We start from the raw sequence: 57,671 nt of genomic DNA on the forward strand, positions 1-57,671 counted from the left end.
CGCGCCGTCCTGGACGGCGAGCCAGGGCAGCGCGGGCTGCCAGGCGTCATTGCAGATCAGCGTCGCGCCCCGGCCTCCGGTGGGCGACTTGGTGAGGTCGTATGCGCGCAGTGACTGGCCGGGGCTGACGTGCTTGCGCTCCTCCCAGGCCAGGTAGTTCGGGAGGTACAGCTTGCGGTGCGTGTGCGTGAGCGCGCCGTCGGCGAAGTGCGCGGCGGTGTTGTATGCGCGCAGGCTGGTGTGTTCGTGGAAGCCGACGAGGACGTCCGGGCCGGACATGCTCAGCTCCAGCAGCCGCGGATCACGCACCTCGATGGAGGTGTCCCGCTTCAGCGCGCCCAAGTGGTAACCGTTCAGGCTCAGTTCGGGGAAGACGACGAGGTCTGCTCCCTGTTCGGCGGCCAGTTCGGTCTGCTCGCGAGCCAGGGCGAGGTTCGCGTCCAGGTCACCCAGCACGCAGTCCGTCTGGGCCAGCGCCACCCTCATGCAGTCCGCTCCTCGCTTCGACTGGTAGCTGCGGTAGATGTGTCCAGTCTGGCGTGTGGCGAAGGGGCCTGCGAGGCGAACGGGGCAGGTGATCCAGTTGGACGGCTACGGAGCGTAGTGGGTGCCGGGTTCCACGGCCGCGACCAGCACACCTTTGGCCAGAAGACAACCCCTTGTTGGGCGGTTTCGTATTGGTATACAAAACGGGGACCGGCGGTCCGGCAGAACCTTGACTCCGTCGAGCGGTGGAACCTACGTTCTGCGGAACGAAAAATCACTTTCACTTCGCGGAACTTACGGACTCTCTGCCTCCCGTCCCCTTGACCCAGGAGCCCTCATGACTGCCCTGGATGACCGGTCGTCCGTGGAAACCGGCACTGCTGTCAGCGCCGGCCTCTACACGTACGACCTCGCCCCGACGAAGCGGGAAGGGCGCCGCTGGGGCGCCTACAACGTCTTCACGCTCTGGGCCAATGACGTGCACAGCCTCGGCAACTATGCCTTCGCCATCGGTCTCTTTGCCCTCGGGCTGAGCGTGTGGGGCATCCTCGCGGCCTTCGCCATCGCCTCTGTACTGCTGTTTCTCCTGCTGACCCTGTCCGGGTTCATGGGGCACAAGACGGGCGTCCCCTTCCCGGTCATGAGCCGCATCGCGTTCGGCATCAACGGGGCCAAGATCCCGGCCGCGGTGCGTGGCGCCGTCGCCATCGCCTGGTTCGGCATCCAGACCTACCTCGCGGCCATGGTCCTGAGCGCCCTTGTGGTGGCGATGTTCCCCGGGCTGCGCAGCCTGGACCACAACTCCCTGCTCGGTCAGTCGACGCTCGGCTGGATCACCTTCCTCGTGCTGTGGGCTCTGCAGGTGGTGATCGCGAGTTACGGGATGCAGATGATCCGCCGGTACATGGCGTTCGCCGCGCCCACGACGCTGATCACGATGTGTGCCCTCGCGGCTTGGATGTTCGTCCGCGCGGACGCCTCGATTTCCCTGTCGATCGACACACCGCTCACCGGCGGCGCGATGTGGCTGCAGGTGCTGCAGGCCGCCGCCCTGTGGGTGGTGATCTACGGGACGTTCGTACTGAACTTCTGCGACTTCACCAGGTCCGCCAGGAGCCGCACCTCCATCGTCCGCGGAAACGTGGTCGGCATCCCGGTGAACATGCTCTTCTTCGCCGTCATCGTGGCCGTCCTCAGCGGGGCCCAGTTCAAGCTCGACGGGCAGGTCATCACCAGCCCCACCGACATCGTCCGGACCATCCCGAACATGGCCCTGCTGGCGGCCGCGTCGCTCGCGCTCATCGCCCTGACGGTGGCGGTGAACCTGCTGGCCAACTTTGTCGCGCCCATCTACGCGCTGGTGGACCTCTTCCCGCAACGGCTGAACTTCCGGCGCGCCGCCGTCGTGAGCGCCGTCCTGGGCCTGGTCATCACGCCCTGGAACCTCTACAACAACCCGGTCGTGGTCAACTACTTCCTCGGCGGACTCGGTGCCCTGCTCGGACCGCTCTTCGGCGTGATCATGGCGGACTACTGGCTGCTGCGTAAGGCCCGGGTGAACGTGCCCGACCTGTACACCGCGGGCGCGCAGGGCGAGTACCACTACCGTCGCGGCTACAACCCGCGCGCCGTCGCCGCCTTCGTCCCCAGCGCCGCGATCGCCGTGGTCGTCGCCCTGGTGCCGGCGTTCCACGCCGTCGCGGGGTTCTCCTGGTTCATCGGGGCCATCCTCGCCGCTGTGCTGTACGCGGTCATCGCGGACCGTGCCACGCCGATCCGCGATGTCGACGGCGAAAGCCTCGCGGTCGACGCCGAGTAGACCCTTCGGGCCGAGGCCCACCCCGATACCCGGCAGAGCCGTGAGCGCAAAAATGGTATACCGTTTGCGTATGGCTTTGACGACGGTGACGAACGTGCGCTCCTGGGGAGGCGCCGCCGCGGACGTGATCATCGACGGGGCGCACCTCAAGGAGGTGCGCCCCGTCGTCCGCCGCGTCACAACGGCCGGTCACTGCGCCGTGGATACGCCCCCGCCGCGATGCGCATCCTGTAGGTACCGCCCGGTTTCCAGATGCCGCAGTACGAGTTCCTCGACCCCGGTGACATCGCGCTGCGCGACCGCGTCGTACAGGCGCTGATGCTCCTCGGCAACCCGCAGCAGGTCGTCGTGCTGGCCCAGGAGCCAGCGCATGCGGCTGCGCAGGGTGAGTTGCAACTCGTCGAGCAGCTGATTGCCCGCCAGCTCGATGACACACTCGTGGAAGTCGGCGGCGGCCCGGCGCGCGGCCACGGCGTCCCCGGCACGCGCCGCGTCGAACTCGGCGTTCAGCGTGGCGCGCAGCCGCGCCAGCCCCTCGCGGGTGTACCGCTGCGCCGCCAGCTTGAACGTGAGGACCTCCAACGCCGAGCGCACCTCGTTGAGATCGGCGATGTCGCACGGTGTGAACTCCCGTACCACGGCCCAGGTGCGGGGGCGCGGCGTGACCAGCCCCTCGGCGACGAGCGTCTTCAACGCGTCCCGCACCGGCACCCTGCTGACCCCGAGCTCGTTCGCGAGATCCCGCTCGACGAGCTTGCTCCCCGGGAGCCGGACCCCGTCGAGGATGTCGTCACGGATCAGCCGTGCGACCCGCACCGATTCCGACTCGCCACCATCTGCTCCTGCCATACGGAGATTCTCCCCCGAGGTGCGCCTGCCGGTCACACCCGGCCCGATAGGGCGGGAAGGCCGGCGGGAACAGTGTGTCGGCGTCCCGGCGCAGGATGTCGCGCTCGCCGTACGCCGCCCGCATCCGCTCGAAAAGGCGCTGTGCCCGCTCCTGGAGAGCGGTGAGGTCGATGCCGGGGACGATGCGGTCGACGAGGACGGGACGCCCCGCGACGACGGAGTTCGTGGCCTGCTGGGCGGTGCCGTTGAGGAAACTGGCGTACCGCGGAGGTGCCCCTCCAGGAGCGGGTGGCCGGCACCCTGGAGCGGATGATCGCCCGCGGCACCACCCGGGTGCGGTCGTACGCCCAGGTGGACGTGGACTGCAAGCTGGAGAAGTTCGACGCCGTGGTGGCCGCGAAGGAGAAGTTCGCCGGCCAGGCCGACGTCCAGATCATGACCTTCCCGCAGGCCGGCATCCTCCGCGAGAAGGGCACCATCGACTATCTGGAGGCATCCCTCAAGTCGGGCGCCGAGGTGATCGGTGGCATCGACCCCTGCTCCCTCGACCGGGACCCCAAGGGCCACCTGGACGTGGTGTTCGGACTGGCAGAGAAATACCAGGTGGAGGTGGATATCCACCTCCACGAGCCCGGCCACCTCGGCGTGTTCTCCACGGACTTGGTACTCGACCGCACCCGCGCCCTCGGTATGCAGGGCAAGGTCACCATGTCCCACGCCTACGAACTCGGCTCGATCTCCGAATCAATGAGCCGCCGCATCATCGACGACTTCGCCGAACTCGACATCGCGATGGCCACCGTGGCACCCCCGGACCGCGGACAACTGTCGCTGGTGGAACTGATGGAGGCAGGCGTACGGGTCGGCCTGGGCGAGGACGGCCAGCGTGACTACTGGAGCCCGTACGGCAACTGCGACATGCTCGACCGCACCTGGCAACTGGCCTTCACCAACAACTTCCGCCGCGACGACCTGATCGAGTTGTCGCTGGCCGTCGCAACCATCGGCGGCGCCTCGATCATGAGCCACGACGTAGCCCGCCCGTCCGGCGTCGCCGACCGCCCCGGCCTGGCGGTAGGCGACCGCGCCGACCTCCTCCTCCTCCTCCTCGTCGACGGCGAAACCCCGACCAGCGCCGTAATGGACCACAGCACGGACCGCACGGTCCTGCACGCCGGAGTGGTAGTCGCCGACCAATTGACGCTGGTGGGGCGCTGATCCTCGGCACCTGACGGTCCTGCGGACCTACAGGCAGGTCACCCCATGCTGCGCACCGTGTCGCGTAGGCGGCGGGCTTCGGCGATGCGCTTTTCGTAGGTGGCTCCGAGGAGCAGCAGGAGTAGGCCGGCGGTGGCCAGTGGTACCCAGCGGGGGAGGAGGCCGAGTACCTGGACCACGGTCGGGGCGAGTTCGTGCACGCCTACCAGTAGGAGTACGCCGCTGCCGACGATCAGTGGTGCTTGCAGGCGCGTGCGTACGCCGATGACGGTGGCGAGCAGGGCCGCCGTGCCGAGGAGCAGCGGGCGCAGCCAGTGCTCGTCGCTCCACATGGCGATGAGGCTGGGGAGCATGGTCGCGCTCAGCCCCGCACCGTAGGCGGTCCAGGAGCCCGTTCCCGGAGTGCTCGTGCGGCGGCGGTGGCCGATGACCAGTGCGGCTGCTGTGACTGGGAGTGTGTACGCCTCGGGGGAGGTGACGTCCGCCATGGCGAGACGCACCCAGGAGGAGGAGATGAGCAGGGCGGTACCCACGAGGGCGGCGCGGCGGCGGTCCGGGCGCAGGGCGATGGCCAGGCCCCCGACTCCGGTCGCGGCGAGGGCGAGGCTCAGTGCGCTGGGGTGAAATGCCGTCAGGGTGATGGCAGTTGCGGTTACGACATACCCGGCGACCTCGGCGGCTGTGGAGACCTGTTCGCGTCCCGGGATTCGGTGCCAGGCCGCTGCGGCGCCGGCGGCGATGGCGGCGACCGCGAGTACGACGAACGCGGTGATGTGCGCGGGCAGGTCGGCGGTTATCCCGGTCGCGATGGCCTCGACGCCCAGGGCGAGGACGGCCAGGGCGCCCGCGACGCGTGCCGTGGCGCGCTCGGCGGGCCGGGCGGTCGGTGCCGAGAGGACGTGGGCGAGTACAGCGGCTGACGCGGCGAAGGTTCCCCATGCTGCGAGGACGGCGACCCGGTCGGCCGAGGACCACAGCAGGGCGAGTGCGTCGGTGACAGCCAGCGCGGCGAGCCTCGGTACGAGTGCGGTTCCCGGCTTCCGGCGCACGAGGATGGCTGTGAGGGCCAGGGAGGCCACAGCCGCGGTCGCCAGCACCCACTCGTACGGCAGGCTCAGTGCCACCGGCAGCAGGAGCAGTGCGGGGACGGCGGCCAGTGCTGTGGTGTTGTACAGCACGTTCGCCAGTCGGTCCAGGTGCCGGTCCACGTGTCGGTCGCCGGTGCCGGCGCCGATGCCGGCGCCGGTGCCGACAGTACGGGTGCGCAGTACGGCCATGGTGGCCAGGACGGAGACGGCCAACCAGAGCACGACCAGCGGCGCGGGCGCGAGCTGCCAGCTCCAGGGATGCGGGGAGCCGTTGAACCAGAGCGTCACGCCGGGGACGACGGGCCGGGTGAGGGCGTACACGAGTGCCGGGAGTGCTACAACACCGGTCAGCAGCAGCATGGTTGAGGCGGCGACCAGCTCTCCCACCGCAGCCGCAGCCTCGCGCGGCGGTGTGAACGGGCCGCCACTCTCCGCAGGCTTCTCCCACCGGCCGCGGCGCGCACAACACACCGTCGCCCACACCGCGATGAGCGCAGCCGGTGCCGCGTACCCGGCCACGGCCCACCCCGAAGGCACAACGCACCCCAAGCCGGCTCCGACAGCCACGACCAACGCCACGACGGCCACACCCTCGCTGCCGGAGCGCAGCGCGAACGGCAGAGCACGGGAGTCGCGGAAGCCGCGGCACAGTGTCATACCGAGCAGCGCCAGCAGACCCAACGGTACCCAGGACCACATCACCTCGGCCGGCGACGAGGCGTCCGCCACCGCGTACCCCGCCGCGAGTGCCCCACCCAGCAGCGCCCAACCAACGCCCACCACCCGGACGCCCGTGACCAGGGCGGCGACAGTCCGCTCACCGCCCAGCCGGTCGCGGAACCCAGCGGACCCGGTGGTGGCATGTGCAGTGAACGCGTACAGCGCTGCGAAGTCCACCGCGGCCGTGGCGATCATCGCGGTCGCGTAGTCCTCGGCCCCTCCGCCCAAGGCCGCAGTGGCCAGGAGACCCGGCAGCCGTGCCAACAGGATTCCCACGGGCAGCGGGAGCCGGAGCCGCATCCACCAGCCGTAGACCGGCGCCCCCACCGCCATCAGCGCGGTGAGCGCCGCCCAGTAACTCGCCGTCCCGACGCGGTCCAGACCGCCGAGTCCGGCCTGCCGGGCGGCATAGGCATCCAGGAGTACCAGGGCGAGTCCCACCGCGGCCGCAGCCTCGGCGGTGGCTGTGAGCTTCCGGCGCCGCAGCGGCTGGGGCAGTGCGAGCGCGCACGCGGTCACCGCGAGCAGTACGGCGGCCCGCCCGCCGATGCCCAGCCGTCCCCAGCTCACCACGGTGAACACCAACGCGGCCACGACCACCAGCACGCCACCGACGATCAGCAGCGCGGTGCGGGCGGACGGCGCGGAGACCTCCCGCACGGAACCACCTGCTGCGCCACCGCCCGCGGGAACGGTCACCGGCATCCCCGCAGGCGCGTCCCGGCGTGCCCGCAACGCGGCCAGCAACTCACCGTGCCGCTGCACCAGCCACCGCCGGCGCGTGTCCAGCGCCTGCAACTCCCCTGTGACCTGCCACAACGCCAGAGCATCCGGCCCGGTCAGCGGCAGCCGGCAACGGCTGCACCAAGCGGGCGGAGGTGACCCCAGAGGCATTCCGCAGTCTGGACAACCGGGCGATTCCATGTGCATGGCCGCGAGTATGCGTGGGGCTGCCGGCCGGGGCATGAGTACCTGTACTCAGGGTCGGCCATGGAGTGCAGATCAACGTCCAGGGGCGCAGATCGATGTCCAGGGGTGCAGATCAATGTCCAAGGCGGCTTCAGGCCAGTGCGCGCAGTGCCTCGCCGAGTGCCGTCACCCCTTCGGCGATGACGCCGGGCGGAGTGGCCGCGTAGCCGAGGACGAGGCCGGGGCGGCCGGGCCGCTGCCGGTGCCACGACAGCGGCTGGCACTTCACACCTCGGGCGAGCAAGGCGGCGGCGAGCTCGGTGTCGGATACCTCCGGCGCAAACGTGACCGTCAGGTGCAGGCCGGCCGCCGCACCGTGCACGACCGCGCCCGGGAGGTGTTCGGTAATGGCGTCGATCATCGCGTCGCGGCGCCGCCGGTGACGGCTGCGCACCAGTTGCAAATGCCTTTCCAGGTCGCCGGACTCCATCAGCCGGGCGAGCACGAGCTGCGGCAGCACGGCGTTGCCCAGGTCGGTGAAGCGTTTGGCGTCGGTCAGCGCTTCTCGGTAGCGGGGTGGTGGTCCCGTACCCGGCGAACACAACGAAGGTGAGCACCATGAAGACGGCGCTGAGCCGGAGCATCACGCCGAGCGAGCCCGGCTCGCCGACAGGGACGAACTGCGGGAGGAACGCGACGAAGAACATCGTGAGCTTCGGGTTGAGCAGGTTGATCAGCACGCCTGAGGCGATCACGCGCGCCGCCGACCGTGGCTCGGCGTCCCCCTCGACGGCCAACGCCTCCTTGTCGCGCAGGGTCGCCCACGCCATGTACAGCAGATAGCCGACACCGAGGTACTTCACCACCTCGTAGGCGAGGGCGCTGATGTGCAGCAGCGCGGCGAGGCCGGTGATCGTCGCCACCAGGTGCGGCACGATGCCGAGGGTGCAGCCGAGCGCGGCGACCACGCTCGCCCGTCGGCCATGGGACAGCCCGGCGGCCAGGGTGTACACCACGCCGGTGCCAGGGGTGACCACCACGACCAGGGTGGTCAGCAGGAACGCCATGCTCAAGGGGACCTCCGTACGGTTCAAGGTCCTCCCACCCTGTCGCTGCTATGGTCCGGCAGACAGGGCCAAAGTGTGCCGGTTCGACTGGTCCATAAGGGCATCGAGCCCTTCGGGGCGGATGCGCATCAGTGGCAACGAGTCCCAGTGCGAAACTGGAGTCATGTCGTCGTCCAGTGCCACCGTCCACCCCGTACCCGACGCCCTCGCCTACCTCGCAGGTGCCTGGAGCGTGCAGCGTGAGCTGTACGACGGCGGGCGCACCGGCAGCTTCACCGGGCGGGCGGAGTTCCGCGTCGGGGACGGGGACGACGGATGGTTGCATCTGGAGAAAGGTGTTGTGGAGTGGGGCGGTGTGACGCGGGACGCCAGCAGGACCCTGCGGATGCTGGCGCTGCCGGACGGCACCGCTGAGGTGTTGTTCGGGGACGGGCGCCCGTTCCACGCGCTGGATCTGCGGCGCGGGCGCTGGACGGCCGTGCATCAGTGTGCCGCGGACCGGTACGAAGGCACGTTCACCGTGTTGTCACCGGATGAGTGGCATCTGCGTTGGGCCGTCTCCGGCCCCGCCAAGGACCAGCTTCTTTCCTCCGTCTATCGCCGGGTCCACGAGCCGGACGGCCGGTGTGGTCAGTCGCAGGAGGGGCGGTAGGAGAGGTGGGGGAAGAGGTCGCGCCATTGGGTTTTCGTGAGGTTTGAGGGGTGTAGGCGGCACAGGTCGGTGTAGGCGCGGCCGGGGTCGAGGGGGAGGACGAAGGTGCGGTCGTCGTCGCCCTCCGTGCCGTCGGGTACGACGGTGACGTAGGGGCGTTCGTCCGGGAAGAAGGCGGTGTCCTGGGCGAACGGCAGGGTGGTGAAGGCCGGGGTTTCCCAGCGGCCGCTGTTGCGGGCCTTCCAGAGGCGGTACGGGGTACTGCTCAGCACCCACGCACCGTCCGGGCTGCTGGTCAGCGCCTGGACGTCCTTCTCCAGGCGAAGGCTGTCCATGCGGCGGATGTGCTTCGGGTCCGACACGTCCCAGACCAGCACCTGACCGCTCGTCAGTACGGTGGCCAACTCGCCCTTGCGCAGCGGGAAATAGCCGTTGGGGGCGGCCGGCAGCAGCTCACCGCGGACCGGGTGGCGCATGTCGGTCAGGTCCCACAGTCGGAGGTTGGCTCCTGGCTCCTCGGTCAGCAGCATGCGTGCGGAGCGGAGGTAGACGGAGCCGCCGCCCTGGAGGGTGGCGTCGCGGAAGCGCGCGCCCTTCTTCGGCCGGGCGGGGTCGCTGACGTCCCACAGCCGCAGGTCGTCCTTCTCCTGTACGCCGATCGTCCGGTCGTCCAGCCACCACAGGAACCCGTTCAGGGCCACCAGCGGCACACGGAGGACGCCGCGCCGGTGCGGGTGCCGGATGTCGTCGATGTCCCAGAGTTCGACCGTGCCGCCGGTCCCGCCGAGGGCGAGCAGCCGGCCGTTCGGACTGGCGCTGGACAGTACATCGGCCTCGTTGAACCGGATCTCCTTCCCCGGTACCGGCGGAGCGTCCGGGCCGGAGGCGAACTCCCACAGGCGGTAGGCGTTGAAGTCGTCGCCGGCCCGGAAGCGGTGGGTGAGCAGGACGGGGCGCTGGCGCTTGTGGAGGAAGTACTGGGCTCCCCACCGCTCCGGGGGAGTGAACCGCCGCCGCGGCGCGTTCGGGTCGCTGAGGTCCCAGACCGTCGTCCGCGACTCGTACCCCTTCGTGCGCTCACGGGTGAGTACCAGCTTCCCGTCGTCGCTGAACGAAGGGCGTTCCGGCTCCCCGGGGACCTGTCTGCCCTGGAGTACGGGGGCGGGGAAGCGGTTGTGCCACAGTCGGATCTCGCCGCGGAAGTCCCCGGCGGCGAGCACCTTCCCGTCCGGGCTCCAGGCCACGGACTGCACCGGCTGGGCGGCCGGCAGCTTCCCGAGCGCCGCCGAGCTGTCGAACAGGTCGTTCATCGCGGTCCCGGTCTTCCGCTGCTCCACCGACCCGGACGCGGCGGTGTTGGCCGCCGCGAGGACCTTCCCGTCCGGCCGGAAGGCCAGGGACGGGGCCTCGGTGCCCCAAGTGGTGCCGTACAGACCGCGCTTGGCGGCCGCCAGCTTGCCGTCCCGGCCGACGGTCCATGCGTACAGTCCGTCGGCACCCGTGGCGGCGATCATGTTGCGTTGCGGATGGAAGGCGACCGCCATGATGGAGCGGGCGCCGGCGGTGTCCCGCAGTACCGGCCGCGCGGGATCACGGATGTCCCACAACCGCATCTGCGCCGACTTTTCCTCCCCCGCACTGTCCGGAGCCCCTTCCGGAATGCCGTTTCCCGCGGCGAGGTACCGGCTGTCATGGCTGAAGGCCACGGAGATCAGCTGCTGGTCCGCGGCCTCCTTTTCCCACCGCAGAGCGGGTGCCGACGGGTCGGTCATGTCCCACAGCGCGAGCCGTCCGTCGTCCCTGCCCGCTGCCAGGGTGCGTCCGTCGGGGCTGAACGCCAGGGAGAACGTGACACGGGATGAGGTCCGGCGCTCGGCCAGCCGCTCCGGGTGCCGCAGGTCCGAGACATCCCATACGGTGAGCCGGTCGGCAGTATGCACCGCGAGGACCGGCTTGCTCGGGTGGTAGGCCAGGACCGGGTTGCCTTCGCGGTAGCTGCTCATCGGCACGACGGCCGCCGGGCGCCGGGCGGCGGCACCGGACCCGAGTCGCCACAGCACCAGCTGCGCGGGCTTCTTCCGCTTGCCGTCCCGCTCCAGCCGCAGGGCCGCCGCGAGACTCCGCCCGTCGGGGGCGAACGCCAGCTTGAGCACAGGGCGGGAGGCCGCCTGGAGTACCTCGGGCGTACGGGTGACGTACGAGGAGTACAGGGCGGACCGGGTCTCCGGGGTGGGGGAGAGGCGGTAGGCCGCCAGGCTGAGCCGGAGCGCGGTGACCGGGTCCTGGTCGCGTATCTCGTCGGCGCGGGCGGCGATCTCCTGCGCGATCTCCACGGCCTCCTTGTGCGCCGCGTCCTTCGCGGCCCGGTCGCCCCGTACGACCGCGATGCCGAGCACCAGCGCCAGTACGACCAGCAACGAAACGCCCGCCCGTAACCGGAACGTGCTGCGGCGTTGTGCCGACCGTCCGGCGGCGAGGAAGTCCCGTTCCACTTGGCGCAGTTCGAGCACCTGGCCGCCGCCGTCGATCCGATGCTGAACGGCCGTCAGGTGCTTGCCGGTGTACAGACCGCTCGGGAGCCGTCCCGCCGCGTCCCAGGCGTCGGCCGCCTCCGCCAGACCCCGATGGGTCAGCAGGAATTCGAGGTTCTCGGTGATCCAGGTGCGCAGCGCGGGCCAGCCGTACAGCAGCGAGTCGTGGCACAGCTGGGCCCAGTTGTCGTCGACCACGACGAGCCGGGCCTCGACGAGACGGTCGAGCAGCGTCGTATTGCGCTGCCTGCCGCGCTCGTCGGAGGCCGCGACGAGGTCGTCGGTCCTGACCCGGCGGCGTACCGTCTTCCCGCCGTCGCCCACCAGATGCACCAGACGCAGCAACACCGTACGCAGCGCCTGCCGTTCGGCCGGTTCGAGTGCGGTGAGGAGGGTCTCGGCGGTCTGGGCGACCGAGCCGCGGATGCCGCCGGTGGCGTGGTACCCGGAGATGGTCAGCCGGCCGTCCCGGCGCCTGGCCCAGGTCTCCTGCAGCGCGTGGGCGAGGAACGGCAGGGCGATGGTGTCGCCGGTACCTCGGTGCTCCTCGCGGACCTCCCGCAGCAGCAGGTCCGCGAGACCGTCCTCCAGCCGCAGCCCGGCGTGCTCGGCGGGCCCGGTGACGGCCCGGCGCAACTCCTCGTCGCTCATCGGCGGAATGGTGAACTGCCCGGTCCGTACGGCCCGGGACAGCCGGGGATCCCGCAGGCAGTGCCCGTAGTAGTCGGCACGCAGGCCCAGTACGACGCGCGGGCCGGGTCCGGGCCCCGTACCGGCATCCGTGGTCACCGCACGGACGAAGAGCTCCCGTTCCTCCGCGTCCCGGCACTGCGTGAAGATCTCCTCCAGCTGGTCGACCACCAGCACGCCGGGGGCCCGGCGCCCGTCCGCCGGACCCGGGAACCGGCCCGCTCCCAGTGCGTCCGCCACCTCCCCGAACGGCCGGCCCACCGCCCCCGCCCAGCAGGTCACCAGCTCACGGAACGGCGTCGGCCCCGGCGCCGGCACCAGCAGCACCGGCCCCACGCCGTCCGCGGCGGCCAGCCCGGCCCGCAGCAGGGACGACTTGCCCGCACCCGACGGGCCCACCAGTACCACCGGGCCAGGCGCCGCGGCGTCGGTCACCCGCTCCAGCAGCGCCCGCGTCAGCTCGTCCCGGCCGAAGAACAGATGGCGCTCCTCGGGCAGAAAGGGCCGCATACCGGGATACGGGCAGGGCGTGCCGTCGTGCGCCGGCTCGGGCGGCGGGACGTCGGGCGCCGCGACGTACCGCGGGTTGGGCGCGAGGACGAGGTCGCCCATGCGCCCCACACTGTCGGCGTGCGGCCGGGCGGGACCGTGCTGGAAGTGCCGGTCGAGGTGCCGGTAGACGTCGGCGAGGGTGAAGCGGCTCGGGCCCGCCGCGTCCCCCTCGGTCAGCAGCCGCAGCAGCGCACCGCTGAACAGCGTGTGCCGCTGCCCCTCCGGGGCGAAGGACACGGCGTAGTGGGAGGCGGAGGTCAGCAGGAAGCTGCCGGCGGGCCGGGCCGATGCGTACGGGTCCCGCTGCTGCCCCCGCGAGGCGGCTTCGGCGAGCCCGGAGAAGCAGCAGTCGAGGATCACCACCGGGCGGACGGGGGACGCGCTCAGCAGGTTCCTGATCTCCGCGTACGGGACGGCGTGCACGGTACTGTCCGCCGACGTGCTCGCCGCGGTCGCCAGGTACAACTGGTCGCCGGGGCCGAGGAGGCCGTGCCCGACGAAGCAGAAGACGACGACGCCGTCCGCCGCCTCGTCGACCGCCCGCTCGACGGCGGCCAGTACCTCGGTCGGGCCCTCGGGGTCGGTGAGGAGCGTGATGTGTTCCTCGGCCATGCCGCACGCGGTGTGCAGTGCGGCGGCGAGGTCGGCCGCCGAGCGGCGCGCGCCGGGCAGCTCCGACAGCAGGGCGCCCTCCGGATGCCGCCCGGTGCCGACCACCACCGCACGGCAGCCGGCACCGGCCAGACCCAACGCTCCCGGCAGGTCCACGGCTCAGCCCTGTTCCGGCCGCGGACCGTTCCCGGCCGCCGGTTCCGGCTGCTGGCTCGCTCCGGGTTCCTGAAGTGCCGTTGCCGGGTCCTGGAGCGCGTCGGCGATCTGCCGTGCGAGGTCGCCCGAACCCTCCGCGGTCAGCCCGCGCACCCGCTCGGAGGTGACGGTGACCTGGGTGCCGTCGGGGCGGGTGATCGTGACGGTCTGGTTGCCGCGACGGTTCTGCAGCCAGGCCACGACGGCTGCCGCCAGGGCGGCGGTCAGCCCGCCGGGAGCGAGGAGTACGTTGATCAGCTCGCCCGCCGCGCCCATCGTCCCGGGCGGTGGTGCGGCTCCGGACGGGCCGGCCGTACGGCTGCGCAGTTCGGGATCGCGTAACAGCCAGCGCCGCAGATCACCACACGCGCCACTGTCACTGCCGACCGACAGGGTGACTCTCATGTGCCCCTCCCCGTGCCGAGCGCCCCCTGCGCCCCTCCCGGAGGCTAGCGCCTGGCGTGCGCCCCCACCAGATCGTCGGCCCCGACGGCGCCCCGAATATGGGCTGTTGACGGCGCGTCAGCGCGGATCGGAGGCGCCAGTAGCCGTGGGTACGTACGGATTCCGCCCGGCCGGTCCGCTGCTGCGCTCACGGACGAGAAACGGTTCGAGTATTACCAGTTGCTGGCGCCCACCAGCTTGCGGATGCCCGGCAGCGCCGCGTCCAGTACCGTCGGGAACCACGCCGAGAACGTTGCGTTCTTCCGCAGCGCCGCCAGCTCCTCCGCCGTCACGAACGCGGTCTCCCCGACCTCCTCGGCGTCAGGCCGCGGCGCCTGCGAGACCAGTCCCACGAACAGGTGGTTGTACTCCTGCTCCACCAGCCCGGACGCCGGGTCGGGGTGGTTGTAGCGCACCGTTCCCGCCTCCTGGAGCAGCGAGGGCCCAATGCCCAGCTCCTCTCCGGTGCGGCGGGCGGCCGCCACGAAGGGGGGCTCGCCCGGGTAGGGATGACCGCAGCACGTGTTCGACCACACGCCGGGGGAGTGGTACTTGCCCAGCGCCCTGCGCTGCAGCAGCATTCGCCCGTCGGCGTCGAAGAGAAACACCGAGAACGCCCGGTGCAGCTGCCCTGGAGCCTGGTGCGCCGACAGCTTCTCCGCGGTGCCGATCGTGGTGCCTTCCTCATCCACCAGCTCGAGCATGATGTCGGCCGTTGCTTCGGTCGGCGAGGAGTCGGACGGGCTGGTCGGCATGAACTTCCTTTGCATGTCGGGTCCTTGGGGCGGCCCGGCGGGTCTCCATGGCGACCCACCGGACACGCTCCAGCGGAATGGCTGACTGGCTGATGGCCGGACGGAATTACGCGGACTGCTCGTCCGGCGAATTCGCCAGGTGCATGGCGTTCACAATGGCGGGCTGCCAGTGGTAGAACGGCTCCAGCTTGTAGTAGTTACCGCGAGCCGACAGCGTGGTCGCGTAAATGCACTTGCGGTCGGCGCCGGCGAACGGAACTCCGGCCGCGAACTTCGTGATGGTCGGCCCCAGGTCGGTCGGCACGAGCTCGGGTTCCGGGACGAGCACGGGGAAGCACGCACGGTCGATCTTCGACGATTCCCAGGAGAAGGTGAAGTACACCGCGAAAGCCTTCGCGCACAGCTCCAGCTCGTACTCGCTCGGCTCGGGAATTCCGAGTTCGCGGGTCAGCTCGCGGACCCGCTCCGGCGCAAAGGTGCCGTCCGGCAGGCCGTCGAAGTAGATGTTGAGGGTGTGCGAGGTGTAGTCGACCGCGAACAGGCTGGCCGAGTGCAGCCCGTAGCGCGCCAGCAGGTCGAGATTGTCCGCCACCGCGCGCGGCATGGACTCCAGCTTCGACAGCTCATCGAGCGGCTGCGGCCGGCTGCTCGGGAAGAAGCACCAGATCTTCTGGAAGCCGGCGGCAATCTCGAAATCTCCGCCGGTGCCCTCGATCGGGAACCGCTCCTTGACGTCCTGGAAAAGCCGGTCCGCGGCATGGTCGCCGCGCGCCAGCAGCCCTTCGGACACAGCGGTCTCATAGGGGTCCAGGTCACCGGTGTACTTGATGTACCGGTAACCCATCAGCTTTTCGCGACGCGCGCCGGTGGCTATGCGGAGGGCCACCGAGGCATTGGTGAAGGCCGGCTCGAACGCGGCCAGCGCGCCCTTGACCTTGTCGGACTCCAGCGGCAGATCCAGCAGCTTGGCGGATTCCTCGATGGCGGAATAGACGTCGTTGATTTCTACGGTGTTCGTCACTGTGTCTTCTCCTGGGCTCAGCGGTCAGCGGCACCCGGCTGCGGGCGGTGGTGGCGCAGCGGGGTGAATTGCGTGATGTCGTAGTCGTGGCGCAGACGCTCGATCGCCTCGGGGTCCGGCGGGCCGGGCGCGGCGAAGATCTCCGCCAGCTTCTCGAAGTAGACCTCGTGCTGGGGTGACGGGCTCACGGTGAAGAGCACCCGCGCCGGTGCGTCGGTGCGATTCGCGAAACCGTGCGGGCAGCCCGTCGGGACGAAAGCGATGCTGCCCGCGGTGGCCCGCGCCGGGCGGTCTCCGGCGGCGGACTTCCAGTCCGTCCAGCCCTCCGCGGTGTAGCGCTCCGGCTCGAAGGCGAAGATGTCCAGTTCGCCTTCGAGTACGCAGAACATTTCCTGGGAGTGGTGGTGCTTGTGCGCGCCGACATCAAATCCCGGCGGCACGACGACCTCGAACACCGACGCACTCGAGCCGTCCGCGCCCGTCACCTTGAAGGTGATTTCCTGTGCCGGCGTGATGATTTTCCGCCCGCCGCCGGGCCCAACGACAATGCCATTCACTGGGTAACCTCATTCACTTCTGTGGTCTGGCCGGCCATTTCCGCTCCTGCCTAGACCCAGGTGCCCAAGGTCATCTCTGCGGTGATGCCCGGGCCGAAGCCGGCCATCAGCCCCTTGTGTCCGGGGATCGCGCTGTCTTCGTCGAACAGCCGGCGCAGCGCGTCGAGCACGACGGCGCTGGCGATGTTCCCGTACTCGGTCAGCGTCGCGGAGCTGTGCCGGAAGGCCGTGCGGTCGACGCCGAGGTACTTGGCGAGGTCGTCCAGGATGCGCGGGCCGCCGGCGTGGATGACGTAGAAGTCCAGGTCACCGGCGTCCCAGCCGTGGGTCTCGCCGAGCTCGCGCAGCACCGGGGCGAGCGGCTCCATCGTTCCCGGGACGCGGCGGTCGAGCTGGAAGTGGAAGCCGGTGTCGCGGACGGCGTAGGAGATCCAGTCCTCGGTGTTCGGAATGAGGTACGAGGCATTGCGCTCCAGCTGCACGCCGCGAACGCCGGTGGCGCCGCGGCCGCGCATCACGGCGGCCGCGACCGCGTCACCGAACAGCCCGTCGGACAGCAGCGAGCCGATGTCATCGGCGTCGGGCTGGTAGCACAGGGAGCACAGCTCGCAGGAGACGATCAGGACATTGCTGTCGGGGTGGGCCGCGCAGAAATCGTGGGCGCGGTTGATCGCCGCGCCGCCCGCCGCGCAGCCGAGCTGCGCGATCGGCAGCTGACGGGTGTCGTACCGGAATCCCATGTGGTTGATCAGCCATGCGGTCAGCGAGGGCATCATGAACCCGGTGCACGACACATAGATGATCGCGTCAATGTCCTCGGCAGTCAGCTGCGCGTTCGCCAGGGCCTCTTCGATGACTTCCGGGCAGCGCTTCTTCGATTCCATCTCGTAGATGCGGTTGCGCACCTCGAAGCCCGGGTGGTTGAGGGTTTCCTCGATGGGCTGGACCAGGTGCCGCTTCTGTACCCCGGTGTTCTGTATCAGTCGCAGCGCGAGCGGCAGCTGCGGCTTTCCCGCATGCGCCTCCCTGGCGAATTCCAGGGTCTGTTCCATGGTGATGACGTATTCCGGAACGGCGACGGCAGGTCGACACAAAATAGCCAATTCAATTCCCCCTTTGTCATGCCCCAACGACACCAGTGAGCCGATGCGCGGATGCGGGCTGCTCCTGAGTGGCAGCCGGCGGTGAGGCGTTCGGCGATGCGCTCGCCGAACGGTCGGCGAGGCGCCCGCTCATGCTGTCGATGCGCACGGCGTCGGGCGCGGCGACTCAAAGCATGTACGGGAGTGCATTGGGGCCGCAGCGCGTTGGCTCTGCCCTCAACTGGCCCGCTTACTATTCGACATCGGACGACCGGTGTCAACGGGATTGATCTTGAAAGCCGCGGCTGATGCGCCGGTCATGCGTGACATACCCGGACATAGGGGCGACCGAGCTCGCCGCTGTTGCGCCTGTAACAAGGGCTGCTCGGGCGCCCAGTACGAACTCGCGCGTGTGTGCCGGTTGTTGGATCGTCTAGCGATCGACAGACATCCCGTTGTCATTCGTCCGGACCGGGGTGTAGACGACCACATGCACGTCGGGGTGGTCGGCAGGCGCCAGTCGATGGTGCTCGAAGTGCTGCACCCCCGCGACCGGGTGGTCGAAGACACGCATCCGGGAGGTGAAGCCCTCGATGTGGTGGTCCTGCCAGGCCGCGCGGAAGCCCTCGTTGGTGCCGAGCAGGCGCTGGATGGCCGGGGAGCCGGCGAGATCGCCGAGCCGGGGGCCGGCCTCGGCCCGGAACTCGGCGAGGAACCGACGGCTCGTCACTTCCCAGTCCGGCAGCAGATCACGGATGTAGGGATCGGTGAACACCATCCACAGCAGGTTGCGTTCCTCCGGCGCGACGGTGGCCACGTTCGGATACAGGTCGAGATACGCGGCGTTCCAGCCGGTGACCGTCCAGTCGGGGGCGATGGCGTACGCGGGGAATCCGACGAGCGCGTCGAGTAACCGCTGCACGTGGGCGGGCGCGGTGTGGCCCCCCGGTGCGGCGGACTCGGTGAGCGGGGCGTATCCGGCCAGGGTCAGCACGTAGACGTGCTCGGCGGGGGTCAGGCGCAGCGTGCGGGCGAGGGCGTCCAGCACGTGTCGAGAGGGCTGGATGTCGCGGCCCTGCTCCAGCCAGGTGTACCAAGTGACGCTGACCTGGGAGAGCGTGGCAACTTCCTCGCGGCGCAGACCGCCACGGCGGCGCGGACCGGCCGGGGGCAGGCCGACTTCCGTCGGACTGAGCCGTGCACGCCTGGCGCGCAGGAAGTCGCCCAGCTCCTTCCGCCGATCTTCTGCTGTTCCCATGGACGCAGGATAAGTGCTGGTAGTGGGAGTAATAGCAGTCGGGGCGTCTTCTCGGTACGCCCGCGCGCCACGAAGATCGGCACATGCCAGAGTTGAGATCCCGCACCGTCACCCATGGCCGGAACATGGCCGGCGTGCGCGCCCTGGTGCGTGCCTCTGGCGTGTCCAGCGCGGACGACGGCATCGCCATGGGCCACTCGGGGATGCTGTACGCGACGCCGGCCCAGTCCGCCGGTACGGGCGCGGTGCGGGCCCTGCCCACCGACTGATGGGCGCGGTGCGGGCCCTGCCCACCGACTGACTTTCCCCGCCTGCCGTGCGCACGCCGCCATACTGCAGGGGCCGAGCTCAGCCCCGTACGCACGGATACCCGCAAGGAGACAACCCCACATGATCCTGGTCACCGGTGCCACCGGAAACGTCGGCCGCAACCTCGTGCGCGAACTGCTCGACGCAGGAGAGAAGGTACGGGCCCTCACCCGCGACCCCGCCACCTGCAACCTGCCCGACGGCGTCGAGACCGTCGCCGGAGACCTCACCCGCCCGGAAACCCTGGCCACCGCCCTGCAGGGCGTGGACCGCGCATTCCTGTTCCCCGTCCACGGCGCCCTCGATGCCTTCCTCGCCGGCGCGAAGGAGGCCGGTACGCAACACATCGTGCTGCTCTCCTCGGACTCCGTCACCTTCCCCGAGCCCGGCTGGATCGGTGAGCAGCACCTCGCCTGCGAACAGGCCGTCGCCGACTCCGGGATGTCCTGGACCTTCGTCCGCCCCACCGTCTTCATGGCCAATGACCTCGGCTGGGCCCACCAGCTCAGGAACGACGGAACGGTACGAGGCGCGTACGGCGGCGGCGCCATGGCCCCGGTCGACGAGCGCGACATCGCCGCGGTCGCCGCCCACGCCCTGCTCGCCCCGGACCCCGGCAAGACGTACGAACTCACCGGCCCGCAGGCCCTCAGCCAGATCGACCGGGTCCGCATCATCGGCGAAACCCTCGGCCTCCCTGCCCGCTTCGAAGAGGTCCCCCGCGAAGCCGTCCGCCAACGGCTGCTCAACCACATGCCGCCCCCGGCCGTCGACTTCCTCCTCGACCAACTCGCCGCCTCCCGGGCGACTCCCACCCCCGTACTCCCCACCATCGAACAGGTCACCGGCCGCCCGGCCCACACCTACGCCGAATGGGTCACCCACCACGCCGCGGACTTCAACGGCGGACAGCAGACCGGGCCGCGTGTGCATTCGGCCTGACCTGTGAGGCTTGCTGGTGCCGGAGTCGTCGGCAAGGTACCCGCTCCTGTGCTCGTGCTGGGTGGCGTGTGCGGGATTCAGTTCGGTGCGGCGTTCTCGCCCCAGGTGTACCCGCAGGTGGGCGCGCCGGGCGTGGTGTTCCTCCGGTTGCTGATCGCGGGGGTACTTCTCTGCCTGGTGTGGCGCCCACGGCGCCAGGCGTTGACCTCGGTGAAGGACGCGTGGGGAACGGTGATCGGCGCCGGGACCTTGCTGGCGGGACACCACCTCGCGTTCTACGAGGCGGTGAAACACATCCCCCTCGGGGCCGTGGCGACGATCGAATTCCTCGGCCCGTTCGCCATCGCCCTGGCCGGGTCGCGGCGGGTGGTCGACCTGCTGCCCGCATGTCTGGCGGCGGGCGGTGTTTTCCTGCTCAGCGGGGGCGGCGTTCCCCTGGAACCGGTCGGCCTTGCGCTGGCAGGGGTCGCGGCGTGCTGCTGGGCCGGCTACATCCTCGTCTCCTCCCGCATGGCACAACGCCTCAGCGGTGGCCAGGGCCTGGCACTGGCGGTGCTGTGGGCAGCACTGCTGAGTGCCCCGTACGGTGTCGCCCACGCGGGGAGTGCACTGCTGGACCCCCACGTGCTGTGGGTCACCGCAGTGGTGGCGGTAGCGGCCAGCGTGCTGCCGTACTCGTTCAACTTGGCGGCGCTGCGCCGGATTCCGCCTCGTGTGTTCGGTGTGCTGACGAGCCTTGAGCCCGCCGCCGGCGCCCTCTTCGGGTTGCTCATCCTCGGCCAGCGGCTCGCCTGGCCGCAGTGGCTCGGCATCGCCGCGGTCGCCTGCGCCTCCGTCGCCGCGACGCTCCTGGGGGCCGGGGAGCGACGGAGCGTACGAGTGGCTGGGCGTAGGTGTCAGCTCGTGCGGTAGAGCGAGGTGAGCAGTTCGATCACGGCCTGGGTGGCGGAGTGCGGGTCGTCGCGCCACCAGGCGATCCGCACCGCGATCGGCTCGGCGTCGCGCACGGGCCGGTAGACGACGCCGGGCCGTGGGTACTGGTTGGCGGTGGATTCCGCGGTCATTCCTACGCAGCGGCCCGTGGAAATCACATTGAGCCAGTCGTCGACGTCGCGGGTGTCCTCGGTGGCCGGGCGGGCGCCGGGTGGCCACAGCTCCGTCGTCGTGGTGCCGGTCCGCCGGTCGATCAGCAGCGTGCGCCCGCTGATGTCGGCGAGTCTGACCGACCGGCGCCGGGCCAGTGGGTCGTCGGACGCCATGACACACAGGCGCCGTTCCAGTCCCACGATGGCGGAGTCGAAACGAGTGTCGTTGAGCGGTATGCGTACTACGGAAAGGTCGCAGGCGCCGTCCGCCAGCCCGGCGGTGGCGGAGTTGACGCGTACGAGCTGCAGGTCCGTCTCGGGGTGAGTGGCACCCCAGCGGCGCTGAAAGGCCAGCGTGTGGCGGCCGACTGCCGACCACGCGTATCCGATCCGCAAGCGCGTGTGACCCGACGCGGCCTCCCGGACCAGATCCTCCACCTCCCCGAGCACCCGCCGGGCATGCGACACAACGCGCAGCCCGGTCCCCGTGGGAGTCACCTCGCGCGAGGTGCGCCGCAGCAATCGCGCCCCGAGGGCGCGTTCGAGCGAGGCCAACGTACGGGACACAGCGGCCTGAGAGACGCCGAGCGCAATGGCAGCATCGGTGAAACTGCCCTCATCGACGATCGCGACAAGACAACGCAACTGCCGCAGCTCCACATCCGTCATGACCCAACTGTATAGACGAACCGCAGATGCCTTTTGTGCAAGCGCAGCAGCGCAGCGCCCCCTGAGTTCGCGCGTCCCCAAAGTGCGCGCGGGATCAAGTGCGTGCGGCGATCCAGGACAGCACCTTGGTCTTGATGCCGGGGGCGTTGAGGATGGCGCCGCCGTGGGCGTTGCCGGGGATGGTTTCGACGGTGATGCCGTTCGTGGGCATGTCGTGGTCGACTTCTTCGGCGCGTTCGAGGTCGGTGGAGTGAGTGACGGGGATGAAGTCGTCTTCGGAGTGGAGGAGGTACATGCGGGCGTCGTTGGCGCCGGAGGCGCGGTTTTTGACGACGGTGTCTTTCCAGGTGTCCCAGCAGCTGGGGTGCATGGAGGTGGCGGTGTCGGTGGGATCCGGGTAGCAGCGCGTCAGGACGGTGGCGTTGTCGCGCACCTTGCGTTCGTTGGCGGTGCTGGTGTCGTGGTTGCCGTCGTTCCAGGCGCGGTAGGGGGAGTTGACGGGGGAGAGGCCGACGACGCCCTTTACCCGGTCGGCGCCGGAACCGTAGGTCGCCACTGCTGTGCCGATCTGGCCGCCTGCGGATGACCCGAGGATGACGATGCGGTTGGGGTCGAGGTCGAAGCGGGCGGCGTTGGATTTGATCCAGGTGAGGGCGGAGAGGGCGTCGTTGCGCTGGGCGGGCCAGGGGGCGTCGAAGTTGAGGCGGTAGTCCACGGAGAAGGTGGCGTAGCCGGCGTCGGCGAAGGTGCGGGACCAGGTGGCCCAGCCGGCGTCCTCGTACCAGTAACCACCGTGGAGGATGACGATGCCGGGCTGCGTGCCGCTGGTGGGATTCCAGTAGGCGTCCAGCTTCTGGCGGGTGTGCGAGCCATAGGCGTAAGTGGCTTCGCTGCGGGAGGCCGCGGATCCGGCGTCTGTCGTATGAGCCGCGGCACGGGCTCTGCTGGCGTTGGTGGCCTGGCTGCTGCCCGTATCGATGGTCAGGAGTGCCGCGACGAGTGCGGTACAGAAGGCTAAATACATCAGGTAACGACGCACGGAATGTTGCCCTTCACCACAGTTCAGCAGGCACCCGTGATTCTGGGCGCACGCTCGTGGAAGCGAGCAGCGCGAACAGAGCGTGGGGGGCGCTCGAACGCCTGCCTTATTCGAGCGAAGCGAGCGGAACTATAGCCAGGCGAAGAAGCGGTATGTCAACACCCACAGGGTGGAATGTACGACTTCTGGTCTCTTCTCCTGGAAGAGGGTGACTCAGGCCGTCTCTGCGGACGTCGTCCTCGTCAGCTCGTGCCCGGCAGAGCGTTTTCCAGGAGGATCTCTGCTGCTGCCCGCGCGTGTCGTCCGTAGTCCGCATCACTCAGCACCATGGCGCGGCTGGCGGCCCCGTCCGCCAGAGTGACGAGTTGTTCGGCGAGTGCGGCGGGCTCGCGGCAACCCAGTTCCGTTACCAGTGCAGTGACCAGCCGCACCATCAGCAGTTTCTGTTCGCGGGCGTAGGAGTGGACCGCGCTCTGCGGGTCGGGGAACTCCGCGGCGGCGTCGATGAACGGGCATCCGCGCACGGGAGCCGCGTCCGCGGCAGGCGGGGCGAACAGTGCGAGGATCCGTTCTCTCGCCGGGATGTCCTCGCGCGTCAGCGCGCTCTCCAGGGTGTGACCCGTCGAGGCGAGGTCTTGGAGATGGGCGATGACCAGGTCGCTCTTGGTCCGAAAGTGCGCGTAGAGGGTGCGCTTGGACACCGGTGCCTGCTCTGCGACCTGTTCCATGCCGGTCGCGTTGATCCCTTGGGTCGCGAACAGCTGGGCGGCGGCGGCCAGGATGCGTTCGCGCCCCCCGCGCCCCTGCCGTCGAGACGCCGTCGTCACCGTACTCATGAGGGAAGTATACGTTTCCGTTTACTTCGGAGGGGGTGGTTGGCTACAGTAGCGCCGCAGGTAAACGCAGGCGTTTACTTAAGCGCCCTTGAGTCGCGAGGAGAGTTCTATGAGCGAGCCGGTTTTCACCGAGCTGAGCGACTACGCGGAGAAGCTGATACGCGGTCGCCACGCGACACGCGCGTTCCGACCCGAGGTCGTGCCCGAGGACACCATGCGCGCGATCTTCTCTCTTGCCGGCGCAGCGCCGTCCAACTCCAACGCGCAACCGTGGCGGGTCGAGGTGGTCAGTGGCGCGAGCCGCCAACGCCTGGCGGACGCCTTGCAGGCGGCCCACGCCGAACAGCGCACCTCGGCCGACTTCCCGTACTCCGAGGGCATGTACGCCCCCGTCCACCAGGAGCGGCGGGCGGCGTTCGGCGCCGGTCTGTACGGAGCGCTGGGCATCGGCCCTGACGACTACGCGGCACGCGCGGCCTACGACGCGGAGAGCCTGCGCTTCTACGGGGCACCACATGCCGCGTTCCTGTTCGTTACCGGCGACGGCGGGGCGCGACTGGCCGCCGACGTCGGCGCCTACATGCAGACGCTGCTCCTGGCCATGGCCGCATACGGCGTGGACAGTTGCCCGCAGGGCCTGCTCAGCTTCTACGCCGACACCGTCCGGACCGAACTCGGCGTCACCGACGGTAAGTTGCTCGTGGGTATCTCTTTCGGCTACGCCGACGAGAGCGCGCCGGTGAACCGAGTCACGACCGAGCGGGCCGCCCTCGAAACAACCACCGCCTTCCACGTCTAACGAGCTGGTCCGGGCGTTCAGTGGATGTGTGATCCGCCGTTGATGTCGTACGTGACGCCCGTGAGGTAACCGGATGCGGGGCGGGCCAGGAAGGCGATGACGTCGGCGACGTCGGTGACGCTGCCGGCGCGGCGCATCGGGATGTCTTCGATCATGTCGGCTTTGCGTGCCGGATCGAGCTTGCCGGCGGTGATGTCGGTGTCGATCAGGCCGGGGGCCACCGAGTTGGCGGTGACGCCGGAGGGGCCGAGTTCGCGGGCCAGGGCGCGGGAGAAGCCGAGCAGGGCCGCCTTGGCGGCCGAGTACGCGACGCCGCCGAAGACCCCGCCGCCGCGTTCGGCCGAGACGGACGACAGGTGGATGATGCGGCCGAAGCCGCGCTGTGCCATGCCGGGGGCCACTCGTCGGGTGACGAGGAAGCTGCCGCGGACGTTGACATCGAAGATGCGGTCCCATTCCTCGGCCGAGACGTCGAGGAAACGGGTCGGTGAGGTGATGCCGGCGTTGTTGACCAGCGCGCCGATCGGGGGCAGGGCAGCCTCGACGGCTGCTATGGCGGCGTCCACCGCCTCGGGGTCGGTCACATCGGCGGCGAGGCCCAGCCCCTGCACGCCGTGGGCCTGGGCCACCTCCCGAGCAGTGTCCTCGGCGGCCTCCTTGTCCACATCCAGTACGGCGATGTGGTAACCGTCGGCGGCCAGGGCGTGCGCGGTGGCACGGCCGATGCCGCGAGGGGATCCGGCACCGGTGACGATGGCGGTGCGGGGGGTGGAGGAGGAGTCGGTAGTCATGTGTTTTTCCTCTGGCGGTAGTTGAGCTGGAGTTGTGCGAACGGGGCGGATGCAGGGAGCTGAGTGGTCGTCACAGCTCCTGCTGGACACGGGACTTGATGGCGGACACCGACAGCCCATAGCGATCGTGCAGCGTCGGCAGCGCCCCCGCCGCCAGGAACGCATCGGGCAGTCCGATCGGTACGATGCGTACTCCCGCCCCGGCGTATGCCAGGCACGAGGCCACGGACTCGGCCAGGCCGCCGATGACGGTGTGGTTCTCCAGGGTCACCACGAGCCGCCCCTTTGCCGTCTCGCGCAGGATCGTCTCGCTGTCCAGCGGCTTGATGGTCGGGACGTGCAGGACGGCGGCGTCGATGTGGTCGGCCGCCAGTTCCTTCGCCGCGGTCAGGGCCCGTGTGGTCATCAGGCCCGTGGAAATGAACAGCACGTCGCGGCCGGTGCGCAGCTCAGCGGCGCGCCCCAGTTCGAAGCGGTAGTCGTACTCGTCGAGCACGGTCGGCACGGCGCCGCGCAGCAGCCGCAGATACGTCGGTCCCGGAGCGGCGGCCAGGGCCGGGACGGCCTGTTCGATGTCCACGGAGTCGGCGGGATCGACAATGGTCAGGCCGGGCATGCCGCGCAGGATGGCCAGGTCCTCGGTGGCCTGATGGCTGGGGCCGTAACCGGTGGTGAGGCCGGGCAGCGCGCCGACGACATTGACATTGAGCCCGGGCTCGGCGATGTCCAGGCACAGGAAGTCGTAGGCGCGGCGGGTGGCGAAGACGGAGTACGTGGAGGCGAACGGTACAAGTCCGACCTCGGCGAGGCCGGCGGCGGCGCCCAGCATGGACTGTTCTGCCATGCCCATCTGGAAGAACCGGCCCGGATGGGCCTCTCGGAAGATGTGCATGTCGGTGTATTTTGCCAAGTCGGCGGAGAGCCCGACGATTTCCGGGCGCTCTTCGGCGATCCGGGCCAGCGCGTGACCGAAGGGTGCGCGGGCAGTGCGCTGCCCCTCCTCGGCGATCGAGGCGATCATGGCTGAGGTGGTGAGCTTGCGCGGTGCGTTTGTGCTCGTCACGGGGGCGTTCGTGTTGCTGGTGACGGGGGCGTTCATGCGTGGGATTCCTTCCGGTCGCGGTGGTTCTCTGCCAACTGGTCGCGTGCGAGCTGCCATTCGTGTTCCTCGACCCGCATGAAGTGCGCCTTCTCCCGGGTCTCCAGCAGTGGTACGCCGCGTCCGATCCGGGTGTCGCAGACCAGTACGGAGGGCGAGCCCCGGTGCGCGCGTACGGCGTCAAAGGAGGTCAGGAGCGCGCCGATGTCGTTGCCGTCCACCCTGACCGCGTGCCAGCCGAACGCCTCCCACTTGTCGGTGACGGGTTCGGTGCGCAGCACGCCCGTGGTGGGACCGTCCGCCTGGAGGGCGTTGACATCGACGAGGGCGGTGACGTTGTCCAGGCCGTGGTGGGCGCAGGCGAGAGCCGCTTCCCAGGTGGACCCCTCATCGAGCTCACCGTCGGAGAGCAGGTTGTACACGCGTGCCCGGCTGCCCTGGTGGCGCAGGCCGAGCGCCATGCCCGCCGCGACGCCGAGGCCGTGGCCGAGCGAACCGCCGGAGATCTCCATACCGGGCGTGTACGAGGCCATGCCCGACATGGGCAGCCGAGAGTCGTCGCTGCCGTACGTGGACAGCTCCTCGACGTCCAGGATTCCGGCCTCGGCCAGTGCGGCGTACAGGGCGATGGCGTAGTGGCCGATGGAGAGCAGGAAACGGTCGCGTTCCGCCCAATCCGGTTCTTCAGGACGGTAGTTCAGTACGTCCTTGTAGGCGACGGCGAGGATGTCCGCAACGCCGAGGGCCTGCCCGATGTACCCCTGGCCTTGCACCTCGCCCATGTCCAGGGCATGCCGCCGGATGCGGTACGCCGCATCGTGCAGCGCGCTGATCCGCTGTGCCGTGGGGCTGGGGGTGAGAGTGGAATCGGTAGAGCTGCTCACTCTTCAGTGCTCCTTGTCGGTGGAAGAGGACGGGCTCGGGACGAGCGTGCGTGGGGTTGGGTGGGTGTGCGGGCTGGTCGTGGGGGATGCCTGGTCCCGTACCTGCCAGGTTTCGCGGGTCAGCAGCGTTGCCAGGAGTCCGAGCAGGCCGTAGAGGCTGAACAGCGCGGCGGGGCCGGCCCAGCCGGTGGTGGAGTAGAGAGCGGTGGCGATCATGGGGGTGAAGCCGGAGACGACCGCGGAGAGCTGATAGGCGAGCGAGGTGCCGGCCGTGCGCGTCTTGGTGGCGAACAGCTCCGAGAACCAGGCGCCTTGTACTCCGGCCAGGGCGTTCTGGCAGACGCAGTAGCTGACGGCGAAGGTCACCAGGACCAGTACCGCGTTTTCGGTGCCGATGAGCAGGAACATCGGGACGCCCCACAGCAGTGTGACCGCGGAGCCCAGGAGATAGACCGGGCGCCGCCCGATCCGGTCGGAGAGGGCGCCCCACCCAACGGTCGCGATGATGCCGAGGGCGGCGGCCGTCACGAGGGCGGTGAGCGAGACGGTCCCCGACACGTCCGGCGCGGTGTCATCGTCCAGGTAGGACAGTACGAAGGTGATGGACACCGCATAGCCCGCGGTCTCCGCCGTCCGGAGGCAGAAGGCGCGCACCACGTTGCGCCAGTCGTCCCGGACCACCTCCAGCAGTGGGTTCCTGGCCACCTGCCCCGACTGCTTGAGCTCTTCGAACTCCGGTGACTCATCGATCTTCAGCCGGATGAGGATGCCCACGACGATCAGTACGGCACTCAGCAGGAAGGGGACCCGCCAGGCCCAGGAACCGTCCAGCGTGCGGGTGCTGAGCAGGAACGCGAGGTTGGAGAGCAGCAGTCCGACGGGGAAACCGGCCTGGGTGATGCCGGTGTACAGGCCGCGCTTGCGCCACGGCGCGTGCTCGAAGGTCATCAGGATGGCGCCGCCCCATTCGGCGCCGAAGGCGAGCCCCTGCACGATGCGGACGATGACGAGCAGGATCGGCGCCCATAGGCCGATCTGCTGGTACGTGGGCAGACAGCCGATGAGTACGGTGGCGACCCCCATGATCAGCAGGGAGCCGACGAGCACCGGCTTGCGGCCGATGCGGTCGCCCAGGTGGCCGGCGATGATGCCGCCCAGGGGGCGGGCGGCAAAGCCGATGCCCAGCGTGGCGAACGACAGCAGCAGCGCGGACATGGGGTCGGATCCGGGGAAGAACACGTCCCCGAAGTACAGGGCGGCCGCCGTGCCGAAACCGATGAAGTCGTACGTCTCGATGACCGCGCCGACGCCGCAGCCGACGGCGACCCTGCGGCGTTCCGGCGAACCTTCCGCCGCTGGGTGAGCCGGCGGTGGTGGTGGCGTGGAGCTGGTCATGCGGATCCTCCTTGATCGCGATGCGGACGCCTGCCGTGCAGTGTTGACTGTTAACACTCAACAGCGATTGTTGATGGTGGGTGCCGTGATGACGCTTGTCAATGGATCTGACGCGCCTACTTGCGGGATGGCGGGGAGGTCGGCCGTGGATGGTCGGCAGGTCGGCGGTGGACGGTCGGCAGGCGACCGTCAACAGTTGACAGTAGAATTCGCGAGCCACGCGCTGCCGTACAGCACTGAAGGGGGGAACGGCCGTGACCGTTCCGGCGTTGCCGAACCTTGATCGATCGACGTTGCGCGAACGTGCCCTGGTGGCCCTGCGCACCGCGATCACCACAGGTCAATACCGTCCCGGCGACCACCTGGGCGAGGTCGAGATCGCCTCCAGGATGTCGGTCAGCCGCGGCACCGTGCGCGAGGCGCTGCGGCATCTGCAGCAGGAGGGGCTGGTCGTGGCCGGCGCCCGTGGCATGTTGCGGGTGCGCGTCCTGTCGCCTCAGGAAGTGCGCGAGCTGTTCCAGGTACGTGAAGCCCTCGAAGGGCTGGCCGTGGCGCAGGTCATCGCATCCCCGGACCGTGCGGCTGCGGTCGCGGCGCTCCGGGAAGCGTTGCGTCGCCTGGATCAGGCTTTTGAGGTGACGGGCGACCTGGAGGGCCAGGTGGAGGCCGACCTCGCCTTCCATCTCCTGCTGTGCGAACTGTCGGGGAACTCAATGCTGGTGACGACGTGGCGCCATCTTGAGGGGCCGACACGCATCGTGGTGATGAGCGCCGCCGGCGAGCAACGAAAGCTCACCATGTCCGCGGCCCATCACGCGCCCATCGTCGATGCCATCGAGCGCGGGGACGCGGACGCGGCAGTGGCCATCCTGCACGAGCACATGAGCTCCGCCATGGCCAATCTGCAGGCTCGGCAGTGACTGGGTGCAGGTGTCCGGGGTGTGTCAGAGTTCGGTGTCACTCCATTGGTCCAGGAGGATGTCACCGGCGTCACCGTCAGGTTCGGCCGTGCCGTTGTGCAGGGACTGTTCGGTCCAGATGACCTTCCCGCGAGCCGTGTAGCGGGTGCCCCAGCGTTGGGTGAACCGGGCGACGAGCAACAGGCCGCGTCCGCCTTCGTCGGTTGTTTTGGCCCGGCGCAGATGCGGGGAAGTGCTGGAGCCGTCGGCGACCTCGCAGATCAGACTGTCGCGGTCGTGCAGCAGCCGGAGCCGGATCGGCTCGGCGCCGTACCGGATGGCGTTGGTGACCAGCTCGCTGATCACCAGCTCGGTGGCGTAGGCGATCCGGTCCAGGCCCCAGCTCTCCAACTGGCGGAGGGCGTCGGCACGGACGCGGGAGACGGCGGCGGGGTCGGAGGGCACGTCCCAGTCCGCGACCCGGTCCGGGCCCAGCAGCCGGGTGCGGGCCACCAGTAGGGCGACGTCGTCGCTGGGGTGGGCCGGCAGCACCGCATCGAGTACGGCCCGACAGGTTTCTTCCGGGGTACGGCCGGCGGCGCCGGCCAGGGCCGTGCGCAGCAGTTCCAGGCCGGTGTCGAGGTCGCGGTGACGGTCCTCGATGAGCCCGTCGGTGTACAGGACCAGCCGGGAGCCGGCGGGCAGATCCAGTTCAGCGGTCTCGAAGGGCAGGCCGCCGCCCAGGCCCAGCGGCGGGGAGACCGGTACCTCTGGATACTGCACACTGCCGTCCGGATACACCACGGCCGGCCCCGGATGCCCGGCCCGGGCAATCGCACAGCGCCCGGTGACCGGATCGTAGATCGCATACAGGCAGGTGGCGCCGGTGATGCGCTGCGCCTCGCCCTGGGCGGCCGCACTGCCGTCGACTTGCCGCGTCTCGTCCTGCGCGGCCTCGCCGTCGTCGATGCGCGTGACGAGTTCGTCCAGGCGGCCGAGGAGTTCGTCGGGAGACAGGTCCAGAGTGGAGAAGTTGTGCACCGCGGTACGCAGCCGGCCCATCGTGGCCGAGGCGTGCAGGCCATGGCCGACCACGTCGCCCACGACCAACGCCACTCGCGCGCCGGGCAGCGGAATGATGTCGTACCAGTCCCCGCCCACCCCGCCGACTCCGGCCCGGGCGGGCTGGTACCGGTGTGCCACCTCCAGCGCGGACTGCTCGGGCAGCACATGCGGCAGCAGGCTGCGCTGCAGTGTGACGGCCATGGTGTGCTCGCGGGTGTAGCGGCGGGCGTTGTCGATGGACACCGCCGCCCGGGCGGCCAGTTCCTCGGCGAAGGACAGGTCCTCCTGCTCGAACGGCTCGTTCTCCGAACGCCAGAAGTCGGCCGTCCCCAACACCACTCCCCGCGCCCGCAACGGTACGGAAATCAGGGAGTGGATGCCGTAGTCCAGGATTCTCTCGGCGGGCTCCGGGTTGTGTGCGCGCCAGCCGTCGGAGGCGGCCAGATCGGGGACGAGTACGGCGCGGCCGCCCGCCACACGGCCCGTCACGTCGCCCGGTCGACCACCGGTCACGGGACTGCCGGAGGCGATCCGGAACAGCTCACCCACCGGGAGGAGCGGTGGATCGTCGTGAATGCCCCGCAGGGCAGTGCGGCGCATCTCGGCGCTCGCGGCATCCGGCTCCTCCCCGCGTGGGACCGCCTCCAGCAGCTCGACGGTGACGAAGTCGGCGAACAACGGGACCGCCACCTCGGCCAGTTCCTCGGCCGTACGCACCACATCCAGCGTCGTACCGATCCGCACCCCGGCGTCGTAGAGCAACTGCAGCCGCTCCCGGGCGACCTCGGCCCGGCCGGCCAGCGCTCGCAACTCGGTGGTGTCGCGCAGTGTGGCCACGCTGCCCGCCGGGCCGCCGCCACGGCGATCCACGGGCCGTACGTTGACGGCCAGCAGCCGGTCACCGGCCAGATGGACTTCGTCGGTGACACGGCGGCCGGAGGCCAGCAGGTCGGCGGTGCCGGGTGCCAGACCGAGGTCGGTGACCTGCCGTTGCTCCGCGTCCGGCGGCAGGTCGAGGAGCCGCCGCGCCTCGTCGTTGGCCAGCAGCAGCCGCCCGTCGCCGACGATCAGTACGCCTTCCCGTACCGAATGCAGCACCGCGTCATGGTGCTCGTACATCCGGGTCATCTCGAGCGGGCCCAGTCCGCGGGTCTGGCGCCGCAACCGCCGGCTGACCAGCGCCGACCCGCCCGCTGCCAGGACGAGCGCGCCGCCCGCGGCACCGAAGAGCACCGGCAGCTGCCGCTCCACCTTCTCGTTCACGTCCGCGACCGTGACCGAGGGGGACACCATGCCGGCCACCGAGCCGTCCGGCCGGAAGATCGGTACCACTGACTGGACGACGTTCGCCTCTCCGCCGGGCCGGACGGGCCCCCGGGCGTTCTCGATGGTGACGCGGCCGGCCAGCGACGGTCCGATGGTGCCGATGAACTTCCGCCCGATCTGGTCCGGGTCGGGGTGGGTGTACCGGGTCCCGTCCGTGTTGATCACGACGAGGGTGTCGAGTCCCGACCGCTTCCGGATCTCCTGGGTGCGCGGCTGCAGCACCGCGGCCGGGTCGGGACTGTCCAGCGCCGCCACGATCCCCGGGGCATTCGCGAACGCCTCACCGGCGGTCAGTACCTCGGTGCGGGCCGCCTCCGTGGCCTGGCGCCTGGCCTGCACGACCAGCAGCGCCGCGGTGACGGCGACGAGCAGTACCACCACCGCCAGCTGCAGGAGAAACACCTGGCCGGCGACGCTCCGCGGGCTCAGCACGGACCACCCGCGCCGCTCCCGCGACCGGCGGGGCCGACGGGAAGGCGGTACCGCGAACCGGCGGAAGAAACCGTGCATACCCATGATTCCAGTCTTGCCGATCATGGAGGAGCCGAATAATGCGACCAATAGGCCACGAGGCCCAATGGCCACCGGGCCCGGGCGGCGGGACATGCCCGTCCGGACTTACCCGCCCAGGCCTGCCCGCCCGGGCTTACCCGCCCGAGGACGAGGCCAGGTCGACGGCGTCCTCGACCGCCTCGGTCTGTTGCCCGCCGCGGCGCGCGTCCCACGTGGCGAGGTCGACGACCCGGTCGTCCGGGAAGAGTGCGCAGGTCCGGCCGCCGGCCACGAACACACTGCGCGGCGCGGTATCCAACACTGACGCGGCGACGAACGTACCGACGATATGTGTGAAGTCGCAGACCGCGCCGATGCGGAAAAGCGACCGGGATTCCGTAGTGACCTCGTCGCCCCCGGCGCGCAGGACGATGCGCTGATCGGCGGCGATGGCGCGGGTGGTGACGGCGACGGCGATGTTCTCCAGTCCGTCCGAGGCGACCGCGGCCAGGGCCCGTGCCCGGTGTACGGAGAGACGTTCCAGCAGGAAGCGGTCGCCGCCGCGGCCGAGGATGACGGGAATGTCGCGGGCGCGGGCCAGCGGCAGGCAGGCGGCCTGGGGATTGCGTTCCACGGCGACCACCTTGACGCCGAGATCACGCAGCTGGGCGGACAGACGCAGGCCCACCTGGCCCAGGCCGACGACGATGACGTGGTCCCGGCGTGGGATGGAGCGGGCTCCCAGGATGCTGGTCATGCGGTGTCCGGCGAACCGGTCGACCACGCTCGCGGTGAAGACGGCGGCCAGGACCAGAACGCCGAGCATGGAGACGGCGGAGAAGATCTTGTACCAGCCCGGGCCGTGCTCCGCGTGCGGCGAGGAGCCGACCGTGGTGAGTGTGCGGGCGGCGTTCCAGGTGGCATCGGGCCAGGGCTCGTGCAGTACGAGGACGCCGAGTGTGACGTCCACGGCGAGCGCCAGGAGCAGCGCGGTAAAACTCGCGACGAGCACCTTGGCGGACGTACCGAGGGAGCGGAACCAGGACGTGAGGGTGGAGCGTGACCGGACGCCGGAACGGGGTCGGACGCCGGAGTGTGTCCGGTGGTCGGAGCGTGTCCGGTGGTCGGCTCCGGTGGTGAGGGACCGCCTGGGCAGATGCTCGATCGCGGTGGTGACACCTTCGCGGCGGACGCCGACGACCTCGCTGTCGAGGGGCTGGAGGATGGCGTACTGGGGCGCGAGGCAACTGGCCAGCAGGCTGGGCACGATGGCATCGGTCATGCTCAGCACGGTGCAGTTGGGAATGGTCCGGCTGACCTCGTCGGCAACGGTGCGGTCGAAGAGGGTCACCACCAGCCGGACGCCGGGCTCGAGGTGTTCGGCCAGCAGGGCGTAGCGCAGGGCGACGATGTCATCGCGGGAGACGACAGCGATCGCGTCGACGGGGTGCTGCAGTCGCCGGCGCAGGGTGTCGTCGTCGGGGCGGGGCAGCCGGTACGCGGTGCCGCCCCAGCGCTCGACGCATGCGGCGGCCGAGCGGCCCAGGGCTTCGTCGTCCTCGATGATCACAATGCGCTGCCCGGCGGTGGGGGCGTGCAGGCGCGCGTCAGTAGGGGATGCATGGGGTATCTGTGAGCTCAACCCGTCGGCCTTTCTGCAACGTCGGGGCCCGAGCTGCCCCTTACTTGGCTTGCGGGCCCGGCATTGCCTGGTCGAGGCGGGGGCGGGATGTGCCACGGCTCAGCTCGTCCGGTACGCCTGCCTCTCGTCCGGTACGCCTGCCTCGCCATCACGTGCCAGAGGGTGCGGCACGGCCGAGGTGCTGAGCTGAAGCGCTCCTTTTGTAACACGCCCCCACAGGCAGCCGACTCCGCCGCCTGTCACAAATCTCCCGATGGGATTGGTACATATGTCGAATGCGCCTGGGCCGGGAAGATGCGGGTGACGCCCGAGCCGCATCCCATAGGCGGCGCTTATACAGGGCATCGATTTTTGGTCGTGGACCTCGCGTTGTGTGACCCGGTTCACTGTGGCTGCCAGTATGCGTGGCGCTGATCGGGCTCGGCGTCACGTGGGTTACGGCCTCACGTGACGGGCGCGCCTTACGCGGTGCCGCCGCGCGGCGGGTTCGGGTAACACGCCAGGTCGGACCCTCTTCGTGCCTGGAGGAGGTTGCAATGACGCAGACCCCAGCACCTGCCGCGGTGGGCGACGGTACGCCGTCGAAACCGTGGTGGCGACAGCTCTACGTACAGGTGCTGCTGGCGATCGTCATCGGAATCTTCATGGGCTGGCGGTGGCCGGATCTCGCCACCTCGATGGAGCCGATCGGGACCACCTTCATCGCGGCGATGAAGATGCTGATCGGGCCCATTGTGTTCCTGACCATCATCGGTGGGATCGCCGGCGTCGCGGACCTGAAGAAGGTCGGCCTGACCGGCATCAAGGCCCTCACCTACTTCCAGGTGGGCACGATCGTCGCGCTGCTGACCGGCCTGGTCGCCATCAACATCTTCCGTCTCGGTGACGGGGTGCACGCCGACCCGGCCACGATCAGCACGTCGGGCGAGGCCGACGAGTACATCAAGAGCGGTGAGCACCAGCACTGGTGGGAGTTCCTGACCAATCTCGTGCCGCACAGCTTCTTCGGCGCGTTCGTCGAGGGCGACATCCTGCAGGTCATCTTTCTTGCTGTGATCTTCGGTATCGCGCTCAAGAGCGTGGGCAAGGTCGGTGAGCCGGTCATCGCGAGCGTGAACCGCCTGACCGAAGTGGTGTTCAAGGTGCTGGCCTTCATCATGAAGGCCGCCCCGCTGGGTGCGTTCGGTGCGATGTCCTACGCCATCGGTAAGTTCGGGATTTCCACCCTGACCAGCCTCGGCTCGCTGATCGCGCTGTTCTATGTCACCTCGATCCTGTTCGTCGTGGTGGTGCTGGGCGCGGTCCTGGCCGCCTTTGTGAAGCTGAACATCTTCCAGCTCTTCCGCTACTTCAAGGAGGAGTTCTTCCTGGTACTGGGCACCTCGACGGCCGAGCCCGCGCTGCCGGGCCTGATGCGCAAGCTGCAGTTCATGGGCGTGGAGAAGTCCACGGTCGGACTCGTCGTGCCGACCGGCTACAGCTTCAACCTCGACGGCGCGGCCATTTACCTGTCCCTGGCGACGCTCTACATCGCGCAGGCGACGGACACACCGTTGACGATAGGGCAGCAACTGGGCCTGCTCGCGGTGATGTTGCTGACGTCGAAGGGGGCCGCGGGCGTGGCAGGCGGTGGATTCATCGCACTGACCGCGACGCTGTCGACGGTGGGTCATGTCCCGGCCGCCGGCATCATGCTGATCTTCGGTATCGACAAGTTCATGTCGGAATGCCGGGCGCTGGTCAATTTCTATGGCAATGCGGTGGCCACGTTGTTCGTTGCCAAGTGGGAGAACAATCTCGACTTGGCGCGGGCCCGTGCGGTGCTGGCCGGCCATGAGGTACCCGATGCGGCCGTTTCTGCCGATTCCGCTGGTACATTCCGGTGGCGGAGGGGTCATGGACGCCAGGCAGCTTGAATACTTCCTCGCCATCGTCGAACACGGCGGCTTCAGCAAGGCCGCCGCCGCGTTGCATGTGGCCCAGCCGTCCCTCTCCCAGGCGATGGCCAATCTGGAGGCGGACCTCGGAGTCGCGCTCTTTCACCGGGTGGGCCGTGGGGTCGTCCTCAGCGAGGCGGGTGCCGAACTGCTCGCGCCCAGCCGTCGAGTACTGCGCGACATGGCGGCCGTGCGGGACACCGCCGCCTCGCTGTCCGGACTGCGCCGCGGCACGGTGGAGGTGGCGTCCATGCCGTCCCCGGGCATCGAACCGCTGAGCACCCTCATCCACCGTTTCGCCGAACTGCACCCGGGCGTGACGGTGAGTACGCAGGCCGCTTTCACTCCCGAGGAGGTCGTGTCCCTGGTACGCAGCGGTGCCTGCGAGCTCGGCCTCCTGGGATCGGCCGAACCCGTCACCACGGCCGGCGTGGAAGTCCTGCCCATCGAGGAGCAGCCGTTCGTCGTCGTTGCCGCACCGGGTGGGACGGTACGGGACGATGTGGCGATCCGGCAGGGCGACCTGGCCGGGCAGAAACTCATCGCCTCCCGTCCCGGCAGCCTGATGCGCAGCATCGTCGATGACGTCACCGCCGGCGGCACCGGCACCGAAATCGTCACGGTCGTCGACCACCGGACCTCCATCCTCCCCCTCGTACTGACCGGAGTCGGCGTCGCCGTGCTGCCCTCGTCGTGGACGCGGCTGGCACGGCGTTGTGGAGCAGTCGTCGCACCGATCGAGAACACCGCCTACCTCCACGTCGCCATGATCAGCCTGCCGGCCCACCTCACCCCCGGGGCGCGGTCGTTCCTGCAGCTCACGGACTCCTTCGCGCGTCGCCAAACGCGCACCACCGAGACCTGACCCCCTCCCTCCTAACTCATCGTCAGCTCCTATGGGCCATATCGGAAGCAGGTCTTGGACGGGCCCCCGCCCCCCTGTGTTGACTCATCAATCAGGAAGAACCGCCGGCTTCAGGAGGCCCCCATGACCCAGCCCCGCACTTTCCGCATTGCCGCCATCCCCGCCGACGGTGTGGGCGCCGAGGTCGTGGCCGCGGGCCGTACCGTCCTGGACGCCCTGGCCGAGGACTCCCACGGCGCCTTCTCCTTCGACTGGGAGGAGTTCCCCTGGGGCTGCGACTACTACGCCAAGACCGGCAAAATGATCGATGACGACGGCCTCGACCGGCTCAAGGACTTCGACGCCATCTACTTCGGCGCGGTCGGCTGGCCCAACGTGCCCGACCACATCAGCCTGTGGGGCCTGCGCCTGAAGATCTGCCAGTCCTTCGACCAGTGGGCCAACATCCGCCCGGTGCACTTCCTGCCCGGCGTCCAGAGCCCCCTGCGCAAGGCCGATGACACCGAACTCGACTGGGTCGTCGTACGCGAGAACAGCGAGGGGGAGTACGCGGGACTCGGCGGCCGGAACCTCTCCGGCCGCGGCCCCGGCGGCGAAGTCGCGGTCCAGTCCGCCCTGTTCACCGAGGTCGGCTGCGAGCGCATCATGCGCTTCGCGTTCGACCTCGCCCGCACGCGCGCCCGGCGCAAGGTCTCCAGCGTCACCAAGAGCAACGCGCAGCAGTACGGCATGGTCCTCTGGGACGATGTGTTCAAGCGCGTCGCGCAGGACTACCCGGACGTGGAGACCGAGAGCGTACTCGTCGACGCGATGTCGGCGAAGTTCGTCCTGAAGCCCGAAGACCTCTCCGTCGTCGTCGCCTCCAACCTCAACGCCGACATCCTCTCGGACCTCGGCAGCGCACTCGCCGGCAGCCTCGGCCTCGCGGCCAGCGCGAACCTGAACCCGGAGCGCCGCTTCCCCAGCATGTTCGAGCCCGTCCACGGCTCCGCCCCCGACATCGCAGGTCAGGGCCTCGCCAACCCCATCGGAGCCGTCGGCAGCGCCGCCCTCATGCTCGACCACTTCGGCCTGCCCGAGCAGGCCGCCCGCCTGCACAAGGCCATCCGGGCCACCACCGCCGCCGGCATCCTCACCCGCGACGTCGGCGGCACCGCCACCACCGAAGACGTCACCAAGGCCCTCATCGCCCACTTGGCCGACTAGCGGCCGTATCCCAACGAACAGCTTACGGAGGGTGACGTACTGCCGACGCGGCACTGCCAACACTGACGGCAAGCGGGCACGTGCGTATGGCGTCGATTTCCGCCCTAGTGGGTGAGATGTGTGATTAGCCGGTGAACTTTGGGGAACCAGGAGGCAGCAAAGGCAGACAATGTTCGGAGGCGGTATGAACGAGAAGCAGTCGTCGTCTTCAGGCAGGCTTCCGGGACCGCTTCGCGCGATCACGCCGGACCTGCGGCATGTGCCCGGCGTGGAACAGGTGTCGAAGGCGGCCGAGGGCGCGCTGAACGCGGTGGGCATTGTGTCACCGCACGGGCGACGCATCGCGGCGTACACCGGTGCGGGGTTGCTCGGCGTGGCCGGTGTCATCGAATGGCCGATCGCGGTGGCCGGCGCGGCTGCCGTATGGCTGACACAGCCCCGCCCCGAAGAGGACGGACACCGCGGGGCGCACGACGGTCAGGGGCAGCACACGCCGGCTGCCAAGGGCCAGACAAAGAGCCGGCCGAAGAGCCACGCGAAAACCACAACAAAGAGCACAACAAAGAGCACGGCAAAGAGCCCGGCAAAAAGCCAGACGAAGACCACGGCGAAGAGCCACTCCCCGAGCAAGGCCAAGTCCACTGCCAAGGCCACGGCCAAGCCCACTGCCAAGGCGACGGGGAAGGCGACGGGGAAGGCGACGACGAGCGGAGGACGCTCGCGTACCGCATCGGGTACGAAGGCAACGAAGCGGCCCGCAGCGCGGGCAACGGCTTCCTGACCGTGGGTCGGACGTTCGATGAGGGTGGGACATGGTTCTGGGGTTGCTGACCCGTTTGCCCGCGGTCGGATGGGGGGCGGCCCTGTCCGCGCCCGGTTACGTCGCCCGTGGACTGGAGGCGTGCGCCACGGTGGCCGGAGAGGCCATTGATATCGGCTGGCGTGCCGCGTCGGACGGCGCGGCGGCGGTGGCGGAGACCACGGTCCACGTGGCCCATGTGGCACGCAACGCAATGCCGGGCGGGATGGAGGAATGGCGGGCCGGTACCCGGGTGCACCTGGCGTTGCAACCGTCCTCCGACACCGACGACGCCCGGGTACGGCGTGCGGGCGGGGTGGAAGCGGTGGCCCAGAAGGTGGCCACCGCGCTCGCGGAACGTCCGGACGTGCTGCTCGCCTACTGGGACGGCGGCCTGGCGCGGCTGGTGGTCACCGCCTCGCAGGAAGCGGCCACCGACCGTGTCGTGAAGAAGGCCAATGACCTGGCCGAACGGTACGGGCTGAGCCATGCGCCGCTGCACGAGTTCGCGCACCCGGAGGGCACCACGGCGGTGCGGGTCGCCGCGACGGCGCTGGCGCTGGACGCCGTCGGCGTGGCGGCGGCGACGGCAGCGCGCGCGTGGCGCGTACCGCGCTCGTCCAGGGTGGTGACGGCGGGTGTGACGCTGCTGCGGGAGAACCCGCGGTTCCGGGCGTTGCTGAAGAACCGGTTCGGTGCGGCGGGAGCGGACCTGGCCCTCGCGGCGGCGAACGCCGCGGTGCATGGCGCGGGACAGTCGCCCAGCTCGTTGGTACTGGACGGCATGCTGCGCGCGGGACAGCTCGTGGAGAGCGTGGCACGGGCTGCCGTCTTCGACGCCGCCCACGACCGGGTGTGCGCCCCGGAACGCTGCAGCATGACCACGCGCGAGGTCGCGCGGCCGCCGTTGCGTCCGACCCCGGCGCAGGAGTACGCGGCCCACGCCGCCACCGGCAGCATGCTGGGCGCCGCCGCAACGCTGCTGCTCAGGCGGAATCTCAACGAGGCGGCGGAGGCCGTGCTGTCGGGCTCCCCGAAGGCCGCCCGGTACGGCCCGGTGGCCTTCTCCACGGCCCTGGGCAGCGCCCTCGCGCGCTCGGGAGTGCTGATCCGCGACCCCGAGCGGCTGAAACAACTGCAACTGGTCGACACCGTGGTGTTGCATCCCAGTGCGTTGCGTGGCAACAGGCGCACGCTCTGCGAGGTGCATCCCAGTGCGGAGGACTGGGACCGCGACCGGCTGTGGCGGGCCGCCGCTGCGGCCCTGGGCTCGGAAGGGAACGCTCTCCGCCCAGAAGGGAACGACGGCACGCCCGGGGTGGAGCTGCGTCCGGTACCGGGCCAGCCCTCGGCCGAGACGGGCATGATGATCGCCTCGGCCGCCGGGCGGGACGTCGGTACGGTGACGATCGGCTGGGAACTCGACCCGCTGACCGAAGCCGTACTGGACGCGGCCCGGCAGGCGGACCAGTACACCATCGTGGTGGACGACCCGGCGCTGGCCGACTTCGCGGCCCTGGCCGACGAGGTTGTCTCCGCCGAGTGCCCGCTGGTGGATCACGTACGGGGCCGCCAGGCCGACGGGCACGCGGTCCTGACCGTCGCGCGCGTACCGGCCCCGCACGACGCGACCGACGCGCAGACATACGCGGCGGACCACCCGGAGGACGAGGAACTGCTGGCCGGGCTGCTGGGTAGCGATGTGGCGGTGGCCCTCACCGACGACGACAGCGCCGTCGTGTGGGACGCGGACGTCATGGCCTTCGGCGGCCTGAAGGATGTGTGGCGGCTGCTGGTGGCCGTTCCCGCGGCACGGTCCGTGGGCCGGCAGTCGATGATCCTGGCCCGGGCGGGTGCGGCGCTGTCCGGTCTGCTGGTCGCCACCGGCGCCCAGCGACGCGGCCTGTCCTTCCTCACCGGTTCGCAGCACGCCCCGGTCAACGCCGCGGCCATGGGAGCACTCCTGGCGGGGTGGCGGGCGGCCGTCGGCGTGGCCGCCGCATCGGCCCCGCAGCCCCGGCCCCGCGTACCGTGGCACGCCCTGGAACCCGACGAGGCGGTGGCCCGGCTGGAGAGCAACCGCCCCGGCGCACCCACACCGCTGGCCGGTGCGATGACAACGACCCGGGATGTGGCCGCACGGGTGGCGGGCCATCCCGTCCTCGCGCCGGCCCGCTGGTCGGTACGGCTCGCCAACGCGGTACGAGCCGAACTGGACGACCCCCTCACCCCCGTCCTCGCCGTCGGCGCGGCAGCCTCCGCCATCGTGGGATCGGCCGTCGACGCGACCCTCGTCGTCGGCGCGATGGGCATGAACGCACTGGTCGGCGGTGTGCAGCGGCAACGCGCCGAACAGGCCCTGACCGCGCTGGCCAGGGGCCAGAAACAGAAGGCCCGCCGCGCCGGCAGCCGCGACGATGAGGCGCCGACCACGGTCGACGCCACACGGCTGATCCCGGGCGATGTGATCAAACTGGACGTGGGCGACGTCGTCCCCGCCGATGCGCGCCTGCTGGCGCTGACCGGCCTGGAGGTCGACGAGTCTTCACTCACCGGGGAGTCCCTCCCCACCACCAAACAACTCACCGCAACACCGCAGGCAGCCATCCCCGAACGCCATTGCATGGTCTTCGAGGGCACCACCGTGGTCGCAGGGCAGGCCACCGCCGTAGTGGTGGACACGGGAGAGCACACCGAAGCCGGCCGTGCCGTCACACTCGCCTCCCGCACCCCGCCCGCCGCCGGCGTCCAGGGACGCCTGCAGGAACTCACCCGCAAGGCACTCCCGCTCACCTTCGCGGGCGGAGCCGCGGTCGCCGGGCTGTCCCTGCTCCGGGGCCGCCCGATCCGCCAGGCCATCGGGGGCGGCGTGGCCGTCGCGGTCGCCGCCGTCCCCGAGGGACTTCCGCTGGTGGCCACGGTGGCGCAGCTTGCGGCCGCCCGCCGGCTGACCCGCCGCGGCATTCTGGTACGTACTCCCCGCGCCCTGGAGGCCCTGGGGCGGGTGGACACGGTGTGTTTCGACAAGACCGGCACACTCACCGAGAACCGGCTGCGCGCGGTCCGTGTCGCCACCGCCGACGGGACCGTCTGCCGGCCGCACGACGAGGAAGCCGTCGACGTCCTCCGGCTGGCGGGGCGCGCCTGCCCGCCGGAAACCGAGGACACCGCGGGAAAGCAGGCGCACGCCACCGACGAAGCCGTACTGGCCGCCGCCCCTGCCGACCCCGACTGGACCCCCACGGCCGGCCTGCCCTTCGAAGCCAGCCGCGGCTACACCGCCGCCACCGGCGAGACCCCCAACGGGGGCTGCCTGCTCGTGGTCAAGGGAGCGCCCGAAACCGTCCTGGACGCCTGCGTGGGACTCCCGGCGGAGGCGGCCGAGTGGGCCCAGTCCCTCGCGGGTGAGGGCCTGCGCGTACTCGCCGTCGCCACCCGTCCCTTCACCACTGCCCAGGACGCCGACGCACTCGTCAACGAACCTCTGGAGAAACTCGAGTTCAAGGGATTCGTGGCACTCGCCGACGCCCCGCGTCCGGGCTCGGCTCCCATGATCCAAGGGCTGCGGGAGGCCGGGGCGAGGCCGGTCATGCTGACCGGTGACCACCCCCATACCGCTCGCGCGGTGGCCGTGGCGCTGGGCTGGCCGGACGACATCAAGGTGGTCACCGGCGAGGAGCTCGCGGCCTCGGACCGGGCGGGCAGCGCCCGTCTCCTGCGGGACGCCGGGGTCGTCGCCCGCGTCGCTCCCGAGCAGAAGCTCCAGGTGGTCGAGGCGTTGCGGGCCGCGGGCAAGGTGGTGGCGATGGTCGGGGACGGCGCCAACGACGCCGCAGCCATCCGGGCTGCCCATGTCGGTGTCGGTCTCGCAGCGCGCGGCTCGGCGGCTGCCCGTAACGCCGCCGACCTGGTACTGACCGAACCGGACCTGTCCGTGCTGGTCGACGCCATCACGGAGGGACGGGCGCTGTGGCGCAGCGTCGCGGACGCCATCAGCATCCTGATCGGAGGCAACGCCGGCGAGGTCGGTTTCACCGTGCTCGGCACGCTGTTCTCCGGAGCGTCGCCGCTGTCCACGCGTCAGCTGCTGCTCGTCAACCTGCTGACGGACATGTTCCCCGCGATGGCAGTGGCCGTCACACCGTCGGATGTCCAGAACACGGAGGAGTCCGAGTCCGCCACGGCGGGAGCGGGCAGCGCATCGGCCGGTACCAGCGCATCGGCCGGTACCAGCGCACCGGTCGGTACGAGCGCGCTGGGCGCTCCGCTGTTGCGTCAGATCCGCCAGCGGGGTGTGGTGACCGCACTGGGTGCCACCGTCGCGTGGCTGATCGGCCGCTTCACACCCGGCACCGCGCGCCGTACCAGCACCATGGCTCTGTGCGGTGTCGTCGGCGCCCAGCTCACGCAGACCCTGACCGGGCGCCACCGCAGCCCACTGCTGTGGGCGACCACCGTCGGCTCCGCCGCCGCCCTGATGGCCGTCGTACAGACGCCCGGCCTCAGCCACTTCTTCGGCTGCACCCCACTGGGGCCCGTGGCCCTGGCGGGTGTGGCCGCCGCCATCGCGACCACCATCGCGGGCCCGCGCGCCATGCCGCCCCTCGAACGACTCCTCACCCGCGTCCAGAGCCAACTGCGCCCGACGACCCCCGCGCCGACGTAGCCCCTGTCGCACCTCGCTGCGCTCCGACACGGGTAGTCTCGACATCTTGTCGGTGACTCATGGTGTTCTTGATGCGGAGGGTATGCGTGCGAGTGTGGCGACGTTGTATGGACGCGGCTGAGGTGCGGGGGAGTGAAGCACGCGCCGACTATGTGAAGGTCGCGCAGTTCATGCAACGCAGGGAGCCGGCCGGGTACGCGGCGGTGCGGCTGCTGACGCCTGCGCACTTCCAGCCCCACGTGCTGGCCGGTTACGCGTTCGCGTCGTTCACCGACGACCTCTGCGACCAGGGCACGGTGCAGGAGCGGATACGGCGCTTCGACGCCTGGGCAGCCCAGATCCGGGCAGCGCTGGACTCCGGTACCGCCCGGCATCCACTCCTGCGCGCGTTTCTGTACACATCCGCACTGCGTGACCTGCCGCGCCACTGGATCGAGTCCTATCTGGAGGGAGCGCGGATCGACCTGGACTTCCCGGGGTTCGCCACGGAGGCCGACTACCAGACGTACGTGGACCGGCTCACCTGGCCCTTCCTCATGATCACCACGGGGCTGGCGCAGCAGGGCGGCGGCACCCCGGAATTCGCGCAGAGCTGCCGACTGGTCGCCGACGCGGGCCAGCGCACCGACATCCTGACGGACCTGGCCGAGGACCTGCGGGACGGCCGCCTCTACCTCCCCCTGGACGCACTCGCACACCACGGCGTCGACCGCGCCGACCTCGCCGCGGGACGAGACGCCCCCGGCATCCAAGCCCTCCTCTCCGAAGCCGCCAACAAGGCCCACGGCACCCTCCGCGAGGCGTCCCGGCTGCTGGACGAACTCCCTGACGAGTACGGGCCGTTGATACGTTTCGTACTGGATCTGCACCACCAGCGGCTGCAGACGGTGGTGGCCATGGGGTCCGCGGTCACCCGGCGGCCGGCCCGGGACAATCCACTGACCTGCCTGCGCCTACTGGCGAGGGCGCGGCGGCCGCGCGGGGGCCGGTGGTCTGCGCCGCGGGCGCAGTCGACGGGCAGCGCGACGGGTGAAGAACGCATCGCGGCCTGATCTCAGATCGCGGCATCGCTCCGTGCTGGGCCGCCGGCTGCGTAGTAACCGGCATCGACGGCACCCCGATCGGCCAGGCCGGCCGCGACATCCTCGCCCCCCGTCACCGGTCCGCGAACTCCTCGATCACCGCCTCGGCCCGTTCGATCTCCTCGCTCAGCGGGTGGTCCTCCGCCACGTACGGCAGTCGTTCGGCGGCCACGGCGAAGGCGTCGGTCACCGGAGCCGGTGGAAGGTCGGCACCGGACATCCGCAACGCCCGTACCGCGCCGATGAGTTCACAGGCCAGGACGGTCCGATAGGCCGACACCGCCGAGGCGGTGCTGCGGGCGGCCTGGGTGGAGAAGCTGGCGTGGTCCTCCAGGCCGCGCGAGATCACCGCGGTGCCGAGGGTGACCGGCGCCGCCGCGTGCCGGAGCTGGCCGAGCGCGTCGTGTGCCACGTACTCCAGGATCATGATGCCGGAGCTGCCCGCCGGGCCGGCCGCCAGGAACGGCGGCAGCCCGGTGAGGTCCGGCTCGACCAGGTCGCTCAGGCGTGCCGCCGACAGTTCCGCGGCGTGGTGCAGCGCCGCGCGCAGGCCGTCCAGGGCGAGGGCGAGGTACGCGGTGGAGAACTGGCCGTGGTGGTACACCTGCTCGCCGTTGATGTCGATCAGCGGGTTCTCGGCCGCGGCGTTGATGTCGATGGCAAGGATGCGTTCCAGCGCGTCGCCCGCGTCCAGTGCGGGCCCGTGCACCTGCGGGAAGGCCCGCAGCCCGAAGGGATCCTGCAGCCGCCGCCCGGCAGGCGGATCGTCATCGAGGCGGAGCAGGCGCCGCATCTCGGCGGCGCAGTGCAGCGACCCGTGGTGCGGCCGCGCGGCATGTACCACCTCGGAGAACGCCTCCGGTGAGCCGCCCAGCGCGCAGTAGGACAGCGCGGTGATCACATGGCTCGCCCGCAGCAGCCGCCGCAGCTCGTGCCAGGCCAGTACCGACTCCGCGAGCGTGACGGCATTGCTGGAGATGAACGCGAGGGCGTCGCCCGGGCTGACCGGCACCGGGTCCAGGCCCTTGCCGCTCCAGGGCCGCTCCCCGGCGAGCGTCAGGGCGATCTCGGCGAGTGCGGTGAGATCGCCGGTGCCGATGGCGCCGCGGGCGTGCACCGAGGGCAGTGCATCCTCGTGCAGTGCGGACTCCAGGGCGCGCAGCAGCCGCGGGTGCACGCCGCTGCCCGCCGCGGCCAGTTGGTTGAGGCGGATCACCAGAGCGCCGCGGACGACGTCGTCGGGGAGCGGAACGCCGCTGCCGCCCGCGTGACTGCGCAGCAGTCGCAGTCCGTGCTGGTCGACGGCGTCCGGGGTGACGACGGCGTGACGGTTGGCGCCGACGCCTGTGGTGCGCCCGTACACCGCGCGTTTCGCGCCGCTGTCCCGGGCGATCTCGTACGCCCGCCCGGCACGCTTGAGCGCCTCGTCGTCCAGGTCCACCGTCGCGCCTCGGCGGGCGGCGCGGACGACGTCGGCGCAGCGCAGGTTCGTGCCGGTGATGCGGATCGGAGTGCTATCGAGGCCGAGTGGAGTGTTGTTGGGGCGGCTCGGAGTGCTGCCAGTCATGAATCTCCCTCTTGACAGAGAACTATTCATCTCACAGGCTGCATGAAACCTTCCATTCTTCAACTTGGCAAGAGCAGTTGATGCAGGTGACGCCTAGTAGCCTGCGCCCTCCTCCCCGCCTGACACCGTCGACAGGCGCGGCATTCCCTTCCGATCGGAGAGCTTGTCGAGCTATGCCAGAAGACCGGACCCTTGCTTCTACTCCTGATGCCGCCACGGCCGGACGCCCGCCCGGCGACGCCCACCCCGACACCTTCGACGACGTACCGCTCAACCGCTTCCACCTCAAGATCACCGCACTGACCTTCGGGGCGAACTTCTCCGACGGCTACCAACTGGGCATCATCGGCATCGCGCTCACCGCGATCGCCCCGCAGATGCATCTCGACTCCTGGTGGCAGGGGCTGATGGGCGCCTCGGCGCTCGTCGGGGTCTTCGCCGGCAGCATTGTGATCGGCTGGGCCGCCGACCGGATCGGCCGGCAGCGGCTCTACATGCTCGACTTCCTGCTGATCGCCGTTGCGTCCGTCCTGCAGTTCTTCGTCAACGGCCCGGTCGAACTCCTCGTCCTGCGGCTCCTGATCGGGTTCGGCATCGGTGCCGACTACGCGCTCGGGCCCACCCTCGTCGCCGAATTCGTGCCCCGCCGGTACCGCGGTGGCTTGCTGGCCTCGCTGACCTGCCTGTGGACCGTCGGCTACATCGCCGCGTTCTTCTTCGGCACCTACCTGATCGGCCTCGGCGGCGACTCCTGGCGCTGGTTGCTCGCCAGCAGCGCACTGCCGGCGATCGCGGTCCTGCTGATGCGGATCGGTACGCCCGAATCACCGCGCTGGCTGCTCAGCAAGGGGCGGACCGCCGAAGCCCGGCAGGTGGTCGCCCGCTTCATCGGCAGCCACGTCGACTTCGACACCTTCGCGGCACAACAGCACGCCACTCGGCGCGCGGCGTCCTACCGAGAGCTGTTCGGCGCCGAGCACTGGCGTAACACCGCGTTCGGGATTCTCTTCTACAACTGCCAGGTCATCCCGTACTTCGCGATCTACACCTTCCTCCCGCTGGTACTGGTCAAGATCCAGCTGGGCGGCGGGCACTTTCTGAGCGAGGCCCTGCTCAATGCGTTCCTGCTGCTGGGCGGGATCGCCGGCCTGTGGTTCGTGGCCAAGCTGACCCGACGGCGGCTCACCATCGGCTCGTTCGTCGTACTCGCACTGTCCCTGGCGCCGATGGGCCTCTGGCCGGACGCCCCGGCCATGGTGCTGTTCCCGCTGTTCCTCGTCTTCACCTTCACCATGTCGGCAGCGACCAACCTCGACCAGGTGTACCCGCCCGAGCTGTTCCCCACCGAACTGCGCAGCTCCGGGGTCGGCCTGCTGAACGGCATGAGCCGCATCGGCTCCGCCGTCGGCACCTTCCTGCTGCCGGTCAGCCTCGGCTCCCTCGGCTTCGCCCCGACGATGGTGGCCCTCACCATCATCCTGGTGATCGGCGCGGCCGTCTCCGCCCTGTGGGCCCCGGAGACGAGCGGGGCAGCACTGGACTGACCGCCGATATCCTCTGCCGTGTGATCAACTCGTATGCGGGTCTTGACGATGCCGGGGTGTCGATAGCCGCGGCACGTGCCGGTGCGGACGTAGTGCGCACCCTGTACGGCCGGCAGCTCACCCGCATCGGCAAAGGCGCCGGGGACTTCGCCACCGCCGCCGACGTGGCGGCCGAGAAGGCGATCCTCGGCGTCATCCGTGCCGCCCGGCCCGCTGACGCTGTCCTCGGCGAAGAGGGCGGGCAGCAAGGTGCGACGGAGGCCGCACGCCAGTGGTTGGTGGACCCCTTGTGCGGCACGCTGAACTACGCCGTCGGCAACATGCTGGTGGCCGTCAACGTGGCACTGCGCGACGGTGCGGCGGCGGTGGCGGACCCGTTCAGCGGCGAGGTCTTCTTCTCCGACGGTAAGACCGCGTGGGTACGGAGCGACGGTGCCGACACCCCGCTGACGCCCACGCCCGCCACCCGGCTCGTGGACGTGAACCTGGACCCGCCGTTCCCCAGCGCGCCCGGCTTCCGGGCCGTGGACCTGCTGGCCCACCCCGGCTTCGTGGCACACTTCCGGCCCCGGGTCGTGTCCACGACGCTGGCGTTGGCCTGGGTCGCCGCCGGCAAGCGCGCCGCATACGTCACAGACGGCGGCGACCTGTCCGGGAGCGTGCATTTCGCCGCCGGCATCGCTCTGTGCCGCGCCGCCGGCTGCGTAGTCACCGGCATCGACGGCACTCCGATCGGCCAGGCAGGCGGCCGCGGACTCGTCGCGGCCGCCGACGGCGAAACCCACGATCTGCTGATGTCGTTCATCCACAGCTCAAGCTGGTCCTAGAGCTCTCTCGGCTCAGTACCAGCTCACTTGGTAAATGAAGTGGCCTTTGCAGGCGCCCTGTTGCTTGGATGCCTGGCGTGACTTCTGCCGATTTTGACGATCATCATGAGCGGGAACTGCTGGACCGGCTCGAGGAGTACTACGACGCGGTCCCGCGCCAAGGCGCCCGCGTTGAGGACCACGGGCCGCTTACCTTGTTCGTACGGGAAGGCCAGGGCTGGCCGTTCTACGCACGTCCCGCACGGGGGTCGTCCGCACGGCTGGACGCCACCGATGTACAGAAGGTCCGGGCCCGGCAACGGGAGTTGGGGATCCCGGAGAGCTTCGAATGGGTTGCCGAAACCACGCCCCGACTGCGAGCAGCAGTCGAGGAGTCGGGACTCGTCGTCCACGAACATCCGCTGATGGTGCTCGATCCCGGTACTTCCACCGATCCATCGGGGGAGTTGCCCGGCAGCGGAAACAGCAACGACGGCATATCGGTGCGGATCGTAGACGCGGACGACCCCGTGCTGCCCAGCGCCCTGGCCGTTCCTCACCTCGCTTTCGCCGAGCCGGGAACCCATGTCGGACTCGCGGGAACACCGCAATTGGCGGAGGCGGTCGACGCCTGCAATCGCGACGGGTCGGTGGAACGCGCGAGGCTGCGTATCCGCGCAGGTCTGACGGTGGTCGCCGCTGCCGTCGAGCAGGGATCGGCGCTCTCCGCCGGCCAGCATCAACCGCTTGGAGGAGTCTCCGAGATCGTCGGTGTCGGGACACTCCCCGCGGCTCGCCGCCGCGGACGGGGCCTCGCGGTTACCGCGACACTCATGGCCGACGCCCGATCGCGGGGCGCGGACACCATCTTCCTGTCGGCAGGCGACGACGCCGTCGCGCGGGTCTACGCCCGACTCGGCTTCCGCCGCATCGGCACGGCGCTCATCGCCGAACCCGCCGAATAGGGGCTGCCGAATAGGGGCTCAGGCAGTGTCAGACGCGGCGAGGCTCTGGCGGCGCTTCGCGCCGGCCCGCAGTTCCTGGCGCAGCCGGTCCGGGGTCCAGCCCTCGGCGACGGCCTGCCACAAGGTATCCGCCTGGGAGGGCGGGGCGAGACCGTCGACCGGCGGGTCGAGGTCAAGGTTGGTGGGAAAGGCGTAGCCCTCGGCGCTCGCGGCGATCACATTACGCAGCCACTCCTCGCCGACCCCCTCGGCCTGGCGGCGCAGCAGTACCGGGTAGAGGGCATTCACCATCGCCTCGCGGTCGACGGTCTCCATCGCGCGGCCGAAGGCGGAGGAGATCTGCAGCAGATTGGCCATGCGCTTGATGTCGGCGGAGCGGTTGTGCCCGGCGGCATGGAAGAGCGCGGGGTTGAAGAACACCGCGTCGCCCTTCCGCAGCGGCAGCTGTACGTGATGCTCCTCGAAGTACGCGTTGAACTCCGGCCGCCGCCAGGCCAGATAGCCCGGCTCGTACTTCTGGGAGTGCGGCAGGTAGAGCGTCGGCCCGGACTCCACCGGCATGTCGCAGTGGGCCACCGCGCCCTGCAGGGTCAGTACGGGGGAGAGGCGGTGGACGTGCGCCGGGTACGCGGCGGCCCGTTCCTGGGAGAGGAAACCGAGGTGGTAGTCGCGGTGCACCTGCTGGGCCGCGCCGCCCGGGTTTACCACGTTGATCTGAGAGGTGACCTGGTAGGCCGGGCCGAGCCAGGCCTCGGCGGTCAGGGCCAGCATGTCGTTGGCGTAGTAGTCGGCGAACGCCTCCGGTCGCCGTACTGCCATCTTGCCCAGCGCGTTCCAGACCCGGTCGTTGGCACCGGGCTTGGCGAAGTGGTCGCCGCGGGACGCGCCCGTTGCCCGCTCCTCCTCGATCAGTGCGGTGAAGGCGTCGGACACCCGATCGATCACGGCGAGGTCGGTGAAGGCCTGCTGGAGGACGACGATGCCGGGGCCGTCCAGCAGGGCCCGTACCAGCTCGCGCTGCACACTCCGGCGCCCCTCCGCGGTGCCGGCCGGTGCACGGAGCCGGTCACTGTCGTAGACGGGGACGTTCTGCTCGACCCGCTCGGCCGAGGGGTGGTCGCGGGGATCGGTGCGCTGCCCGACCAGCGACCGGAACTCATCGAGGGAGCAGTCGTCCTCCCCCAGCCACGCCCGTGACCCCGCATCGGTGAGAGACATCCCGCATCCTTCCGCCGTTCTTGTCGCCGCGCTCGCCTTTCTGTCAGTCTGACCAGCTCAGAACCGTCATTCAATCCGCAGCCGCCCATCAAAAACCCCTCATCAAAACCCCTCATCAACCCTGACGCCAACCCCTGTCACCGACCTCCGACATCCCCCCGACATCAACCCCTGCCATCACCCCCTGTCTAAATTCCTGGGAAGAGTCATGCGACACCGACACCCCTATCCGATCAAGGAGATCGCCCGTCAGGCCGGACTGAGCGAGGCCACCGTCGACCGGGTCCTCAACAGCCGGGGCGGCGTACGGGAGAGCACCGTCATGGAGGTGCACCAGGCGATCAAGGATCTGGACCGTCAGCGGACCCAGGTACGCATCGGCGGACGCACCTTCATGATGGACATCGTGATGCAGGCGCCGGAGCGGTTCTCCACAGCCGTACGCAACGCGCTGGAGGCCGAACTGCCCTCACTGCAACCCGCGGTGATGCGTTCGCGCTTCCACTTCCGCGAGACCGGCCCGGCGTCAGCACTGATCGCTACCCTGGACAAGATCGCCAAGCGTGGTTCACAGGGGGTGATTCTCAAGGCTCCGGACCTGCCGGAGGTCGGGGCCGCCGTCGGCCTCCTGGTCGCAGCCGGTATCCCCGTCGTCACCCTGGTCAGCGACCTTCCCAGCAGCGCACGCCTTGCGTACGTCGGCATCGACAACCGCGCCGCCGGTACCACCGCCGCGTATCTCATCGGTCAGTGGCTCGGCGACCGCCCCGGCAACGTGCTCACCACCATCAGCCGCGGCTTCTTCCGCGGTGAGGAGGAGCGCGAGATGGGCTTTCGCAGCGCCATCCGCAACACGGAGCCGCACCGCACCCTCGTCGAGGTCACCGACAGCGACGGCCTGGACGCCACCCAGTACGACCTCGTACTCGACGCGCTCCAACGGGACCCGTCCATCAACGCGGTCTACTCCATGGGCGGCGGCAACGCGGCAACCGTGGCGGCCTTCGACGACCTCGGACGGGACTGCGCGGTGTTCATCGCCCACGATCTGGACCACGACAACACCCAACTCCTGCGCCAACGACGCCTGTCCGCCGTTCTCCACCACGACCTGCGCCAGGACATGCGCCGCGCCTGCCAGACCATCATGCGCGCCCACAAGGCCCTGCCCGACGAAGGACCCGCACTGCCCTCGGCGATCCAGGTGGTCACGCCGTACAACATGCCGCCCGGCGCCTGAACGGCGTCCCGGGCACCGGCGAGCGGCGCCCGGGACATGCCCTCCTCAACTCCTCGTCGACTCCTCCTCAACACCTCGTCAGTCGAACTGGCCGACCTGGTAGTCGCCGGCGGGCTGCTGGGTGATCACGTTCCCGCGGTTGAAGGCGTTGATGATGGCGATGGTGCACACCAGGGCGGCGAGCTGGTCCTCGTCGTAGTACTTGGCGGCGTTCGCCCAGACCTCGTCCGGGACCCCACCGGCCGCGTCGGCGATGCGGGTGCCCTCCTCCGTCAGCTCCAGCGCGGCGCGCTCCGCATCGGTGAACACCGTGGCCTCCCGCCAGGCCGCGACCAGGTTGAGTCGCACCGCGGTCTCCCCGGCGGCAGTGGCGTCCTTGGTGTGCATGTCGATGCAGCCGGCACAGCCGTTGATCTGGCTGGCACGCAGCATCACCAGCTGCTGCGTCGCGGCCGGCAGCGACGATTCGGCGAGCGTCCTACCCGCGGCGATGAGGTGCTTCATGGCCTTGACCGCAACCGGGCTGGCCATAAGGTTCAACCGAGCATTCATCGTGCACTCCTGTGTCGTCGTTACTGCTTACCCCTTGGACGGCGCAGCTCGGCGAGATGTGACATGGGTGAATGTGGCGCGCATCACTCCATCGGGTCGCGGCGCGCGGCACCACGACGACGTGCCGCTCGGGGGCGCCGAGGTCGGTAGACGGTGGCCAGCAAGGAGACGGTGACCTGGTCGGGCAGGAGGTCGTCGTTGTACAGGTCCGCAGGATTCAGGTGGCGTGCGCTCGGCGTCATTCCCACCAGGTCGAGGGCCTGCGCTCCGGTCAACGACATGGCGTACGCGACCTGCTCGGTATCGGTGGCCTCGAAGAAGGGTGTCAGTGCTCGGTGCAGACGCTGTTCCTTGTCGGGGTCGATCGTGATCGCCCCCGGCACCTGGCCGCGCAGCTCAGCCAGGTGCCTCCCGGTCGGACGCACCACGATCAGCCGGCCGGTCGGGCGCAGCACCCGGTGGAACTCGCTCGGGTTGCGCGGGGCGAAGACGTTCAGCACGACATCGGCCACTCCGTCGGCCAGTGGGAAGGGGCGGAAGACGTCCCAGGCTGCCGCAGCGGCTCGCTCATGGACCCGGGCTGCCGAGCGCAGCGCGCGCACCGAGGTGTCCAGCCCCAGACCACGGGCGCCGGGCAACTGGTTCAGTACGCCGGCCAGGTAATAGCCCGTGCCGCACCCGACGTCCACGATCGTGCCCTGCTCGGGCACGGTGCCGGCCGTCAGGCGGGCCAGGGTCTCGCGGATGGGCGCGTATTTGCCGGTGGACAGGAACTGGTCCCGGGCCCGGATCATGGCCGCGTCGTCGCCGCTGGTGGCGCGGGTGCCCGTCAGGAGGCCGACGTAGCCGTGGCGGGCGATGTCGAAGGTGTGGCCTGCCGGGCAGCGCAGTGCGCCACGGTCGAGGTGAAGGCCGGCGCGGCACATTGGGCAGCGCAGAAGAGCGAGGAACGGTATGAGGGCAGGGGGAAGCGGTACAGGCACAAGGCACTCCTGGCAGGGGTGAAGGGAGGGGGCCGTGCCTGCACGGACTTGGTTCACGCGACAGGCACGCCAAGGAGGGCGACGCCGTCCGGCATCGCCCTCAAAGCCTCCCGATCACAGGAAGCAGCAGTGCGGAGTGCTCATGAATGCCATGCCTGGAGTTTACAGAGCCAGGAGATCGTGGTCTCCGCTGATCGAGACAGGTCAGGTCAGGTCAGCTCGAAGCCGTGGTAGTGCGCTACCGCCACCCCGTCACCGATCAGTTTGTAGGTGCCGACGCCGCCGGCGAAGGGCATGAAGACGCGTTGCTTTCCTGGGATGTTGGCGCCCATGTACCAGGACGCGGCCTGTGGCATTACGGTGAGGGCCGCGACGTCGTTGGTGGTGTTCACCCAGTTGTCCTCGGCGTCGAGCGCCGGCTCCATGCGGTTCAAGCCGTGGTCGCGGAGATACTCCAGTGCGCGGGTGATCCAGTCGACGTGGTACTCGATCGAGGTCATCATGTTGGACAGGACCGATGGGCTCTGCGGGCCGGTGACCATGAACAGGTTCGGGAAGCCGGCCGACATCAGGCCCAGGTACGTGCGCGGGCCGTGGGCCCACTTCTCCCGCAGAGGCCGGTCGTCGCCGTTGCGGATGTCCATGGCGTTCAGCGCGCCGGTCATTGCGTCGAAGCCCGTGGCGAGGATGATCACATCGAATTCGTGCTCGGTCCCGCCCGCGACGATCCCGCGCTCGGTGAGGCGCTGGATCGGCTGCTCATTGATGTCGACCAGCGACACGTTGTCCTGGTTGTAGACCTCGAAGTAGCCGGTGTCGACGCACATCCGCTTGCTGGCGATCGGGTACGTACGCGGCGACAGCTTCTCCGCGAGCTGCGGGTCCTTGACCTTTTCCCGGATCCGGCCGCGTACGTACTCGGCGGCGGCGTCATTGGCCTTCATGTCCTTGAGGATGTCCTTGAAGGCGCTGGAGAAGCACAGGCCGCCGTCGGCCCAGCGCGCGTCGAACTCGCGCTGTACTTCCTCGACTTCGGTTTCGATCAGGGGTCGGGTACCGCTGTGGCACTGGAATCCGGTGCGCGACATCCGGCTGTACTCGCGGATCTCGCGGTAGCGCGTCCTGGCGTCGGCCAGGCGCTCGTCGTTGGGGCCGTTGTGTGCCGGTACGGCGAAGCTCGGCGTGCGCTGGAAGACCGTGAGTGCGTCGACGACCGGCGCGATCTCGGTGATCGTCTGCAGGCCGGAGGAACCGGTGCCGATGACGGCGACGCGCTTGCCGGCCAGGTCAACGCCCTCGTGCGGCCAGCGGGACGTCCAGTACACCTCGCCCGCGAAGTCCTCCAGCCCTTCGAAATGCGGGCGGGACGGCACCGAGAGGCAGCCGGTCGCCGCGATCACGTACTGCGCTGTGTGAGAGATGCGAGAGGTGTGAGAGGTGCGAGACGTGCCGTCTTCGGTGGTCACCGTCCAGCGGTTCGCGTCGTCGTCCCAATTCAGCGACTCCACGCGGGTATTGAAGGTGATGTCCTTGCGCAGGTCGTACCGCTGCGCGACGTGCTGCGCGTAGGAGAGCAGTTCCGGTTGCGCGGCGTACCGCTCGCTCCAGTCCCACTCCTGCTCCAGCTCCGGATCGAAGGAGTACGAGTACTCGACCGACTCGATGTCACAACGCGCCCCGGGGTAGCGGTTCCAGTACCACGTGCCGCCGACGTCATCGCCGGCCTCGATGACGTGTGCGTCGAAACCGAGCCGGCGGAGGCGGTGCAGCTGGTACATGCCCGCGAAGCCCGCACCAATGATGATCACGTCGTGGTCAGACATGGATCACACCTCCCTTGGCTCCCTTGCCGTGCGACTCGTGCGACTCGTACGAGGCGATGAAGTCGTTGATGTGGTCCGCGACGAGTCCCATCCCTGCCGCCTGGCCGGGCAGGAGCTTCGCCATCTGGAAGTACGCGTGCATCTGGCCCTTGGCCTCTTCGAGTGTGACCGTTACCCCGGCGCCCTCCAGCGCCTTCGCATAGGCGACGCCTTCGTCGTGCAATGGGTCGTACTCGGCCACGTACACCAGGGCCGGGGGCAGCCCCGCGTGGCTGTCGGCGCGCAGCGGGGACGCGTCAGGGTTCTTGCGTGCTTCCTCGTCCGCGAGGTAGTGGCCCCAGAACCAGATCATGGTGTCCCGGCTGAGCAGGAGTTGGTTCTCGGGTGCCAGGCAGGAGGGCGTGTCGAGGTCGCAGTCGGTCACGGGATAGACCAGGACCTGGTAGTCGATTTTCGGGCCCGCCTTGTCGCGCGCCCACAGCGTCATCACCGCGCTGATGTTGCCCCCGGCGCTGTCACCGGCGACGATCAGCGGGACACCCTCGGGCGCCAGATCCGCGGCATGTTCCGCCACCCAGCACAGACCGGTGTAGCTGTCTTCGATCGCGGTCGGGAAGGGGTGTTCGGGGGCCTTGCGGTAATTGACGAGTGCGACGGTGGACTGTGTTGTGTTCGCCAGCTGACGACCCAGGTGGTCGTACTGCAAGTCGATGTCACCGAGCACCCAGCCGCCGCCGTGGTAGTACACGATGATCGCCTTCGGTTCGCCCGCGGGCTTGAGTATCCGGGTCCTGAACTGCCCGCCACGGCCCTGGAGTTTGAGGTTCCGGACCGATTCGACGTCCGGGCCCGGTCCGCTCAGGCCGGCGAGGATCGGCCCGCTCATCCGGGCGATGGCCGGTGTCGACTCGTGGGTCGCGGGGCCATCGGCCTCGGCCAGCTGGGCGAGCAGCGCCTGGGATGCGGGGTCTAGAGGCATACCGCCTTCTCTCTTGTGACGCCGGTTGCGATGCCGGTTGCGATGTCGACTTGTGGTGCCGGTTACGGTCCCTGGCGGTCCAAGGTAAGGACGGGTTCCGCTCACCGGCAGAGCACGGGGGGCCACAACTCGGCCGTTCCGGCCACAGAACCGGTACGGGCCGATTGACGCCGGTTCTCCCGTTGGCGAGACTGGCCAAAATGACCGAGAGATCCGCGACGGAGAGCCCCAGGACGGAGAAATCCGTGACCGAGGGATCCGCGGCTCACGCGTCACCCCGGACGTCATCCCAGACGACACCCCAGGCGTCACTCCAGACGACACCCCAGGCGACTTCCCAGGTCATCGCCACCATGCGGGACCCATGGGATCACCCGCGCACGATGGTCGGCGTCGCGATCCTCTGCGAGTGGGCTGCTCAGCGAGGAGTCGACGTCGGCGCACTGCTGCGGGGGTCCCGCATTACCCCACGGAGCCTCGCCGACCCCGACGAACTGCTGGAAGCACAGCAGGAGATCGCGGTGATCCGCAACCTGCTCGACGCCTTCGACAACCGCCCCGGACTGGGCATCGAGCTCGGACGGCTCTACCACCTCACGGCGTACGGCTACTTCGGCTATCTGCTCGCGGCGTGCTCGTCGGTGCGGGAGACGGTCCGGTACGGCCTGCGGTACGCGCTGCTCACCTTCGCCTTTTCGACGATGACGGCCCAGATCAGAGAGTCGGGACAGTACGTTCTCGCGATGGAGTCCCACGATGTGCCCGAGGACATCCGGCGCTTCGTCGTCGAGCGCGATGCCGCCGCCACCGTCCAGATCCAACGCGAAGTCTTCCCGGGCGCGAACCGGGTCCCGCTGCGCGAGGTCAGGCTGCCCTTCGAGATCGACGAGACCCGGCGGCCACCGGTTTACCAGGACCATTTCCAGGTTCCGGTGAGCTTCGGTCACCCCCGCGCCGAGCTGGTCTTCGACGTTGGGTACCTCGATCAAGTGCCGCCAATGGCGAACGCACACACCGCGCTGCTCATGATCGAGCAGTGTGAGCGGATCCGAACGGAACGGCTGCACTGCACCGGCGTCTCGGCCCGGGTCCGCGCCCATCTGCTCGACCGGGACTCGCTCGACATCAGCCTTGAGGACGTCGCCGAGCAGTTGCATTACGCACCGCGGACCCTGCGACGACGCCTGGCGAACGAGGGTACGACCTTCCGGGCGATCCTCGACGAGGTACGACGTGGTGTCGCCGAGAACCTGCTGCGCGACCCGTCGATCCCGCGGTACGAGATCGCCCAGCTGCTCGGCTACCAGGACTGGTCGAGCTTCCTCCGGGCACGGCGGCGGTGGCAGGGCGGGACAGGGAACCGGACTCCGGCGAAGTAGGCCGGGACGGACACTGCGTGACGGCGAACGCTCTCCGAAGTCATCGCAGACCCTTCACCAACTCTTCACATCACGTATAAGCTCCTGTCGCTCCATCAGACCGTGAACATGGGGGGAATTCCCTTGCGCAAGAGCCCTGTCATAGCCACCGCCACCGCCACCGCCACCGCCACGGCCATCGCCGCCGGCGCGCTGGCCGTGCTCGCCGCCGCTCCGGCCCAGGCCGCCGAGTACCACTCGGCGTTGAAGATCCGCGGAGTCCAGTACGACGCCCCCGGCCGGG

At 69.6% G+C, this 57,671-nt stretch carries 45 protein-coding genes and 2 pseudogenes (2 of these 47 running past the window's edge); 20 read left to right on the plus strand and 27 right to left on the minus strand.

The window, feature by feature from the left end:
* On the minus strand, positions 1-486 hold the 5' portion of the coding sequence (locus tag IF04_RS0130395; protein ID WP_030265060.1) for a nitrilase-related carbon-nitrogen hydrolase. It extends 360 nt beyond the left edge of the window; only the first 486 of its 846 coding nucleotides appear in the window; its start codon is at positions 484-486; the stop codon falls past the left edge of the window.
* A 337-nt stretch (positions 487-823) separates the two neighbouring features.
* Here IF04_RS0130395 and IF04_RS0130400 point away from each other — a divergent pair, with 337 nt between their 5' ends.
* A complete protein-coding gene (locus IF04_RS0130400) occupies positions 824-2,305 on the plus strand; it encodes an NCS1 family nucleobase:cation symporter-1 (protein ID WP_030265062.1) in 1,482 nt (493 codons plus the stop codon).
* Between the two features lie 189 nt (positions 2,306-2,494).
* Here the strand turns inward: IF04_RS0130400 and IF04_RS0130405 are convergent, their stop codons facing one another.
* Positions 2,495-3,154 (minus strand): GntR family transcriptional regulator, encoded by a 660-nt coding sequence (locus IF04_RS0130405; protein WP_030265065.1) that lies wholly within the window; start codon positions 3,152-3,154, stop codon positions 2,495-2,497.
* Between the two features lie 288 nt (positions 3,155-3,442).
* Between IF04_RS0130405 and IF04_RS0130410 the strand changes: the two genes are divergently transcribed.
* Positions 3,443-4,372, plus strand: coding sequence for an amidohydrolase family protein (locus IF04_RS0130410; RefSeq protein ID WP_245654561.1), 930 nt, complete (start codon positions 3,443-3,445; stop codon positions 4,370-4,372).
* Between the two features lie 38 nt (positions 4,373-4,410).
* On the opposite strand, the gene IF04_RS0130415 is transcribed toward IF04_RS0130410, so the two are convergent.
* The 3 genes and pseudogenes from IF04_RS0130415 to IF04_RS37890 form a co-directional block, all read right to left on the minus strand.
* On the minus strand, positions 4,411-6,999 hold the full coding sequence (locus IF04_RS0130415) for an SCO7613 C-terminal domain-containing membrane protein (protein WP_157847727.1): 2,589 nt from the start codon (positions 6,997-6,999) through the stop codon (positions 4,411-4,413).
* A gap of 241 nt (positions 7,000-7,240) precedes the next feature.
* Positions 7,241-7,672, minus strand: a pseudogene (locus IF04_RS0130420) (MocR-like pyridoxine biosynthesis transcription factor PdxR); the annotation flags it as partial.
* Positions 7,617-8,162: pseudogene (locus IF04_RS37890) on the minus strand (LysE family translocator); the annotation flags it as partial. The pseudogenes IF04_RS0130420 and IF04_RS37890, both read right to left, overlap by 56 nt.
* Positions 8,163-8,319: 157 nt before the next feature.
* Here IF04_RS37890 and IF04_RS0130430 point away from each other — a divergent pair.
* Complete coding sequence (locus tag IF04_RS0130430) at positions 8,320-8,808, plus strand: DUF6314 family protein (RefSeq protein WP_051831703.1); 489 nt, start codon at positions 8,320-8,322, stop codon at positions 8,806-8,808.
* Here the strand turns inward: IF04_RS0130430 and IF04_RS40175 are convergent.
* From IF04_RS40175 to IF04_RS0130465, 7 genes are all read right to left on the minus strand, one after another.
* Entirely contained in the window at positions 8,787-13,349 is a 4,563-nt protein-coding gene (locus tag IF04_RS40175) for a caspase, EACC1-associated type (protein WP_030265084.1), read from the minus strand. The genes IF04_RS0130430 and IF04_RS40175 overlap by 22 nt on opposite strands.
* Before the next feature lie 3 nt (positions 13,350-13,352).
* Positions 13,353-13,793: an effector-associated constant component EACC1 gene (locus IF04_RS0130440; RefSeq protein ID WP_157847728.1), complete on the minus strand. Its 441-nt coding sequence runs from the start codon at positions 13,791-13,793 to the stop codon at positions 13,353-13,355.
* A gap of 212 nt (positions 13,794-14,005) precedes the next feature.
* The gene (gene idi, locus IF04_RS0130445) at positions 14,006-14,587 is read right to left on the minus strand and encodes an isopentenyl-diphosphate Delta-isomerase (RefSeq protein ID WP_030265090.1); all 582 of its coding nucleotides are present in this window, start codon (positions 14,585-14,587) and stop codon (positions 14,006-14,008) included.
* Between the two features lie 106 nt (positions 14,588-14,693).
* On the minus strand, positions 14,694-15,608 hold the full coding sequence (locus IF04_RS0130450) for an aromatic prenyltransferase (protein ID WP_051831683.1): 915 nt from the start codon (positions 15,606-15,608) through the stop codon (positions 14,694-14,696).
* A gap of 17 nt (positions 15,609-15,625) precedes the next feature.
* A complete protein-coding gene (locus tag IF04_RS0130455; protein ID WP_030265095.1) occupies positions 15,626-16,165 on the minus strand; it encodes a cupin domain-containing protein in 540 nt (179 codons plus the stop codon).
* 50 nt (positions 16,166-16,215) lie between these two features.
* Positions 16,216-17,217 (minus strand): type III polyketide synthase, encoded by a 1,002-nt coding sequence (locus IF04_RS0130460; protein WP_030265097.1) that lies wholly within the window; start codon positions 17,215-17,217, stop codon positions 16,216-16,218.
* A gap of 463 nt (positions 17,218-17,680) precedes the next feature.
* Positions 17,681-18,505 (minus strand): helix-turn-helix transcriptional regulator, encoded by an 825-nt coding sequence (locus IF04_RS0130465; RefSeq protein ID WP_030265100.1) that lies wholly within the window; start codon positions 18,503-18,505, stop codon positions 17,681-17,683.
* 83 nt (positions 18,506-18,588) lie between these two features.
* Between IF04_RS0130465 and IF04_RS38905 the strand changes: the two genes are divergently transcribed.
* From IF04_RS38905 to IF04_RS0130480, 3 genes are all read left to right on the plus strand, one after another.
* Positions 18,589-18,774, plus strand: coding sequence for a hypothetical protein (locus IF04_RS38905; RefSeq protein WP_157847729.1), 186 nt, complete (start codon positions 18,589-18,591; stop codon positions 18,772-18,774).
* A 121-nt stretch (positions 18,775-18,895) separates the two neighbouring features.
* A complete protein-coding gene (locus IF04_RS0130475) occupies positions 18,896-19,756 on the plus strand; it encodes an NAD(P)H-binding protein (protein ID WP_051831684.1) in 861 nt (286 codons plus the stop codon).
* A gap of 48 nt (positions 19,757-19,804) precedes the next feature.
* Positions 19,805-20,668, plus strand: coding sequence for an EamA family transporter (locus tag IF04_RS0130480; protein WP_245654562.1), 864 nt, complete (start codon positions 19,805-19,807; stop codon positions 20,666-20,668).
* Here the strand turns inward: IF04_RS0130480 and IF04_RS0130485 are convergent.
* The 3 genes from IF04_RS0130485 to IF04_RS0130495 form a co-directional block, all read right to left on the minus strand.
* Positions 20,653-21,510, minus strand: a complete 858-nt coding sequence (locus IF04_RS0130485) for a LysR family transcriptional regulator (RefSeq protein WP_030265110.1) — start codon at positions 21,508-21,510, stop codon at positions 20,653-20,655. The genes IF04_RS0130480 and IF04_RS0130485 overlap by 16 nt on opposite strands.
* Before the next feature lie 94 nt (positions 21,511-21,604).
* On the minus strand, positions 21,605-22,534 hold the full coding sequence (locus IF04_RS0130490; RefSeq protein WP_037961234.1) for an alpha/beta hydrolase: 930 nt from the start codon (positions 22,532-22,534) through the stop codon (positions 21,605-21,607).
* 257 nt (positions 22,535-22,791) lie between these two features.
* Entirely contained in the window at positions 22,792-23,385 is a 594-nt protein-coding gene (locus IF04_RS0130495) for a TetR/AcrR family transcriptional regulator (protein ID WP_030265116.1), read from the minus strand.
* A 109-nt stretch (positions 23,386-23,494) separates the two neighbouring features.
* On the opposite strand from IF04_RS0130495, the gene IF04_RS0130500 reads away from it, so the two are divergent.
* Positions 23,495-24,184, plus strand: coding sequence for a nitroreductase (locus tag IF04_RS0130500; RefSeq protein ID WP_030265120.1), 690 nt, complete (start codon positions 23,495-23,497; stop codon positions 24,182-24,184).
* 17 nt (positions 24,185-24,201) lie between these two features.
* Here IF04_RS0130500 and IF04_RS0130505 read toward each other — a convergent pair whose 3' ends face one another.
* From IF04_RS0130505 to IF04_RS0130520, 4 genes are all read right to left on the minus strand, one after another.
* Complete coding sequence (locus IF04_RS0130505; protein WP_030265122.1) at positions 24,202-24,975, minus strand: SDR family NAD(P)-dependent oxidoreductase; 774 nt, start codon at positions 24,973-24,975, stop codon at positions 24,202-24,204.
* Between the two features lie 70 nt (positions 24,976-25,045).
* Complete coding sequence (locus tag IF04_RS0130510) at positions 25,046-26,074, minus strand: transketolase family protein (RefSeq protein ID WP_051831686.1); 1,029 nt, start codon at positions 26,072-26,074, stop codon at positions 25,046-25,048.
* A complete protein-coding gene (locus IF04_RS0130515; protein ID WP_051831687.1) occupies positions 26,071-26,958 on the minus strand; it encodes a transketolase in 888 nt (295 codons plus the stop codon). The genes IF04_RS0130510 and IF04_RS0130515 overlap by 4 nt, the downstream gene beginning before the upstream one ends.
* A 3-nt stretch (positions 26,959-26,961) precedes the next feature.
* Positions 26,962-28,353 (minus strand): MFS transporter, encoded by a 1,392-nt coding sequence (locus IF04_RS0130520; protein WP_051831688.1) that lies wholly within the window; start codon positions 28,351-28,353, stop codon positions 26,962-26,964.
* 254 nt (positions 28,354-28,607) lie between these two features.
* On the opposite strand from IF04_RS0130520, the gene IF04_RS0130525 reads away from it, so the two are divergent.
* Positions 28,608-29,273, plus strand: a complete 666-nt coding sequence (locus IF04_RS0130525) for a GntR family transcriptional regulator (RefSeq protein ID WP_030265133.1) — start codon at positions 28,608-28,610, stop codon at positions 29,271-29,273.
* A 24-nt stretch (positions 29,274-29,297) separates the two neighbouring features.
* On the opposite strand, the gene IF04_RS0130530 is transcribed toward IF04_RS0130525, so the two are convergent.
* Together IF04_RS0130530 and IF04_RS0130535 are read right to left on the minus strand one after the other, a co-directional pair.
* On the minus strand, positions 29,298-32,159 hold the full coding sequence (locus IF04_RS0130530) for a SpoIIE family protein phosphatase (protein ID WP_425428475.1): 2,862 nt from the start codon (positions 32,157-32,159) through the stop codon (positions 29,298-29,300).
* A 130-nt stretch (positions 32,160-32,289) separates the two neighbouring features.
* Positions 32,290-33,705 (minus strand): NAD-binding protein, encoded by a 1,416-nt coding sequence (locus IF04_RS0130535; RefSeq protein WP_245654564.1) that lies wholly within the window; start codon positions 33,703-33,705, stop codon positions 32,290-32,292.
* Positions 33,706-34,313: 608 nt separating this feature from the next.
* On the opposite strand from IF04_RS0130535, the gene dctA reads away from it, so the two are divergent.
* From dctA to IF04_RS0130565, 6 genes are all read left to right on the plus strand, one after another.
* Complete coding sequence (gene dctA / locus IF04_RS0130540) at positions 34,314-35,693, plus strand: C4-dicarboxylate transporter DctA (RefSeq protein WP_078600997.1); 1,380 nt, start codon at positions 34,314-34,316, stop codon at positions 35,691-35,693.
* Positions 35,674-36,579, plus strand: a complete 906-nt coding sequence (locus IF04_RS0130545; protein WP_030265142.1) for a LysR family transcriptional regulator — start codon at positions 35,674-35,676, stop codon at positions 36,577-36,579. Before dctA ends, IF04_RS0130545 begins: the two co-directional genes overlap by 20 nt.
* A gap of 123 nt (positions 36,580-36,702) precedes the next feature.
* On the plus strand, positions 36,703-37,785 hold the full coding sequence (locus IF04_RS0130550) for a tartrate dehydrogenase (RefSeq protein ID WP_030265143.1): 1,083 nt from the start codon (positions 36,703-36,705) through the stop codon (positions 37,783-37,785).
* A 184-nt stretch (positions 37,786-37,969) separates the two neighbouring features.
* On the plus strand, positions 37,970-38,566 hold the full coding sequence (locus IF04_RS38910) for a hypothetical protein (protein ID WP_157847730.1): 597 nt from the start codon (positions 37,970-37,972) through the stop codon (positions 38,564-38,566).
* Positions 38,567-38,597: 31 nt separating this feature from the next.
* Positions 38,598-43,250: a cation-translocating P-type ATPase gene (locus IF04_RS0130560; protein WP_030265145.1), complete on the plus strand. Its 4,653-nt coding sequence runs from the start codon at positions 38,598-38,600 to the stop codon at positions 43,248-43,250.
* Positions 43,251-43,372: 122 nt separating this feature from the next.
* Complete coding sequence (locus IF04_RS0130565; protein ID WP_157847731.1) at positions 43,373-44,302, plus strand: phytoene/squalene synthase family protein; 930 nt, start codon at positions 43,373-43,375, stop codon at positions 44,300-44,302.
* A gap of 103 nt (positions 44,303-44,405) precedes the next feature.
* On the opposite strand, the gene IF04_RS0130575 is transcribed toward IF04_RS0130565, so the two are convergent.
* A complete protein-coding gene (locus tag IF04_RS0130575) occupies positions 44,406-45,899 on the minus strand; it encodes an aromatic amino acid ammonia-lyase (protein WP_051831690.1) in 1,494 nt (497 codons plus the stop codon).
* 173 nt (positions 45,900-46,072) lie between these two features.
* Between IF04_RS0130575 and IF04_RS0130580 the strand changes: the two genes are divergently transcribed.
* The 3 genes from IF04_RS0130580 (at position 46,073) to IF04_RS0130590 (ending at position 49,214) form a co-directional block, all read left to right on the plus strand.
* Positions 46,073-47,443: an MFS transporter gene (locus IF04_RS0130580; protein ID WP_030265151.1), complete on the plus strand. Its 1,371-nt coding sequence runs from the start codon at positions 46,073-46,075 to the stop codon at positions 47,441-47,443.
* Positions 47,444-47,463: 20 nt separating this feature from the next.
* Positions 47,464-48,270, plus strand: a complete 807-nt coding sequence (locus tag IF04_RS0130585) for an inositol monophosphatase family protein (RefSeq protein ID WP_030265154.1) — start codon at positions 47,464-47,466, stop codon at positions 48,268-48,270.
* A gap of 68 nt (positions 48,271-48,338) precedes the next feature.
* Positions 48,339-49,214: a GNAT family N-acetyltransferase gene (locus IF04_RS0130590; RefSeq protein WP_051831691.1), complete on the plus strand. Its 876-nt coding sequence runs from the start codon at positions 48,339-48,341 to the stop codon at positions 49,212-49,214.
* An 18-nt stretch (positions 49,215-49,232) separates the two neighbouring features.
* Here IF04_RS0130590 and IF04_RS0130595 read toward each other — a convergent pair whose 3' ends face one another.
* Entirely contained in the window at positions 49,233-50,432 is a 1,200-nt protein-coding gene (locus tag IF04_RS0130595; RefSeq protein ID WP_030265160.1) for a phytanoyl-CoA dioxygenase family protein, read from the minus strand.
* 208 nt (positions 50,433-50,640) lie between these two features.
* On the opposite strand from IF04_RS0130595, the gene IF04_RS0130600 reads away from it, so the two are divergent.
* Positions 50,641-51,672 (plus strand): LacI family DNA-binding transcriptional regulator, encoded by a 1,032-nt coding sequence (locus tag IF04_RS0130600; protein WP_030265163.1) that lies wholly within the window; start codon positions 50,641-50,643, stop codon positions 51,670-51,672.
* A gap of 78 nt (positions 51,673-51,750) precedes the next feature.
* Here the strand turns inward: IF04_RS0130600 and IF04_RS0130605 are convergent, their stop codons facing one another.
* From IF04_RS0130605 to IF04_RS0130620, 4 genes are all read right to left on the minus strand, one after another.
* A complete protein-coding gene (locus IF04_RS0130605) occupies positions 51,751-52,224 on the minus strand; it encodes a carboxymuconolactone decarboxylase family protein (RefSeq protein ID WP_030265166.1) in 474 nt (157 codons plus the stop codon).
* A gap of 83 nt (positions 52,225-52,307) precedes the next feature.
* Positions 52,308-53,207, minus strand: coding sequence for a putative RNA methyltransferase (locus IF04_RS0130610; RefSeq protein WP_051831692.1), 900 nt, complete (start codon positions 53,205-53,207; stop codon positions 52,308-52,310).
* A gap of 209 nt (positions 53,208-53,416) precedes the next feature.
* The gene (locus IF04_RS0130615) at positions 53,417-55,030 is read right to left on the minus strand and encodes a flavin-containing monooxygenase (RefSeq protein WP_030265173.1); all 1,614 of its coding nucleotides are present in this window, start codon (positions 55,028-55,030) and stop codon (positions 53,417-53,419) included.
* Positions 55,023-56,009: an alpha/beta hydrolase gene (locus IF04_RS0130620; RefSeq protein WP_030265175.1), complete on the minus strand. Its 987-nt coding sequence runs from the start codon at positions 56,007-56,009 to the stop codon at positions 55,023-55,025. Before IF04_RS0130620 ends, IF04_RS0130615 begins: the two co-directional genes overlap by 8 nt.
* Before the next feature lie 353 nt (positions 56,010-56,362).
* On the opposite strand from IF04_RS0130620, the gene IF04_RS0130625 reads away from it, so the two are divergent.
* Together IF04_RS0130625 and IF04_RS0130630 are read left to right on the plus strand one after the other, a co-directional pair.
* Complete coding sequence (locus IF04_RS0130625) at positions 56,363-57,388, plus strand: AraC family transcriptional regulator (RefSeq protein WP_211259875.1); 1,026 nt, start codon at positions 56,363-56,365, stop codon at positions 57,386-57,388.
* 123 nt (positions 57,389-57,511) lie between these two features.
* Positions 57,512-57,671: the 5' end (the start) of a lamin tail domain-containing protein gene (locus tag IF04_RS0130630; protein WP_245654566.1), read on the plus strand. It continues 359 nt past the right edge of the window; only the first 160 of its 519 coding nucleotides appear in the window; it begins with the start codon at positions 57,512-57,514; the stop codon falls past the right edge of the window.

Source organism: Streptomyces violens (assembly GCF_000717745.1).
GTDB classification, from domain to species: Bacteria; Actinomycetota; Actinomycetes; order Streptomycetales; family Streptomycetaceae; genus Streptomyces; species Streptomyces violens.

Coding starts and splice junctions, on each gene's coding strand:
- IF04_RS0130400 (WP_030265062.1), top strand. CDS start 824: ATGACTGCCCTGGATGACCGGTCGTCCGTGGAAACCGGCACTGCTGTC.
- IF04_RS0130405 (WP_030265065.1), bottom strand. CDS start 3,154: ATGGCAGGAGCAGATGGTGGCGAGTCGGAATCGGTGCGGGTCGCACGG.
- IF04_RS0130430 (WP_051831703.1), top strand. CDS start 8,320: ATGTCGTCGTCCAGTGCCACCGTCCACCCCGTACCCGACGCCCTCGCC.
- IF04_RS0130440 (WP_157847728.1), bottom strand. CDS start 13,793: ATGAGAGTCACCCTGTCGGTCGGCAGTGACAGTGGCGCGTGTGGTGAT.
- idi (WP_030265090.1), bottom strand. CDS start 14,587: ATGCCGACCAGCCCGTCCGACTCCTCGCCGACCGAAGCAACGGCCGAC.
- IF04_RS0130460 (WP_030265097.1), bottom strand. CDS start 17,217: ATGGAACAGACCCTGGAATTCGCCAGGGAGGCGCATGCGGGAAAGCCG.
- IF04_RS0130465 (WP_030265100.1), bottom strand. CDS start 18,505: ATGGGAACAGCAGAAGATCGGCGGAAGGAGCTGGGCGACTTCCTGCGC.
- IF04_RS38905 (WP_157847729.1), top strand. CDS start 18,589: ATGCCAGAGTTGAGATCCCGCACCGTCACCCATGGCCGGAACATGGCC.
- IF04_RS0130475 (WP_051831684.1), top strand. CDS start 18,896: ATGATCCTGGTCACCGGTGCCACCGGAAACGTCGGCCGCAACCTCGTG.
- IF04_RS0130485 (WP_030265110.1), bottom strand. CDS start 21,510: ATGACGGATGTGGAGCTGCGGCAGTTGCGTTGTCTTGTCGCGATCGTC.
- IF04_RS0130490 (WP_037961234.1), bottom strand. CDS start 22,534: ATGTATTTAGCCTTCTGTACCGCACTCGTCGCGGCACTCCTGACCATC.
- IF04_RS0130495 (WP_030265116.1), bottom strand. CDS start 23,385: ATGAGTACGGTGACGACGGCGTCTCGACGGCAGGGGCGCGGGGGGCGC.
- IF04_RS0130500 (WP_030265120.1), top strand. CDS start 23,495: ATGAGCGAGCCGGTTTTCACCGAGCTGAGCGACTACGCGGAGAAGCTG.
- IF04_RS0130505 (WP_030265122.1), bottom strand. CDS start 24,975: ATGACTACCGACTCCTCCTCCACCCCCCGCACCGCCATCGTCACCGGT.
- IF04_RS0130510 (WP_051831686.1), bottom strand. CDS start 26,074: ATGAACGCCCCCGTCACCAGCAACACGAACGCCCCCGTGACGAGCACA.
- IF04_RS0130520 (WP_051831688.1), bottom strand. CDS start 28,353: ATGACCAGCTCCACGCCACCACCACCGCCGGCTCACCCAGCGGCGGAA.
- IF04_RS0130530 (WP_425428475.1), bottom strand. CDS start 32,159: ATGGGTATGCACGGTTTCTTCCGCCGGTTCGCGGTACCGCCTTCCCGT.
- dctA (WP_078600997.1), top strand. CDS start 34,314: ATGACGCAGACCCCAGCACCTGCCGCGGTGGGCGACGGTACGCCGTCG.
- IF04_RS0130545 (WP_030265142.1), top strand. CDS start 35,674: ATGGACGCCAGGCAGCTTGAATACTTCCTCGCCATCGTCGAACACGGC.
- IF04_RS0130550 (WP_030265143.1), top strand. CDS start 36,703: ATGACCCAGCCCCGCACTTTCCGCATTGCCGCCATCCCCGCCGACGGT.
- IF04_RS38910 (WP_157847730.1), top strand. CDS start 37,970: ATGAACGAGAAGCAGTCGTCGTCTTCAGGCAGGCTTCCGGGACCGCTT.
- IF04_RS0130560 (WP_030265145.1), top strand. CDS start 38,598: ATGGTTCTGGGGTTGCTGACCCGTTTGCCCGCGGTCGGATGGGGGGCG.
- IF04_RS0130575 (WP_051831690.1), bottom strand. CDS start 45,899: ATGACTGGCAGCACTCCGAGCCGCCCCAACAACACTCCACTCGGCCTC.
- IF04_RS0130580 (WP_030265151.1), top strand. CDS start 46,073: ATGCCAGAAGACCGGACCCTTGCTTCTACTCCTGATGCCGCCACGGCC.
- IF04_RS0130590 (WP_051831691.1), top strand. CDS start 48,339: ATGCCTGGCGTGACTTCTGCCGATTTTGACGATCATCATGAGCGGGAA.
- IF04_RS0130595 (WP_030265160.1), bottom strand. CDS start 50,432: ATGTCTCTCACCGATGCGGGGTCACGGGCGTGGCTGGGGGAGGACGAC.
- IF04_RS0130600 (WP_030265163.1), top strand. CDS start 50,641: ATGCGACACCGACACCCCTATCCGATCAAGGAGATCGCCCGTCAGGCC.
- IF04_RS0130605 (WP_030265166.1), bottom strand. CDS start 52,224: ATGAATGCTCGGTTGAACCTTATGGCCAGCCCGGTTGCGGTCAAGGCC.
- IF04_RS0130615 (WP_030265173.1), bottom strand. CDS start 55,030: ATGTCTGACCACGACGTGATCATCATTGGTGCGGGCTTCGCGGGCATG.
- IF04_RS0130620 (WP_030265175.1), bottom strand. CDS start 56,009: ATGCCTCTAGACCCCGCATCCCAGGCGCTGCTCGCCCAGCTGGCCGAG.
- IF04_RS0130625 (WP_211259875.1), top strand. CDS start 56,363: ATGCGGGACCCATGGGATCACCCGCGCACGATGGTCGGCGTCGCGATC.